The following is a 54,530-nucleotide window of genomic DNA, read 5'->3' as shown; positions in this document are numbered from 1 at the left end:
GCAATCGTCAGACGGAGTGACTCAGCCGACTAAAGCCAAAACCAAGGCCAAGAAAAAAACGGCTGTGGTGCGCGGCAACAAGGTCAAATATGTACGTGGGTCCGAGGAAACGACCGGCGAACGCAACACACGCCTGAAACGCGAATGCAAGGGCCGCGTTAACGCGGGCGCTTGCGAAGGCTATTCCCGCTAGTCAGGCAGCGCGGGCTTGCAAAACGCCCGCACCGCGCCGGGCGCTTGGCATCAGACCGCTGGCGTGCCCAGCACTTGCTGCAGCTCGCCGCTCTCGTACATTTCCATCATGATGTCGGAGCCACCGACGAATTCGCCCTTGACGTAGAGCTGCGGAATGGTCGGCCAGTTGCTGTATTCCTTGATGCCGTTGCGGATGTTTTCGTCTTCCAGCACGTTGAAGGTTGCGGGCTGGCTCACGCCGCAGGCCTTAAGCACCTGGATGGCTTTGCCGGAAAAGCCGCACATCGGAAACTGGGCCGTGCCTTTCATGAACAGGACAACGTCGCTGGACTTGACGATCTCTTCTATGCGTTGCTGGGTGGGGTCGGTATGGCTCATGAAAAATCCTTTGGAGTGCGGCGCCGTGCAGACCGAGACTGGCGTCTCAGGCGGGCCGCGTTGCATGCATGAAATCTAAACATTGAAATTCAAGCTCACGATTATCCCGCTGTTTGACGCCTGGCACTGATTTTGTGGGGATTTTCAGTCAATCAATCGGCCACTGGCCGCCCGAGCAGCGTTCAATACCCGCCAGATCGCGGCGGCTCTGCAGCTGCAAGAAACCGCGGCGCGCCAGCAGTGCGCGCACGCTGGCGGCCTGGTCGTAGCCGTGCTCCAGCAACAGCCATCCGCCTGGCCGCAGATGCGCTGGCGCCTGTTCAATGATCTGCCGAAGGTCGTCCAATCCATCGGCGCCCGCCGTCAGTGCCTGCAGCGGCTCGTGCCGCAGCGCAGCGAGGTGCGGGTCGGCGCTGGCAATATAGGGCGGGTTGCTGGCAATCAGGTGAAAGTTGCCGTTGACTTCCTGCAGCCAGTGGCTCTGCATGAACTGCACTTGCAGTCCCAGTCGCCCGGCATTTGCGCGGGCCACGTCGAGTGCGTCGGCGCTGGCATCGACGGCGACCACTTGGACCTGGCGGCCGGCTGCCTGCAGCTGGTGCGCAAGCGCCAGCGCAATGGCGCCACTGCCGGTGCCCAGGTCAAGAATATGCGGCACCTGCGCCGTGCAGGGCAGTTGCAGCAGATCGAGCGACCACTGCACCAAAGTTTCAGTGTCGGGCCGCGGTACCAGCACGCGCGCGTCCACCTGCAGCGCCAGGCCAAAAAACTCCTTGCTGCCGACGATGTAAGCCAGCGGCTCGCCAGCGGCGCGGCGCAGGCTCAGCGCCCTAAACTGCCGGGTGATGGCGTCGCTCAGTTCATCGCTATCGTGCGCCAGCAGCCAAGCCCGACCAGCGCTGGCGTCGCCGGTTTTGCCCAGCGCGTGCAGCAGCAACAACTGGGCGTCCAGCCGCTCCAGTCCGAGGCTTCTCGCGTCAGCCAGCGCCTGCAGGCAGGTCGACTGTGTCGCCATCACGATTTGCAGTTGCTATTAAAATAATAGCTGCTTGCGCCCGTGGATATTGGGCTAGAGGCCGATTTAATAAGTAAAACGTCGATTTTCACGGTCAGCCGCCATTGTTGGCCGTTTCCAGTTCTGCCAGCTGTTCGGCGCCGCGCGCCACCTGCAGCGCCGTGACCACGTCGCCCAAGTCGCCCTCCATGATGAGGGCAAGCTTGTACAGCGTCAGATTGATGCGGTGGTCGGTCAGCCGGCCTTGCGGGAAGTTGTAGGTGCGGATGCGGTCGCTGCGATCGCCGCTGCCTATCAGGCCCTTGCGCGTCGCCGCGTCCTTGGCGGCGCGCTCGGCGCGGTCTTTTTCCACAATACGCGCCGACAGCACCTGCAACGCCTTGGCCTTGTTGCGGTGCTGGCTGCGGTCGTCCTGGCATTCGGCGACGATGCCGGTCGGAATGTGCGTGATGCGCACGGCAGAGTCGGTCTTGTTGATGTGCTGGCCGCCGGCGCCGCTGGCGCGGTAGGTGTCAATGCGCAGGTCGGCCGGGTTGATCTGGATAGCGACGGCTTCGTCGGGTTCGGGCAGTACCGCCACGGTGCAGGCGCTGGTGTGAATGCGCCCCTGGGTTTCGGTCGCCGGCACGCGCTGCACGCGGTGTCCGCCCGACTCAAAACGCAGCTTGCCGTAAACGCCCACGCCCATGGCGTCAAGTGGCCCGTCTATGCGCAGAACCACTTCTTTGTAGCCGCCCAGTTCACCGGCCGATTCGCTGATGATCTCGGTCTGCCAGCGGCTGCGCTCGGCAAACCGCGTGTACATGCGAAACAGGTCGCCGGCAAACAGCGCCGATTCATCGCCGCCCGTGCCGGCGCGGATTTCGATGAAGGCCGCGCGCCTGTCGTCGGGATCTTTGGGAATCAACATCAGCTGCAGTGCTTCGTCGAGTCGTGCAATGTCGGCCTTGGCGGCAGTGATTTCTTCCTCAGCCATGGCTGCCATCTCGGGGTCGGCTTTGGCCTCCAGCAGCATGCCATCGGCGCTGGCCAAATCAGCCTCGCGGCCGGTCAGCCGGTTGTATTGATCGGCCAGTACGCTGGCCTCGGAATGTTCGCGCGTCAGGGCGCGAAAGCGGTCCAGGTCGCTCACGACGTCGCTGGCGGACAGCAAGGCGTCGAGCTCGTGCAGGCGCAGCAGCTGGCGCTCCAGGGTTTGGCGAAGAAAGGGTTTCATGGAATAGCGGTAAAAGCGTGAATAGCGGAGATAGCGGACGCAAAAGAGAGGGAGTTCACACCGGCGCAGGCGCTGGCAGCGGGGCGGCCACAGTCAAGCACTGCGGCAAGGCGGCAGTTTGTCGCCGCTAATGCTCTTTGTGTTCTTTGGGCAGCTGACCGCGCAAGAACAGCTTGGACACGGTGTGCGCGGTGGCCTCGCGCGTTTGCGCGTTGCCTGCATGCAGTTCCACCAGCGCGCCGTGCAGCATTTTTTGCGTCAGGCCGCGGCCCAGCGCCTCCAGCACCACATCAATCGACTCGCCTTTGGCCAGCATTTTCTTGGCCCGCACGATCTCCAGCGCGCGCCAGCTGTCGGCCTGTGCCGTGAGTTGCTGGATCAGCGGCACGGTGTGCCGCTGGCCGAGCCAGTGCATGAAGTTTTGCACGCCGGCGTCGATGATGACCTCGGCCTGCGCCACCGCCGCCTGCCGGCTGTCCTTGCCGGTTTGCACCACCTGTGCCAGGTCGTCCACGGTGTAGAGGTAAACATCGGACAGCGCCTTGACTTCGGGCTCGATGTCGCGCGGCACCGCCAGGTCGACCATGAAGATAGGGCGGCGTTTGCGCAGCTTTAACGCGCGCTCCACCGCGCCCAAGCCGATGATGGGCAGCGTGCTGGCCGTGCAGCTGATCACGGCATCAAATTCGTGCAGGCGACCGGGCAAATCGCCCAGCCGCATGACTTCAGCGCCAAAGCGGCTAGCCAGCTTTTCGCCGCGTTCCAGCGTGCGGTTGGCAATCGCCATCGACTTGGGATTTTTGGCGGCAAAGTGGGTCGCCGCCAGGTCAATCATTTCGCCGGCGCCTACAAACAGCACCTTGATGTCGCCAAGGTTTTCAAACAGCTGGCCGGCCAGCCGTACCGAGGCCGCCGCCATGCTGATGCTGTGCGCACCAATTTCGGTGCTGGTGCGTACTTCTTTGGCCACTGCGAAAGAGCGCTGGAACAGCTGGTGCAGCGTGGTGCCCATGGCGCCCGCCTCTTCGGCGGCGCGCACCGCATCTTTCATCTGCCCCAGGATCTGCGGCTCGCCCAGCACCATGGAGTCAAGCCCGCTGGCCACGCGAAAAGCGTGACGCGCGGCCTGGTCGCCCTGTAGCGTGTAGGCATGCGAACGCAGCAGAGCCGGGGACACGCCGCCGTTGTGCGCCAGCCAATCCAGCGTGTGGTTCAGGGCGTCATCGTCGCCGGTGCAGTAAATCTCGGTGCGGTTGCAGGTGGACAGCAGCGTCGCCTCGGACTGGCGCTCCAGCGAGGCGCACAAGCCGCGCAAGGTTGGTGCAATCTGGTCCAGCGCAAAGGCAAAGCGGCCGCGCAAATCGAGCGGTGCGGTGTGATGATTTAGCCCTAAGGCCCAGACTGACATGTGCTGATTATAAAATTGAAGTACGCAGGGAGTGCCATCTGGCTTCCATCAATCGCCTTGAAAATCCTGTTTCTGGCTTATTTCAGGGGTATTCGCGTTGACTTTAAATGGCTGCCATGACCGCATATCTGCTGACAAATCATCTGCTCAACTTCATGGCGCCTGCGGCGCTGGTGGCTTTGTTACTGATTGTGTGTTTGCGTCTTTTTTTTGGATTTTTCCAGTCAAAAAGACCTTTTGTCGAGAGCTGGTGGGTGCAGGCAGCTATTATTTTTGTAGTAAATTTGGCTACGTTGACGGCCGGTCTGCTGCTGTTTGGGCGTGACGGAAAGATGGCGACCTATGCCGCGCTGGTGCTGGGCGCAGCGCTGTGCCAGTGGCTGCTGCTGCGCGGCTGGAAAGCCTGACAGCGCTATTTCGCTATGGCCTAGTCGGGTTTGAAACTGTCAACCCGGTCCGTGATGATGCCGTCGGTGCCCAGTACGATCAGCCGGCTGGCACTGGCCTCGTCATTGACGGTGTAGCTCAGCAGCCTGAAGCCGGCCTGTTTGGCCTGCGCCACGGTTTCCGTGTTCCAGAGCTGGTGCTGGCAGATGATGGCCACGCATTGCAGCGCTTGAGCGCTTCCCAGCCAGCCACCGGGCAAGGCGTCGAGCAGCAAGCCGCGCGGCAGTTGCGGCTGGGCGTTGCGGGCCGCCTGCAGTGCGGCCGGCGCGAACGAGGTCAACAGCGGGGGCGCGGTTGGCCGGGTCGCCGTGTTCCAGAGTCTGGCAGCCTCGTTGGCGACGACGCGGCCGGTACGGCTTTCCTGTCCGGGCGTGGGCTTGATCTCGATGTTCAGGGCGTAGCCGTGGTACAGGCAAAAGCGCGCCATGCTGTCCAGCAGTGGCAAGCTTTCGCCTACGAAGGGTGGCGAATGCCAGCGGCCCGCGTCCAGCTTGGCCAGGGCTTGCCAAGGCTGCTCGCCCGCCACGCCGTGGCCATTGGTAGTGCGCGCCAGGGTGTCGTCATGCAGCAAAAATGGCATGCCGTCAGCGCTCAGCTTCACATCGCATTCAAACATGCGGTAGCCATGACTGGCGCCTAGCTGAAAGGCCGCCAGCGTGTTTTCAGGCGCCAGCTTGCCGGCGCCGCGGTGGGCAATCCAGCGCGGATAGGGCCAGGGGGAGGTGATCGCTTGGGACATGAGTAAGAGGGTCGGGGCTGGCCAGGCTAAAGTCGCATGCCAGTCCCGGCATCGAACCAGTGCATGCGATCGGCGCGCGGCGTGAGGTAAATCGTCGCGCCAATTTCAGGGGCGGACGACAAGCTTTCGTCGGTGCGCACGATCACGAATTCTGCGCCCAGTCGGCAATACAGCAAGCGCTCTGCGCCCAGCATCTCAATACTGTCAACCTGCACCGGCCAGCCCCGGCTGCCGTTGTCGCTACTGCTGGAGCTGACGTGCAGGTGTTCGGGGCGGATGCCCATGATGGCGCCGGGCTGGCCGCCGAAATCGGCGTTGGGCGCCAGTCTTAAAAGGTTCATCGGCGGCGAGCCCATGAAGCTGGCGACAAAGGTGGTGGCCGGCCGGTTGTAGACCTCTTCGGGCGTGCCGAATTGCTCCATGCGTCCGGCGTTCATCACCATCATGCGCTGCGCCAGCGTCATGGCTTCAACCTGGTCGTGCGTGACGAAAAGCGAAGTAATGCCGAGCTCTCGGTGCAGTTTCTGGATTTCCAGCCGCGTCTGCACGCGCAGCTTGGCGTCAAGGTTGGACAGCGGCTCATCAAACAAAAACACCTGCGGCTGGCGCACTATGGCCCGGCCCATCGCCACGCGCTGGCGCTGCCCGCCCGACAGCGCGCGCGGCTTGCGCTCCAGCAAGGCGCTCAGCTCCAGAATGTTGGCGGCCTTGTCGACGCGCGTCCTGATTTCTTCCTTGGGCACCTTGGCTATCTTCAAGCCGTAAGCCATGTTGTCAAACACGCTCATGTGCGGGTACAGCGCGTAGTTCTGAAACACCATGGCGATGTCGCGCTCGGAAGGCTCCAGTTCGTTGACGACCTTGCCGCCAATGGCTATCTGCCCTTCGGTGACTTCTTCCAGCCCGGCGACCATGCGCAGCAATGTCGATTTGCCGCAGCCGGACGGCCCGACGATGACGATGAACTCGTGATCGTCAATGTCGGCGCTGACGCCGTGCAGCACCTGTACGGCGCTTTTGCCCGCGCCGTAGCGCTTGATGACGTTGTGAAGTGAGACCGATGCCATGCTTGAATTGCCCTTATTTTTCTACTTATTTTTCGCTTTATTTTTCAGTATCCACCAGGCCCTTGACGAACCATTTTTGCATCAGCACCACCACGATGGCCGGCGGCAGCATGGCCAAAATGGCGGTGGCCATCACTACGTTCCATTCATTTTGGCTGTCGCCGCCGGCGATCATGCGCTTGATGCCGACCACCACCGGGTACATGTCTTCACTGGTGGTGGCCAGCAGCGGCCACAGGTACTGGTTCCAGCCGTAAATAAACTGGATCACGAACAGCGCCGCGATCGATGTTTTGGACAGCGGCAGCAAGATGTCCCAGAAAAAGCGCATCGGGCCGGCGCCGTCCATGCGCGCCGCCTCCACCAGCTCATCGGGCACCGTCAGGAAAAACTGGCGGAACAGAAAAGTCGCCGTTGCCGATGCAATCAGCGGAATCGTCAGGCCGGCGTAGCTGTTGAGCATGCCCAGGTCCGACACCACCTGGTAGGTGGGCAGGATGCGCACCTCGACCGGCAGCATCAGTGTGACAAAAATGGCCCAGAAGCAGATTTTCTTGAAGGGGAAACGGAAGTAGACGATGGCAAACGCCGACAGCAGAGAAATCGCGATCTTGCCGATGGAAATTACCAGCGCCGTCACCAGGCTGACCCACATCATGTGGGCCACCGGCGCATTCGAGCCGGCGCTGGACGCGCGCCCGAACAGCGCGGCCTTGTAGCTGTCCCACAGGTTGCTGCCGGGCAGCAGCGGCATCGGCGCCTGCACGATCTCTTGCGCAGTGTGGGTGGAGGCGACAAACGCAAGATAAAGCGGAAAAGCCACGATGAAGACGCCCAACAGCATCACGCCGTGCGCCAGGATGCCGTGGGCGCCGCGTTTTTCAACCATGACATGGCCCCCACGGTTGCTCACTGCGTGTAGCGCCCTGCCCCCCGAGGGGGCCGTTGCGCCTGCGGCCTGGCAAAGCCAGTTCCGCGGCCCCTGCTGCTTGAAGATGCGCCCCTTTTTTGGAGATCATTAGTATTGAACTTTCTTTTCGACGTACCGAAACTGGACCACGGTAAGCGCCACCACGATGACCATCAACACGACCGACTGCGCCGCCGAGCCGCCCAGGTCCATCGCCTTGAAGCCGTCGTAATACACCTTGTAAACCAGGATCGCCGTGTCCTTGCCCGGGCCACCCTGGGTGGCCGCGTCGACGATGGCGAAGGTGTCGAAGAAGGCGTAGACCACGTTGATCACCAGCAGGAAAAAAGTGGTGGGCGACAGCAGCGGAAACTGGATGGTCCAGAATCGCCGCCACGGGCGCGCGCCGTCCATCGCGGCAGCTTCTATCAGCGACTTGGGAATCGACTGCAGGCCCGCCAGGAAGAACAGGAAGTTGTACGAAATCTGCTTCCAGATCGAGGCCATGACGATCAGCGTCATGGCGTGTCCCGAGTCGAGCAGGTGGTTCCAGTCGATGCCAACCTTGCCGAGCGCGTAAGCCACCACGCCCAGCGAGGGAGAGAACATGAAGACCCACAGCACGGCGGCCACCGCGGGCGCCACGGCGTAGGGCAGGATCAGCAAGGTCTTGTAAAGCATGGCGCCGCGCACTATGCGGTCGGCGAACACGGCCAGCAGCAGCGCCAGGCTGATGCCAATCCCGGCGACCAATACCGAAAACAGCGCGGTGGTCTTGAAAGATTCGACGTAGCTCGGATCCTGAAAAAGCTGGCGAAAGTTATCCAGGCCGACGAACTCGATGGAGGTGCCAAAGGCGTCTTGCTGCTGCAGCGACTGCACGATGGCCTGGGCTGCCGGCCAGAAGAAAAACACCAGGATGACGGCCATTTGCGGCGCCAGCAGCAGCCAGGGCAGCCAGCCTGAGCGAAAGACAACGCGTTTTTCCATACAACCTCAAAAGAAAAGCCCGCCGGACCACGGGTTTGGCGGGCAGGAAGGGCCAGCGCCATCACGGCGTCGGCAAAAATGGGGTTTTAACCCTTGTTGGCTTTCTGGAAGCGCTCGAGCTGTTCGTTGCCGCGCGTCACAATCGCGTCCAGCGCCTCTTTAGCCGTCTTCTTGCCGCTCCAGACCTGTTCGAGTTCCTCGTCTTCGATCGCGCGCACCTGCACGTAGTTGCCCAGCCGGATGCCGCGGCTCTTGTCGGTCACCTTGCGAATCATCTGCGTCACCGCCACGTCGGTGCCGGGATTTTCCTTGTAGAAGCCCGATTTTTCCGTCAGCTGGTAAGCCGCCGTGGTGACCGGCAGGTAGCCAGTGCGCTTGTGGCTGGCCGACTGCACTTCAGGCGTGGAGATGAAGCTGAAGAACTTCGCGACGCCCTGGTACTCGGCCGGCTTCTTGCCCGACATCACCCACAGGCTGGCGCCGCCAATCACGGTGTTTTGCGGAGCGCCCGCTACATCTGGGTAGTGCGGCAGCGGCGCCAGGCCATAGGCGAACTTGGCATTCTTTGCCACGTTGCCGTAAAAGCCAGACGAGGTGTTGATCATGGCGCACTCACCCGAAACAAAGCTTGCTTCTGGCACGTTGCCGCGGCCCTTATAGACAAACAGGCCTTGCTTGGCCATGTTGGCCAGGTTGTCGATATGCCGCACATGCAGTGGCGAGTTGATCTTCATGCGTGCGTCCAGGCCAGCCAGGCCGTTGCTTTTGGTCGCGAATTCGACGTTGTGCCAGGCTGAAAAGCTTTCCAGCTGGGTCCAGCCCTGCCAGGCGGTGGTGAACGGGCACTTGTGGCCGGCAGCCTTGAGCTTGGCGGCGGCTGCCACAACTTCCGGCCAGGTCGCTGGTGCCTTGTCGGTGGGCAGGCCGGCAGCCTTGAAGGCGTCTTTGTTGATATAGAAAATGGTGGTCGAGCTGTTCAGCGGAAAGCTCAGCATCTGGCCGTTGGGCGCGGTGTAGTAGCCCGCCACGGCCGAGATGTAATCGCTGGGGTCAAACTTCTCGCCGGCGTCTTTCATGACCTTGGCGACCGGGACGATCGCGCCCTTGCTCGCCATCATGGTCGCCGTGCCAACTTCGAACACCTGCAGGATGTTGGGCGCATTGCCAGCGCGAAAGGCGGCAATGGCTGCTGTCATCGATTCGTCGTAACTGCCCTTATAACTCGGCACCACCTTGTAGTCCTTCTGGCTGTCGTTGAACTGCCTGGCCAAGTCGTTGACCCACTCGTTGTTGACGGCGGTCATCGAATGCCACCACTGGATCTCGGTTTGCGCTTGGCTGGCCAGTGGCGCGCACAGGGCGCAAGCCGCGAAAGCAAGGGTGGATAAACGGATTTTCATGAGGACTCCTGAAGGGAACGTGTCGATTTAAATGTAACAGTCTAAAAACTGTTTGTGACAGCGCCATTTAAGCGAGCGAGTGTCTTTCAGGCAAGCGGGCTTTCCTTGACGCCATACCCGCGCGTCGTGCGCGGCAACGGTGCTGCGGTACCATAGCGTGACAGCGCGGGATGTTGATCCGGGAGTCCGGATTGTGGGTCCGAAAGCAGCTGAATTTCTACGATGAACGCACCTACCACCCTTCAAGAAATGACCGCTTTTGCCGATGAGGCAAAAGCCAGTGAATCGCGCATCCGCGAGATTCCTTACAACTACACCTCCTTTTCCGACCGCGAAGTCGTCATTCGCCTGCTGGGGGCGCGGGCCTGGGATCTGCTGGTCCTGCTGCGCGAAGAGCGGCGCACTGGCCGCTCGGCCCGCATGCTGTATGAAGTGCTGGGCGACGTCTGGGTGGTTCAGCGCAACCCCTACCTGCAAGACGACCTGCTGGACAACCCCAAACGCCGCAAGATGCTGGTCGAGGCCTTGCAGCATCGCCTCAGCGAAGTTGAAAAGCGCCGCACGCCCGAGGCCGACAGCCAGCGCGATGCCATGGTGGGCGAGTTGCTGCAGTCCGCGCGCAGTGCGGTCAGCCGTTTTTCCGCCTCGTTTGAGGAAATAGCCAGCCTGCGTCGCCAGACCGAGCGCAAACTGCGCAAGCTGACGCTCAAGGACAACATCAAGTTTGACGGGCTGTCACGCGTCTCGCATGTCACCGACGCCACCGACTGGCGTGTCGAATATCCGTTTGTGGTGCTCACGCCCGATACCGAGTTAGAAATGGCTGGCCTGGTCAAGGCTTGTATCGAGCTCGGCCTGACGATTGTTCCGCGCGGCGGCGGTACCGGCTACACCGGCGGGGCGATTCCGCTGACCTGGAAGTCGGCTGTCATCAATACCGAAAAGCTCGAAGCCATGACAGAGGTTGAGATGGTGTCGCTGCCCGGCGTTGCGCAAAGCGTTGCCACGGTGTGGACCGAAGCCGGCGTGGTCACCCAGCGTGTGGCCGATGCGGCCGAGCGCGGCGGTTTCGTCTTTGCGGTCGATCCGACTTCGGCCGAAGCGTCCTGCATTGGCGGCAACATTGCCATGAACGCCGGCGGCAAGAAGGCTGTGCTGTGGGGTACGGCGCTGGACAACCTGGCGTCTTGGCGCATGGTCACGCCCGACGCCCAGTGGCTGGAAGTGACACGCGTGGGCCACAACCTGGGCAAGATCCACGACGCTGAAATGGCGAGCTTTGACCTTCAGTATTTTGAAGCCGACGGCACGACGCTGATCCGCACCGAGCGGCTGGATATTGCGGGCAAGACCTTCCGCAAGGAAGGTCTTGGCAAGGACGTGACCGACAAGTTTTTAAGCGGCTTGCCGGGCATCCAGAAAGAAGGCTGCGACGGCCTGATTACCAGCGCGCGCTGGATTGTGCACCGCATGCCGGCCCACACCCGAACCGTCTGCATGGAGTTTTTCGGCAATGCCAAGGATGCCGTTCCGAGTATTGTGGAAATCAAGGATTTCATGTTCGCCGAGCAAAAGCGCGGCGGCGCGATTCTGGCCGGCCTGGAGCATCTGGACGACCGCTACCTGCGCGCTGTCGGCTATGCCACCAAATCCAAACGCGGCGGCCTGCCCAAGATGCTGCTGATTGGCGACATTGCCGGTGACGACGCCGATGCGGTGGCCCGCGCCACCAGCGAAATCGTTCGCATCGCCAACTCGCGCAGTGGCGAAGGCTTCGTCGCCATCAGCCCGGAAGCGCGCAAGAAATTCTGGTTGGACCGCAAGAAAACGGCGGCGATTTCGCGCCACACCAACGCCTTCAAGATCAATGAAGACGTGGTGATCCCGCTGCCGCGCATGGCCGAGTACACCGACGGCATAGAGAGAATCAACATTGAATTGAGCCTGCGCAACAAGATCGCGCTGTGTGACGAGTTACAGGCATTTTTCCTCAAGGGCAAGCTGCCTCTGGGTAAATCGGACGATGCCAGCGAGATGCCGTCGGCGGAGTTGCTAGAAGACCGAGTCGACCAGGCGCTGGCGCTGATTGCCGAGGTGCGCGCCCTCTGGGCCGGCTGGCTGCAGGGCGTGGACAAATTTTTCCCGCAACTGCAGGACCACTCGCTGCGTGCCAGCTGGAAAACCCAGCTGCGCGCGCCGCTCAAGGCCATTTTCAGCGGTGGCGCCTTTCTGCCGATTCTCGAGGAATGCAATGCCATCCACAAGCGCGTGCTCAAGGGCCGCGTCTGGGCGGCCTTGCACATGCATGCGGGTGACGGCAATGTGCACACTAATTTGCCGGTCAACAGCGATGACTACGAGATGCTGCAAACCGCGCGCGAAGCCGTGGCGCGCATCATGGCGCTGGCGCGCTCGCTCGATGGCGTGATTTCCGGCGAACACGGCATAGGCATCACCAAGCTTGAGTTTCTGACCGACGAGGAGTTGCGGCCGTTCACCGAATACAAGGCCAGGGTCGATCCGCAAGGGCGCTTCAACAAAGGCAAGTTGCTACGAAATAAGGAGCAGCTTGCACCCGAATCTATTGGGCTGCAGGCCGATTTGACCAGCGCCTACACGCCCAGCTTCGGCTTGATGGGGCATGAGTCGCTGATCATGCAGCAAAGCGACATCGGCGCGATTGCCGACAGCGTGAAGGACTGTCTGCGCTGCGGCAAATGCAAGCCGGTGTGCGCCACCCATGTGCCGCGTGCCAACCTGCTGTACAGCCCGCGCAACAAGATTCTGGCGACCTCGCTGCTGGTCGAGGCCTTTTTGTACGAAGAGCAGACCCGGCGCGGCGTCAGCATCAAGCACTGGGAAGAGTTTGAAGACGTGGCTGACCATTGCACGGTTTGCCACAAGTGCCTGAGCCCGTGCCCGGTGGACATTGATTTTGGCGAAGTGTCGATGAACATGCGCAATTTGCTGCGCAAGATGGGCCAGAAGTCCTTCCGGCCGGGCAATGCAGCGGCGATGTTCTTCCTGAATGCGACCAATCCGCAAACCATCAAGTTCATGCGCAGCGCCATGGTGGACGTCGGCTTCAAGGCGCAGCGCCTGGCCAACGACTTGCTGCGCCGCGTGGCGCGCAAACAGACCGCCCAACCACCGGCGACCGTCGGCAAATCACCCGTCAAAGAGCAGGTGATTCACTTCATCAACAAGAAAATGCCCGGTGGCCTGCCCAAGAAAACCGCGCGGGCGCTGCTGGACATCGAGGACAAGGACTACGTGCCCATCATCCGGGATCCAAAAAACACCACGGCTGAAACCGAGGCGGTTTTTTATTTCCCGGGTTGCGGTTCCGAGCGCTTGTTCAGCCAGGTCGGTCTGGCGACGCAGGCCATGCTGTGGCACGCCGGTGTGCAGACCGTGCTGCCACCGGGTTACCTGTGTTGCGGTTATCCGCAGCGCGGTAGCGGCCAGTTCGACAAGGCCGAGAAAATCATCACCGACAACCGCGTACTGTTTCATCGCGTGGCCAATACGCTCAATTACCTGGACATCAAGACCGTGGTGGTTAGCTGCGGCACCTGTTATGACCAGTTGCAGGGCTACGAGTTTGACAAGATATTCCCGGGCAGCCGCATCATTGACATTCATGAATACCTGCTGGAAAAAGGCATCACTCTGCCGGCGGGTCAGGGCGGCTTTTTGTACCACGAGCCTTGCCACAACCCGATGAAGCTGGGCGACCCGATGAAAACGGTGAAGGCGCTGATTGGCGAGAACGTGCTTAAAAGCGAGCGCTGCTGCGGCGAGTCGGGCACACTGGGCGTGACGCGGCCGGACATTTCGACGCAGGTGCGTTTTCGCAAAGAAGAGGAAATCCGCAAGGGCGAGGCTGAACTTCGCGCCTCGGGCGCTGTCAGCGAAACCGCCAACGTGAAGATTCTGACCAGTTGCCCGAGTTGCTTGCAGGGCCTGACGCGCTACGGCAATGATCTGCAAAACGGTCTGCTGGAGGCTGACTACATCGTGGTCGAGATGGCCAATCAAATTCTCGGCAAGCAGTGGTTGCCCGACTATGTGGCTGCGGCCAACCGCGGCGGCATCGAGCGGGTGCTGGTCTAGCCCCATGAATGACAGTGCTTGTCCCCTGTGCGAGAGTGACGGCGGATTGCTGGTGTATCGCAACCAGCAGTGGCGCATCATCCAAGCCAGCGAAGCGGGCTTTCCGGCGTTTTACCGCGTGGTCTGGAATCGCCATGTGGCCGAGTTTTCCGACCTTTCAGCGGACGAACGTGCGGTCTGCATAAATGCCGTCGTGACGGTCGAGCAGATTCTGCGCAGCGCACTGCAGCCGACCAAAATCAACCTGGCCGCCCTGGGCAATGCGGTGCCGCACCTGCACTGGCATGTAGTGGCTCGCTTTGACTGGGACAGCCATTTCCCGGCGCCGGTGTGGAGTGCGCCGCAGCGTGCGCCGGATGAGGCAAAGGTGGCGGCGCTCGCGACCCGTTGCCTGGATGTGAACCGGCTGATTGCCGAAAAAATGGCGCACTGATGCGTCTGCAGCTTAATTTTCAGAAAGAAGGACATCACCATGGCAGGTCTTCAAGCAGGGTCACCGACGCCTACAGCGTTAACGGTTCACGGCCAGTCGCACATTCTCGAAGTGGCGTTCTCGGATGGTGCCGAATTCAAGATTCCGTTTGAGTTGATGCGTGTGTACTCGCCGTCCGCAGAAGTTCAGGGCCACGGGCCGGGGCAGGAGGTCTTACAAACCGGCAAGCGCGAAGTGGATGTGGTTGAGCTGGAGCCGATTGGCAACTATGCCGTCAAACCGGTCTTCTCCGATGGACACGAAAGCGGCATTTTCTCGTGGGACTATCTGTACTACCTGGGCTCCGAGCAAAGCCGCCTCTGGGACGACTACCTCAGTCGACTACAGGCTGCAGGGGCCGAGCGTGACGCGCCCATGCTTGAAGCGGGTGGGCATGCCTGCGGCAGTCATTAACGGCGGCCTCTGGCTGATTTCTTGTTGCTTTTCCAGTCTGAAACCCGACAATGCCCTGAATTTTCAGAGGTTGTAACCTTCAATTCGGGCTTTGCCCGCTAGCATTCAATTTATGAGCAATACCCATTTCGGTTTTGAATCTGTCGACGAGCGGGAAAAGGCGCGGCGCGTGCGCGGCGTGTTCGATTCTGTCGCGCCCAAATACGACGTGATGAACGACCTGATGTCGATGGGACTGCACCGCGCCTGGAAGGCCTACACGGTGCTGGTCGCCAACGTCAAAGAGGGCCAGCAGGTGCTGGATATTGCCGGCGGGACGGGTGACCTGGCCATGGCTTTCGCGCCCAAGGTGGGCGCCAGCGGGCGCGTGGTGCACACCGACATCAACGAAGCCATGCTGCGCGAAGGCCGCAACCGGTTGATTGACGCGGGCGTGAACCTGCCCACGCTGGTCTGTGATGCCGAGCATTTGCCGTTTGCCGATGCTCGGTTTGATCTGGTCACGGTGGCTTTTGGTCTGCGCAACATGACGCACAAGGACGTTGCGCTCAGTGAAATGAACCGGGTGCTCAAACCCGGCGGCAAGCTTCTGGTGCTGGAATTCTCCAGTGTGGCCAAGCCCCTGGAAAAGATTTACGACTGGTATTCCTTCAAGGTCTTGCCCAGGATTGGCAAACTGGTGGCCAATGACGATGCGAGCTACCAGTACTTGGCCGAGTCGATTCGCATGCATCCCGGACAGGAAGAACTCAAAACCATGATGCGCAAAGGTGGTTTTGGTCATGTGGACTATCACAACATGGCGGGCGGCGTAGTGGCCTTGCATGTTGGAATCAAGTGTTGAAAAGTTGAAAAGTAATCAGGTTTGAAACCCTGCTCAAGGAGACGATATGAAAATCTGGTCGGCAATTCTTTCCACGGTGCTCGCCGTAACTCTGACATTGGCAGGAACCGCGGCTGATGCCAAGCGCATGGGGGGCGGCTCGTCGTTTGGTAAGCAGTCTCCTAACGTGACGCAGCGCCAGGCGCCCAGCGGTGCCAATAACGCGAATTCCGCGGCAAAACCCGTAACCCCGGCAGCCGCACCGGCTCCGGTCGCGCCCAAAAAGCCATGGGGCGCCATGCTCGGCGGCCTGGCTGCGGGTCTAGGCTTGGCTTGGCTGGCTTCGTCGCTGGGCCTGGGTGGGGCGTTCAGCCAGATCATCATGTTTGCCTTGCTGGCGCTGGTAGTCATGGTAGTGATTGGCTTTGTCATGCGCAAGCTTAAGGGTGGGGCGGCCAACGCACCCGGCGCCACGCGTTCCCAGACGCCCTTTGCTTTTCAGGGTGCTGGCGGTGCAGCAAACGCCACCACACCGAAAAACTACAGCCCCGAAAATGTAGGTAACGATTCATCGGCCCGGCCCTGGGAGCGAAGCCCCATGGCTTTTGACGCCAACAAGCCCGATGTCGGCGCAGTTGCTGGCGGGTCGCAAATTGGTTCGGCGCTAGGCGGATCCCAGTCCTGGGGTGTTCCCGCAGGTTTTGATGCCGACGGCTTTCTCAAGGCCTGCAAGGCCAATTTCATCACGCTGCAAGATGCGTGGGACCATTCTGATATCCAGAATCTGCGTGCCATGATGACCGATGACATGCTTGAGCAGATTAAGGCGCAGCTGGCGGACCGGGAATCGCACACCGGCGGCGTGGCCAACAAAACCGATGTTGTGGTGCTGGATGCGCAGCTGCTCGGCATTGAGGAAATGGAAGATGTTTACATGGCCAGCGTGGAGTTCTCCGGCATGATCCGCGAAGATGCTTCAGCAGGCGCCAGTCCTTTCCGCGAGGTCTGGAACATGACCAAGCCGCGCAGCGGTGGCAGTGGCTGGTTGGTCGCTGGCGTACAGGCGCTGCAGTGATGTGAAACGGGCGGCTTCCGGGCGGCAATCCGCCGCGGAGCTGTTTTTTTTTGAGAGTGGCAAAGCACCGCAACTAGGCGCGTCAAAGAAGTTTTGCCGAATTCAAATCTTTTTATCCTGCAAAATGGGGGCGTATGAATAACACGCCCCCATTTTCGTTTCTTGAGTCCATTGCCAGCCGTTTTCAGCCACCTGTCTGGGTGGTCGATGAAGGGCAGCAGCGCCTAGTGCTGTTTCTAAACCATGTGCTGATGCAGGAGAAAGCGGCGCAAGACCGTCTGGTGCGACAAAAAGGCCGGGTGGTCCACGTCAAATGGGGTTTATTTGCTATTGATTTAATAGTGACTGCGGCCGGCCTTGTTGATCGTGCGCCGCCCGCCGCGAAGCCTGATCTGTTGCTGTCGTTGGCCCCCGAGTCGCCCCGGGCTGTCGTGCAGTCGGTATTGGCCGGCAAGCCACCACCTTTGAAAATTGAGGGGGATGTGCAGCTGGCAGCCGACTTGGGATGGTTGGCCGAAAACCTGCGATGGGATGCCGAGGAGGATTTGTCTCGCCTAATAGGCGATGCGCCGGCCCATGCCCTTGCTGATGTTGGGCGGCGCTTGATGACCGGCCTGAAACAGTTTCTGGCCAAGGCACCGCTGTCGACTGGTTCGGTTGCGTCAGCAGCGGCCAGCCCTGCGTCAGAACGCAGCGCCGAGCCGTACCAATCGAGTTCAGTCCCGTTTCCTGGTGAAACGAGCAGCGACACGCCGGAGGTACCCGCAGCGACAAGCGAGGGGGCCAGCGAACGCAGCGCCGGGCCGCCCCAAGCAAGTTCAGCCCCCTCGGGGGGCAGCGTGGTACGCGAAGCGACAAGCGAGGGGGCCAGCGAACGCAACGCCGGGCCGCCCCAAGCAAGTTCAGCCCCCTCGGGGGGCAGCGTAGTACGCGAAGCGACAAGCGTGGGGGCTACATCCCCCAAGGTCTCTGAATGAGCCGGATTTTCAGGAGTTTCTTCATTGTCTGGACCGTGCTGCGTTTTGGTTTGGATGAACTGGTTCTTTCCAGCTTTCAGAAGCCCTGGATCCGGCTGCTGACGCGCATCGTCTCACTGGGGCGCAATCTGAAGGCCCCGCGCGGTGAGCGTTTGCGCGAGGCACTGGAGAGCCTGGGGCCGATATTTGTCAAGTTCGGGCAGGTGATGTCCACGCGGCGCGACTTGTTGCCACCCGACGTTGCCGATGAACTGGCGCGTCTGCAGGACCGCGTGCCGCCCTTTGATTCCGCCGTGGCCGTCGCCATGATCGAAAAGGCTTTTGGCAGGCCGCTGGACCGCATTTTTGCGACGTTTGAGCACACGCCCGTCGCCAGCGCGTCGATTGCCCAGGTTCACTTTGCCACCCTGCCCGGCGGCCGCGAGGTGGCCGTGAAGGTGCTGCGACCCAACATGCTGCCGGCGATTGAAAAAGATCTGGCGTTGATGCGCATGATGGCGGGCTGGATCGAGCGAGCATCGGCCGACGGCAAGCGCCTCAAACCGCGCGAGGTGGTTGCAGAGTTTGACAATTATCTGCACGATGAACTCGATCTGCTGCGCGAGGCAGCCAATGCCGCGCAACTGCGACGCAATATGCAGGGTCTGCATCTGGTCATGATTCCGGAAATGATCTGGGACTACTGCATGCCTGACGTCATGGTGATGGAACGCATGACAGGCGTGCCCATAGGCCAGACCCAGCGTCTGCGCGATGCCGGCGTGGACATGAAAAAACTGTCGCGCGATGGCGTCACCATTTTTTTTACGCAGGTATTCCGTGACGGGTTTTTCCACGCCGACATGCACCCCGGCAATATTCAGGTCAGTCTCGCGCCCCAAACCTTCGGACGCTATATCTCGCTGGATTTCGGCATCGTGGGCACGCTCACCGAGGTCGACAAGGAGTATCTAGCGCAGAATTTCAGTGCTTTTTTTCAGCGTGACTACAAGCGGGTGGCTGAACTGCATATTGAATCGGGCTGGGTACCGGCCTCAACCCGCGCCGATCAGCTCGAAGCCGCCATTCGGGCCTGCTGCGAGCCCTACTTTGACCGGCCGCTCAAAGAAATTTCACTTGGCATGGTGCTGATGCGGCTGTTTCAGACGTCGCGTCGTTTCCAGGTAGAAATCCAGCCCCAATTGGTTTTGCTGCAAAAAACCCTGCTCAATATTGAAGGCCTGGGGCGGGAACTCGATCCTGACCTGGACCTGTGGAGTACCGCCAAACCCTTTCTGGAAAAGTGGATGCTGGAACAGGTAGGCCCCGAGAAACTGCTGGCCCAGCTCAAGGCCGAAGCGCCTACCTACGCCAAATTGCTGCCCGGCCTGCCGCGTCTGTTGTCACAGTACTTGAAAGCGCCGCCCGGCACCAACCGCCGCGAGCTTGAGGCATTGTTGGCAGAGCAAAAGCGCACCAATAAACTGCTGCAGGCCATTATTTATGGCGGGTTCGGCTTCCTCCTGGGCTTGCTGGCAATGCAGATGGTTATGCGCGTCCAGGTCTTTTGAAGCCCCGGTTGGTAAGCCCATCGAAAGCGCCTGCGCACCCCTAAAGGAATCGGTCTGCGGGGTAAGGGGCAACGCCTATAATCGAGAGCTTTGCATTACAAGCCTTTTTCAGGCTATTTTCCCAGACAGAAGCGCTAGCACCATGCCAATTTACGCCTATAAATGTGAGTCCTGCGGTTATGCCAAGGACATCTTGCGAAAAATGTCGGATGAGCCTTTGACGGTTTGCCCGCAGTGCGGAGAGTCGAGCTTTAAAAAGCAGCTCACGGCAGCCGGTTTCCAACTCAAGGGCTCGGGCTGGTACGTGACTGATTTTCGCGGCGGCAACAGCGCTGCTGCGGGCGCCAAATCTGGCGACACGGAAGCGGCTGGATCGGCCGGCAACGGCACCAAGGCTGCAGATAGCGGCGCAGCAGCAGCCACCCCCGCCAGCGCACCGGCGTCGGCAACGCCGGCGCCGACCGCAGCTCCGGCAGTGTCCGCCAGCAAAAGCGGCGGCGGCGACTCTTCCAAAACCTCGTGATGAGCTCGATTCGCAGGTGGTTGCTGGCCGGGCTGCTGGTGCTGGTGCCCTTGGCTATCACGCTGGCGGTGCTCAACTGGATTGTGGGAACGCTGGACCAGACACTGCTGATTTTGCCGCTGGCCTGGCACCCCGACAAACTGCTTGGTTTTCACATTCCCGGCTTTGGAGTGCTGCTGACGCTGGTGATCATCTTGCTGATGGGTGCCATCGCCAGCAACTTTTTTGGCAAAAAGCTGGGCGGCTGGGGCAATTCCCTGCTGCGTCGCATTCCCATTGTTCGCTCCATTTATTCCAGCGTGAAGCAGGTTTCCGATACGTTGTTCTCAGAAAACGGCAACGCCTTTCGCAAGGCTTTGCTGGTGCAGTGGCCGCGGGAGGGTGTCTGGACCATTGGCTTTCTGACCGGTGTCCCTGGCGGCGACGTGGTCAACCATCTGCCGGGCGACTATCTGAGTGTCTACGTGCCGACGACGCCCAACCCGACCGGAGGCTATTTCGTGATGCTAAAGAAATCGGACTGCATCGAATTGAAAATGAGTGTTGACCAGGCGCTGACCTATGTGATTTCCATGGGTGTTGTGGTTCCCGCAAGGCCTGCCGGCTCACCGCTGAACCCCCCCCTATAAATACGAAAATGCGCAATGGGCGCTGAAAGTTTGAGTTTTATGACTACCCCCGTGACACAAGTTTCTCAAATGCGTACGCATTACTCCGGTCTGGTGACCGAGGCCCAGTTGGACCAAAGCGTCAGCCTGTGCGGCTGGGTGAATCGCCGGCGCGACCACGGCGGCGTGATCTTCATCGACCTGCGTGACCGCGAGGGTTATGTGCAGGTGGTGTGCGACCCGGACCGCGCAGCCATGTTCAGCACCGCCGAAGGCGTGCGCAATGAATTCTGCGTGCAGGTCAAAGGCCTGGTCCGCGCGCGCCCCGAAGGCACGACCAACGACAGCCTGAAAAGCGGCAAGGTCGAGGTGCTGTGCCACGAGCTGATCGTGCTGAACGCCAGCGTGACGCCGCCGTTCCAGCTCGATGACGACAACCTGTCGGAAACCACGCGCCTGACGCACCGGGTGCTGGACCTGCGCCGTCCTTACATGCAAAACAACCTGATGCTGCGCTACCGCGTAGCCATGGAAACGCGCAAGTTTCTCGACGCCAATGGGTTCATCGACATTGAAACCCCGATGCTGACCAAAAGCACGCCCGAGGGCGCGCGCGATTACTTGGTGCCCAGCCGCGTCAACGAAGGCCACTTTTTTGCGCTGCCGCAAAGCCCGCAGTTGTTCAAGCAGTTGCTGATGGTGGCCGGCTTTGACCGCTATTACCAGATCACCAAGTGCTTTCGCGACGAAGATCTGCGCGCCGACCGCCAGCCGGAATTCACGCAGATCGATATCGAAACGTCCTTCATGGGCGAGCAGGAAATTCGCGATCTGTTCCAGGACATGATCAGCAAGATATTCAAGACCGTGCTGAACACTGACCTGGGCGAGTTCCCGGTCATGGCCTATGCCGAAGCCATGCAGCGCTACGGCTCCGACAAGCCTGACCTGCGCGTCAACCTGGAGTTCACCGAGCTCACCGAGGTGATGGCGACGGTGGACTTCAAGGTCTTCAGTACCCCGGCGACGACCCCGGGCGGCCGTGTGGTGGCGCTGCGTGTGCCTGGCGGCGCGGTAATGAGCCGGGGCGAAATTGACGGCTACACCGAGTTTGTCAAGATTTACGGTGCCAAGGGCCTGGCCTGGATCAAGGTCAACGATGTGAGCAAGGGGCCCGGCGACAAGGCCCTTCGGTGGCCGGGCCTGCAAAGCCCCATCGTCAAGAATATTCACGATGCGGCGATGGCCGAAATCCTCCAGCTCACCGGTGCCCAGTCTGGCGACATCCTGTTCTTTGGCGCCGACAAGGCCAAGGTGGTCAACGACAGCATAGGTGCACTGCGGCTGAAGGTTGGACACAGCGAATTCGGCAAAAAATCCGGCCTGCTCACCAAGGGCTGGAGGCCGCTGTGGGTGGTTGACTTTCCGATGTTTGAGTTCGACGAGGAAGGCCAGCGCTGGAGCGCGGTGCATCATCCCTTCACGGCGCCCAAAGACGGGCATGAAGACTGGATGGACACCGATCCGGGGCGCTGCATTTCCAAGGCCTATGACATGGTGCTCAACGGCTGGGAACTCGGTGGCGGGTCAGTGCGTATCCACCAGGCTGACGTGCAGAGCAAGGTGTTCAACGCCCTGAAGATCGGCCCTGAAGAAGCCCAGGAAAAGTTCGGCTTTCTGCTCGACGCCCTGCAGTATGGTGCGCCGCCGCACGGCGGACTGGCCTTTGGCCTGGACCGCATCGTGACCATGATGACCGGCGCCGAGTCAATTCGGGACGTGATTGCTTTCCCAAAAACCCAGCGCGCGCAGTGTCTGCTGACCCATGCGCCCAGCGTCGTCGACGAAAAGCAGCTGCGCGAACTGCATATCCGGCTGCGCAATCCCCAGCCCGTCTAGTCTCTCGACACTGCCGGAATAACGGAAAGGGACGCTTTGCAGCCCTTCAAAATTCCCGAGTCGGTTTTGGTGGTCATTTACACGCCGCAGCTCGAGGTGTTGTTGATAGAGCGCGCGGACCATCCGGGCTTCTGGCAAAGCGTCACCGGCTCCAGGGATGCGCTGGACGAGCCTTTGCTGCTGACGGCGCGGCGCGAAGTGATGGAAGAAACCGGCATTGCAGCCAAGCCTGCGCAATGGCGCGATTGGGGCCTGTCGAATGTGTACGAAATTTACCCGGCCTGGCGCCATCGTTATGCACCGGGCGTTCGCTTCAACACCGAGCATGTGTTTGGACTGTGCCTGCCCAGCGCCTGTGCCGTGACGCTAGCACCGCGTGAGCACACGGCCTGGCAGTGGTTGCCTTACAAGGCCGCCGCTGACCGCTGCTTTTCCCCCTCCAATGCTGAAGCAGTGCTGCTGCTGCCGAGATTCCTGGCTTGAGTGCAGGGGCGGCTGGCCGTTTCGCGGCGCTGTTGTTTGCAGCAGACTGTTGCAAGGCCGGGCCGGTCTTTGGGCCGCGCCACATTGGCAAAGGCGAGGCAGTCGGGTCCAATGGCCTGACACCCGCCAGCGCCCTTACACCTCTATCTCCAACAACGCGCCCCCGCTGATGCCCCTATCCCAACTCCGCAAATCCGGGGCGCTGCAACTGCTTCAGGGCGGAGAGGCGCTTTTCCCGGCGCTGATCAAGGCCTTTGATGGCGCGACCAGGTGGATACAGCTGGAAACCTATATTTTTGACTTTCACGGGACCGGCGCGCAGGTGGCCGACGCGCTGGTGCGGGCTGCCGCGCGCGGCGTGACGGTACAGGTGCTGGTCGACGGCATTGGCACCGCTGCCTTGCCTGCAGAGTGGCAGGAAAAATTCGCCGCAGCGGGCGTGCAGTGGTTCATGTACTCGCCGCTGGGCGTCGGCTGGTTGGGCCGGCGCGGGCTGGGCCTGCTGGTGCCGAACCGCTGGCGCCGGCTGCACCGCAAGCTTTGCGTGGTGGACCAGGCGCTGGTATTTTGTGGTGGCATCAACGTGCTGGACGATTTCTACGATCCCAACCACGGCGAACTGCCAGCGGCGCGCTTTGATTTTTCAGTAGCCGTCAGCGGGCCGCTGGCGCTGGAGGCCGCCGATGCCATGGCGCTGCTGTGGTGGCGCGTGCAGGCGGGCTACAGCGCGCGGCAGCGGCATTTGAGTGTCGCGTGGGAAAAGTTCAAGGCTGCGGGCTATGGTGGGCGCACCACTACCCGGCAGCTCGCCGCCCCGCCAGCCGACCCGGCTCGCAATCAAGCGGGCAAGCCAGGCGCTAAAGCGGCGCTGATATTGCGCGACAACCTGCGCAACCGCAGCAGCATCGAGCGCGCCTACCGCCGTGCCATTGGCAAGGCGCGTCAGGAAATCATCATTGCCAATGCCTACTTTCTGCCTGGTGGCAAACTGCGCCATGCCCTGATCCGGGCGGCCCAACGCGGGGTGCGCGTGACATTGCTGCTGCAGGGAAGGTACGAATACTTCATGCAATACCACGCGGCGCGGCCGGTTTATGGCGCGCTGCTGGCGGCCGGCGTAGAGATTCATGAATACGCGGCGAGTTTTCTGCACGCCAAGGTGGCCGTCGTGGATGGCCATTGGGCGACTGTCGGCTCGTCCAACCTCGATCCGCTGAGCCTGCTGCTCGCCCGTGAAGCCAATGTGGTGGTTGAAGACCGGGCGTTCGCCGAAGAGCTGGGCCGCCGCCTGCATGAGGCCATGGCCCATCACGGGCGGCGCATAGACCCGGCAGCCTACAACCGTCGGCCCTTGCTTCAGCGTTTTAAGGGCTGGATGGCATACGCCGTGATGCGCCTCGCGCTGCTGGTGACGGGGCAACGTTACTGAGCCGAAGGGGGGCTGAATAGTCCACCCCGCAACAAGACTTCAGTTGCTATTAAATTAATAGCTGCTTACGCCCGCCCATAAAGGGCTAGAGCTCTAAAACACTGAAAAAAATGATTCAATACCCTTTTCGGAGCGGGCTGGTAATATTCGACATGCTTATGAACATCACAACGCTCCCCCACGCTACAACGGACGAAGGCATACCGGTCTCCGTCAAAATTCGCGAACGATTGGCGCTGGCACGCAAGCGTTTCAATGCCAACGACAACATCGCCCAGTTCATTGAACCGGGCGAGCTGGAGTTGCTGCTCGACGAGGTCGAAATCAAGATGCAGGGCGTGCTCGACAGCCTGATCATCGACACCGCCGGCGACCACAATACCCACAACACCGCGCGCCGCGTCGCCAAGATGTACGTCAACGAGGTCTTCAGAGGCCGCTTTGTGGCTGCGCCGGCGATCACCGAGTTTCCCAATGCCGAACACCTCAACGAGCTGATGATCGTCGGGCCAATTACCGTGCGCAGTGCCTGTTCACACCATTTCTGTCCGGTGATAGGCAAGATCTGGATTGGTGTGCTGCCCAACGAGCACACCAACGTGATCGGCCTGTCCAAGTACGCGCGGCTGGCCGAATGGGTCATGGGCCGGCCGCAGATTCAGGAAGAGGCCGTGGTGCAGCTGGCTGATCTCATCATGGAGAAAACCCAGCCCGATGGCTTGGCCATCGTGATGGAAGCCAGCCACTATTGCATGGCCTGGCGCGGCGTCAAAGACATGGACAGCAAGATGATCAACTCGGTGATGCGCGGCGTGTTTCTGAAGGATCCGACGCTGCGCCGCGAATTTCTTGCTCTGCTTCCCCAGAAAGGTTAAACGATGTTGGTACGTTTGCTTTACGCCAGCCGCGCCCTGGACACCACTCCGGATGCCATCAATGCCATTCTTACGCAATCACGCGAGTACAACCCGACTTGCGGCATTACCGGCATTCTTTGCTACGGCGGCGGTATTTTTCTGCAGGCCATTGAAGGCGGCCGCATGCCGGTCAGCGAGCTTTACGGCCACATTCAGCGCGACCCGCGTCACAAAGATGTGGCGCTGCTGCACTATGAAGAAATTTCCGAGCGCCGCTTTGGTGGCTGGACCATGGGGCAGGTCAATCTGCTCAAGCTTAACCACGCGGTCCTGCTGAAGTATTCAGAAAAGCCCGAGCTCGACCCCTATTCGGTGTCGGGCAAAGTGTCGCTGGCGCTGCTTGAAGAACTGATGGCCACCGCTGCCATCATCGGCCGCGCCTGACGCGGCGTGGCCGGACAGCACGCCCGCCCGATCCCGGTCGGCTTCACGGCTGCGCGGTGTGAGCAGTGACAGCATGACGCCGGCCGTGCTGATCGGTTGCGACTTTTCCAGCAGTCCGAGTCACCGCAAACCGATCGTGATGGCCACCGGCTCAGCCGCCAAAGGGCGGGTACTGCTGGCCGGTCTGGAATGCATTGAGTCGCTCGACGGCTTTGCGCATTGGCTAAGTCAGCCGCGCGCGTGGACAGCGGCATTCGACTTTCCCTTTGGCCTGCCGCGTGAACTGGTTGCGCATCTGGGCTGGCCGCAGCGCTGGCCTGAATTGATTCGTCATTACGCCGCCTTGACTCGGCCGGAGATTCGCGCGCTCTTTGCGGCCTTTTGCGATGCGCGTCCGCCCGGGCAAAAGTTCGCCCATCGCGCGGCGGACCGGCCGGCCGGTTCCAGTCCGTCGATGAAATGGGTCAATCCGCCGGTCGCTTACATGCTGCACGCCGGCGTGCCGCGCCTGCTCGCCGCCGGCGTGCACCTGCCCGGATTGCACGACGGCGATGTCAGCCGGGTTGCGCTGGAGGGTTACCCGGGCCTGCTGGCGCGCGAACTGCTGGGGAGCCGTTCCTACAAGAGCGATGACAAGGCCAAACAAACTCCGGAGCGACTGATTGCGCGCAAGGACCTGATCACCGCGCTGGAGCATGGGCAGAGCCGGCTCGGCCTGCGCCTGAAAGTCAGCCATGCGCAGCGCGACGCACTGATTGACGACGCCAGCGGTGACCGTCTGGACGCCGTGCTGTGCCTGATGCAGGCGGCCTGGGCGGCCGGGCAGGGCGCCCCGCTGTATGGCCTGCCGCCGCAGATGGACCGGCTGGAAGGCTGGATTGTCACGGCTTAGCGCCAGTCGGCGGCTGGTAGTCGCTCTGTTGCCAGATTGGGTATAGTTTTAGGCTTCTAGCCCAATGAATACGGGCGCAATGTGCTATCAATTCAATAGTAATTAAAATCAGATGCTTCTTTCGAGGGCGAAAATATTGCTTCTTCTGGCCTGTTCCGTGTTGCTGCTCTGGAGCGTTCAGGCTCGCGCATCGACGCATAGCGCGCGCGTCTGGTGGGGTGTCGTGAGCTATGTCGTTGATGGCGATACTGTCTGGGTGCGGCCGGAGGAGGGCGGCAAACCGCTCAGCATTCGCGTTGACGGCATTGACGCGCCCGAGATTTGCCAGCCCGGTGGCGTGGCGTCGCGCGATGCCTTGATGCGCCGTGCGTTGGGCCAGCGAGTCACCGTTCACGGCCGGCTGCATGACGCATACGGGCGGCAGCTGGCTCGGCTGGTTCTGGGCGGTGATGACCTCGGGGAATGGATGGTTACGCAGGGGCTGGCATGGTCCTACCGCTATCGAAACGATTCGGGCCCCTATGCGCGTCAGCAAGGTCAGGCAGAAGCGGCTCGGCTGGGACTGTTCTCGCCAGCGCAGGGGCCGCGTCCGGTCTATCCACGAGAGTTCCGAAAGCAGCATGGGCGCTGTTTTTAATCCGGCTGCCTGGGTTGGTTGATTTGTCCTACCCGCATTTCGGTAAATGCTGATCCGCCATACGCCGCGCGCCTGCTAAAGTTAGGAATGGCGGTCCCATGGGTAAGGTCGCGCGTGCTCGACTTTTCTTGTAACCCTATCATTATTCCAGGAGTCACTATGAAAAACCAACTTGAAAACCGTTTTGCAGCTTGCCTGCGTTTGCGCAGCTCGCTGCTGCTAGCCAACGCGCTGACGCTGACACTGGCATTGAGCGCATGCGGCAAACAGGAAGATGGTAAAACGGCCGGGCAACAACTCGATTCAGCCCTTGCCAAAACTGAACAGGCCGGCGAGCAAGCCAAGGCTAAAACAGAAAGCGCATTGGCTAAGGCAGGGGCGGCGCTGAAAGATGCCACCCAAAAAGCCGAATCCTCAGGGATAGAGGCTGCCAGCAAAGCGGGCGACAAGCTCGACGACATGACAATCACCGCCGCTGTGTCTTCAAGCTTGGGTAAAGACCCGGATCTGAGCGCGCTTAAAATCAACGTCGACACCAAAAATGGCGCCGTGACGTTGAACGGCATAGCCCCCAGTCAAGCGGCTGTCGACAAGGCAAGCGCTATCACCAAGGCTACAAAAGGCGTGCGTGCGGTTGACAACAAGTTGCAAGTCAAAGCGGGGTAGAGGTGCTGCAGCTGGCCGGCGTAGTCGGTCGCCACCGCTTGAGTACAAGCGCTCAATAAAAAGCAGGCGATGAAATAGTTTCATCGCCTGCTTTTTTTTAGGCCACCGCTAGGGGCCGAATGCTAGTAGTCGTGTTTAAGGACGGACAACGATGTCGTTGCGCACACCCTTGACGTTCTTGACGCCACGGGCAATATTTTCTGCCTGTATTTTCTCGTTGTTGGATTTGGCAAAACCGGACAACTGAACCACACCATTGAGCGTTTCAACGCTGATGGAGGTAGCGGCAACCGTCATGTCCGAGACGTACTTGGCCTTGACGGTAGTGGTGATCGCTGCGTCATCCACGTAAGCGCCAGTGGTCTCTTGACCACGCCCAACGGCGCAGCCGCTGCCAATAATGGTGATGCCAGCCAGGGCGGCGAATGCAATTGCGCGAGCGTATTTCATATTATTTCCTCTTGAATCGGTATTTATTAACTGATAACAGATGTGGTGCAAGTTTAAAAAGCCAATCAATCGGCGGCACCACGCCAATCGACCTGCGGTAATCTTTATTACTCCAACCAGTCCTTGAGCTCGTCGGCGTGTTCTTCCTCATCGGCCAGAATGTCCTCCAGCAGGCGGCGGGTGGTGGGATCCCTGTCGCCAAGCAGCGCAATCATCTGGCGGTAGCTTTCGACGGCGATCCGTTCGGCCACCAGGTTGACTCGCACCATGGTCTGCAGGTCGTTCGATTCGTCATAGTCGGCGTGGCTGCGTTGCAGCAAGGTATCGGGTGAAAAATCAGGTTCTCCGCCCAGTTGCACAATCCGCTTTGCAATGCGGTCGGCGTGCGCAGACTCTTCATTGGCATGGACCATGAACTCCTCGGCAATTTTGGCAGACGACACCCCGCTGGCCATGAAGTGGTGGCGTTTGTATCGCAGCACGCAAACGAGCTCGGTCGCCAGCGAATCGTTAAGCAGCTTCACGATGGCATCACGGTGCGGTCCATAGGCGGGGGTCATTGCGCCCTCGTCTAGGCTTTGCCTAGCGGCATTCAAGCCGGTTTCGTCGAGGGCCAATTCATTGGAAGTGGCAGTTTTGGTGTTCATGAGTTTTCTCCAGGGTATGTGGAATCTTGGCGGGAACTGGAAATCAGGGAGTGCAGGGCACCCGAGAGCTCGGACGATTTGAGCGCCGCTAGCAGCACCCCGCCCAGGGAAACCAGACGCCACGGCCGAAACAATACGGCTGCAGCGCCTACGCCAGCGGCGATGCCCAGCAATTTGAACGGTTTGTCTTCTGCATAGTGGCCGATGGCCGGACGGGCCAGATCAAAGGCTACGCTCACTGGGTGGTGATGCCACCAGGCCTGGATCGCGTGCTTGACAACGCCCCATGTTCCCGAGGAAGCGGACCGCAGCTGTTCGGTTTCATCCAGGTCGGGGTCGCCGGTGTCGTCCCGCGGCTTGCTGTCGCGACTCATGTGCCGGACTATCGCTTTGCGGCTGTTGGTTAGACGCTCTTGGGGTGAGGCTTCATGGAGCGATGACATGGCGCCAGCCTTTCAGGCAACGCCGCGCAAAGCACGGGTATCGCTGTCAATTTGCGCTTTCAGTTCGGGAAAGCGTTCGCTCTGAAACGGCTTTTTGGCTTGAAAGACGGCGATGATGGTGAGCAGCAGCGCTACCCCCGGCACCGCTATCAGTACCCAGTGAAACTGATTTTTCAGCATGCCCAGCATCAGTGCCGTGCCCGCCAGCCCCAAAAAGACCACGCCCAGCAACACTACCACCAGCCAAGCCACGACGCGAGTCAACAACTCCGCGCCGGCGCTTGCCGCTTCCTGATGCAGCAGCGCGGCATAGGCCGATAGATGCTCTATCACCAGATCTGGTCTTTTCACTATGGTAGAAAAAAACGGGTGGAGCATTAGAGTGGGAGATGAAAGGTCAAGGGCAGAGGTGGGTGCTGGCAAACTGGCAGGCGTCTAAGGTTTAAGGTCTAAGGGCTAAGGTCTCAATAGCGGTCGCGGTGGCGAGATGCGTTGATCAGCAAGGCGACGGCTGCACCCACTGCCGCAGCAATGAGCACAGAGCGAAGCGGCTGCTCAGCCACGTACTTGGTCGTCACGCCTGCGGCCCGTCTAAACGATTGTTCGGCGCGGTCCTTGGCTTCAGAAGCCAAGTCCAGACTCTGGCGGGCCAGTTTTTGCGCTTTGGACGCCAGCATGTCGACCATCGGGTCAACGCTGCCGCGCAATTCGCGAACCTTGTTTTCGGCTTTGTCCAAGGCGTCGTTGGCATACTGCCGGGTTGAACTGACGGCCTTGTCGGCACTTTGAAGCAGTTCGTCGGAGCCTTCGCGGATACCTGGCATCGCCTCGCGGGCTGATTTGGGAAAGGGTGTATTGGTGTTCATGTCAGATCCTTGGTGAATTAACTAAAAAATTTACGAAGAGAAAGCTTTGGGCGGAAGCGTTCAGGCTGCATTCAAGCGGCGCGTAGTCGTCAGTTCTTGCGCAACAAGCTGACGACAAAACTCACGATCGCCATGATGGCGAAAATGAAGAATAGAATTTTGGCGATCTCAACCGCTCCGGCCGCGATTCCGCCAAAGCCAAAGACGGCGGCGATTAGAGCGATCACCAGAAAAACGACGGAATAGTGCAGCATCTCAATCTCCTTGCTTTGATTGGGTTAGGCAGGGCTTCTTTCGAAACGCCTATGGTTAGATTAGTGAAAATGAGCGTTTTCCCCCATCAGCTATGAACGGGTGCCCCTGTCAGCCCTGGGGAGGACAGGCTGTAGGAGTGGGCTGACAGTTTGTTACGCGCGCGTCCAGCACGTCTAAATAGGTGTACTAGAGTGCCAGCGAGGGCGGCGCTCCTCCGTTTGATTCAACTTGACTTGGGAAGTACCGCTGAAATTCTCGTGCCGTGCCCTTCGGCGCTGACTACCGTCAGGCGGCCGCCGGCAGCTTCCACACGATGGCGCATGCCTGCCAGGCCGTGGCTTGCCGGCCCTAAAGAGTCGAGCTTGAAGCCCTTGCCGTCGTCCTTGACCTCCGCCGTGACGTAGCCGTCGAAGTTATGCAAGCTCACGTCTGCCTGCTTGGCGTCCGCATACTTAGCCATGTTTGTCAGTGATTCTTGCACCATCCGGTAAACGGTCAGCTGCGACGAGCCATCGAGTTCGACGTGTTCCAGATCGGTGGTGACAAAGAGTCCGGACCGGTCCTCAAATTCCCGCGCCAGGATCTCCAGCGATGCCACCAAGCCAAGGTGGGAAAGCGAAGACGGCCGCAAATCCTCCACAATGCGTCGCTTAAGTGCAATACCGCTGTTCAGTGTGTTAGTCAAATGTTGCAAACGCTCTGCCGCTTCGGGCAAGTTACCGGCCAGACGCGATTTGAGCCTGGCTACATCGAGTTTGGCGGCGGTTAAAAGCGCACCCAGTTCGTCGTGCAGTTCGCGCGCCAGGTGGCCTCGCTCATCTTCCCGTACGTTTTGCAGATGGGTCGCCAGTTCGGCCAGGCTGGCGGTACGCTCGCGCACCTGCGTTTCCAGCAGATCACGCTCGCGCTGCAGCATGGCTTGCTCGCGCATGCCCGAGTCAAGCACCGCTTTGGTCTGCAGCAGGTACATATAAAACGCCAGCAGCCCGGCCATTGCCATGATCGCAATGCCGATGCGCGACAGCAGCAATGTTCGCTGGATTTGCGCCTGTCCCTGCTCCATTTTTCGGATACTGCTGGCTGCCAGGGTGGCGGAGCGCTCCCGGATGGCGTCCATCTGCTCTTTGCCAACGTCGGTGGTCAAGACAAATTTCCAGGCATCGTCATTGTCTTCGCGGCGCATGCGAACGCTAAGGTCCATCTCTGCCAGTTTGCGCGAAACATGCCGGGACAACAGGCCGAATTCGGTAAGCTGGTCTTTGTAGGGCGCGAACAGCAGGCGCAAAACGTCAAGATTTTGGTTGATATCGGCGGTGGCTGTGTTGTAGGGCTCCAGATAGCGCGGGTCGCCGGTCAGCAAATAGCCCCTCTGTCCAGTTTCCGCATCCAGTACCTGTTGCAGCAGTTTATTGATTGAGCCGCGAGTTTTTTGCGCCTCTTCAATGCTGGCTACCGCATCAGTGGACTGGTAAAAACTTAGCTCATTGATAAAAATAAGGATGGCTGCGGCCAGCACTGCCAGCGGCAGGCTGACGGCCATTTGAGGGATCGAAAACTTTTTCACTGCAAGCTCCATTCGGTACATCGCTAAAGAATTCGTCAATAATGGGCATGAAAATCAAAAGATGACCACTTCGGCCATTTCTTTTTCAGTGCATCGCCTGCTTTATGCTGGCTTATAGGAGGACTGCGACATGATAAAAATCGGAATTGTGGACGACCATGCGATTGTGCGTTCGGGGCTGAGGCAGTTTTTCTCGGACCATGTGGATTTGCGCGTCGTTGGCGAGGCCGCCAGCGGCCGCGAGGCGATTGACCTGGTGCGCAATGTTGAACTAGACATTCTGGTGATGGACCTGTCGATGCCCGGGCAAAGCGGAATCGACGCGCTGGCCATGATCCGGGCCAAGGCACCTGACGTGGGCATACTGATTTTGAGTGGCTACCCTGAAGAGCATTACGCCGTCAACCTGATCCGTCAGGGCGCCAGCGGATACCTCAACAAGGAATGCGACCCGTCTGAAATTGTCGATGCAATCCGCGTGATTTCTCTGGGCAAACGCTACATCACCCCGGCGGTGGCAGAGTTGCTGGCGCAGCAGTTGAACCGGCCCAATGACGTGGCCTCGCACGAGCAGCTGTCCGAACGTGAATTTCAGGTTTTTCTGAAATTGGCAAAAGGGGAAACCGCGGGCGATATTGCAAAAGCGCTGTCGCTGAGCGTGAAAACCGTTAGCACCTACAGAACCCGGGTGATGGAAAAAATGAGCCTCGCTTCCAATAGCGATCTCACCTACTACGCGCTCAAAAACCGCCTGATTGACTGATTTCAACCGCAGGTGACGCGCTGCTGGAGGCAATACTCTACCAAGGCGTCAATTTCATTGGATTTGTCGAAAACCGCGTCGACTCCGAGTTGCGCGCACCGCTGGCGGATGTCCGCCGTGGCGTAGTTGCTGAGGACAACCACCTTCTGGCTGGAGGAGCGGTCGCGGCAAGATGCCAGAATACCCAACCCACTCCCTTGCTTCAAGAACAAGTCCACGATAGCCAAGTCCCAGTTGTTAGGGTTTGCGGCCAACCAGGCCTTTCCTTCATTTTCGGTCTCAGCAGTGCCCACGGAGTTGATGCTCGCCAGTTCTTCAAGCGTGCCAATCAGATTCTCCCGGATTGTGGGATTATCTTCGACGATGTAAGTTTTCAATCTCACTGCTGAGGTCCATGTACGGGTAATGTGTCTTTCGGAAGCTTACGAAAGACTTAAAAAGCAAATTTACCCTGTTTTTTAATGTATCTTGTTGCTGGCAGTATTCTGCCAGCGAGGACGGCCAGTGTTTGTAGGAAACTACCTACGAAGACGGCCGCGTAACTGTAGGTACCTGCCCACAGGCGTACATCGTGCTTGCTGACCCGTTTGCAGGAAAAATCGCCCGATAGTAGCAACTAAGTAATCCAAAGCGTGTGTGAACTCTTCTGAGCACGCCAACTGCCATTGCAGGGTCCTCACCAGCGCATGAACAACTCCCTGATCAAATCCTCCCACTTTCGAAAAGTGCTCGCGGTTCTCGCCCTGTTGCTGGTGGTTCTGACCTTGGTGGTTTTTTTCTTTCCGTGGGATGCACTGCGCGGACCGATCAATCGCTATGTCTCGGGGCAGCTAGGACGCCGTTTTGAAATTACCAAGCATCTGGCCGTGTATCTGGGGCGAACCACGACGGTGCGGGTGGAGGGCGTGGAAATTGCCAACCCTGAATGGGCCAGCGAGCCCTATCTTCTGCAAGCAAATGCGGCAGAATTTGACATCGAATTGTTGCCGCTGTTGGTGGGCAAAGTAATTTTGCCGCGCATTGTGCTGTCGCAGCCCAAAGTTGGCTTGCAGATTGAGCCGGACGGGCGCAGGACCTGGGCGCTGGCACGTGACACCTCCGACAAGGGTGCAGCGCCAGACATTGGAACCCTGCAGGTCGATCAAGGAACCTTGAAATACCTGGCGACGGCGCAAGGAGCCAATGTGGTGGCGCAGTTTTCCGTGGCGAAAGAGGCGGCCGAGCAGCTCCCCCTGAGCTACGAAGCCAAGGGGAAATGGAAAAATGAGTCCTTTACGGCCAACGGACGCACGGGCGGCGTACTCAAGCTGAGCCAGAACACTGGAGCGCCTTTTCCGCTCGAGGTGAATGCGGTGGCGGGAAGAACCAGCTTGAAGGCTCAGGGTGTGATCGCCAATTTGGCGGAACTTGCCGGTGTCGATGCTACGTTTGATTTGCAGGGCCGCAATCTCGAAGAGTTGTACAAGCTGCTGGGCGTCGTGCTGCCCTCAACGCCCGCCTACAAGCTTCGCGGCAAGCTCAGCAAACACGGGCAAGTGTGGGCCGCCAGCCAGATTCAGGGTGTGCTGGGCAAGTCCGACCTCAGCGGCGCGCTGAGTTTCGATCAATCGTCGGTAGTGCCCCTCTTGACCGGCAAGGTTCAGTCAAAACTGCTTGATTTTGAGGATTTGGGGCCGGTGATCGGTTTAACTCCTGTGGCCCGCCGACCGGTTGCGGCGAATTCGGCGTCGTCTGCCAGCAACGGCGCCGCAATCGACGTGCAGAAAAAAGATATGCGAAGCGAAGACGCCTCGCGAAAAGTCCTGCCTGTCACGCCGCTGGATGTTGCCAAGCTCAAGGCCATGAACGCCGACGTGAGCTATTCCGCGGCCGATATCCGGCATGCGCGAAACCTCCCGCTGGACAAGGGCAGTGTCCAAGTCAAACTTAACGCGGGGGTCTTGCAGCTAGAGCCGGTCTCGCTGGGGGTTGCTGGTGGAACAGTTGCAGGGCGTATCCGCATTGATGCCAACGTTACACCGGCCGCCTTCGATACCAAGCTGGATGTGCGTGGCTTAAGGTTGAATCAGCTGTTCCCTGCGGTCGAGACGACCAAAAGCAGTTTAGGAAGGATCAGCGGGCAGTTTGATCTAAAGGGTCAAGGCAATTCGGTGGCGCAAATGCTGGGTTCGGCCTCGGGGGATGTGGCGGTGTTGATGGGCAAAGGCGAGATCAGCAACATCCTGCTCGAATTCATAGGACTCGACGGCGGGGAAGCCATCAAGTTCTTTTTGCGTGGTGACCGAAATGTGGAGCTGCGTTGTGCCGCCGCCGCCTTCGGTGTCAAACAGGGTTTGATGACAAGTCGCGCCATCGTGCTGGATACGACGGATACGGTGATCAACGGTCGGGGACAAGTAAGCCTCGCCCATGAAACGCTGGATCTGGTCCTCGATCCGTTGCCGAAGGACCGCAGCATTCTGAGCTTCAGATCGCCGTTGCGCATCGGAGGCACTTTTTCAGCTCCTTCTGCCGGACCCGACAAGGCGGCCCTCGCGGGACGGGCCGGTATTGCCCTGGCGTTGGCGGCCATTAATCCGCTGCTGGCATTGGCGGCCACATTGGAGACAGGACCCGGACACGATGCTGATTGCGCCGGCGTGCTGGCTCAGGCCGCCAAGCCAGGTGCCGCCGCGCCGCCGCCCAGAGCCGGCGCCCCAGCGCCCGCTGCGACCAAAAAGTAATTCAGGATGGCGGCGGGCCGACACGGCAATCCCGCAGCGGCGAGGCAATGACGAAAGAAGCGGTTTGAAGGCCGCGTCAAGTCAGCATTAACTGCTACAAACTGGGCACGCCGGGTTACGTATGAGCTTCATCTCATTCCACGCCAGGCTTCGACCATCCAGCATGAGCAGTCGTCCGGTCAATGCCTGCCCGATATCGCACAGCAGCTTGAGCGCCTCGGCGGCCTGCACCGTGCCCACAATGCCCACCAACGGCGCGAAAACGCCCATGGTGGCGCAGCGGGTTTCTTCCGGCAGGTCTAACTCAGGAAAAACACAGGAATAGCAGGGTGACTGCGCACTGCGCGGGTCATACACGGTGATCTGGCCGTCAAAACGGATGGCAGCACCCGAAACCAGCGGCTTGCAGTGTTTGACACAGGCGCGGTTGATGGCGTGACGGGTGACAAAGTTGTCGGTGCAGTCCAGCACCAGATCAGTCCCGGGCACGAGCTGGTCAAGCAGGTCGGCGTCAGCGCGCTGAGTGACCGGAATCACATGCACGTCCGGGTTAATGGCGGCAATCGACTGCCGCACCGACTCTGCCTTGAACTGCCCGATGCGGGCCAGGTTGTGGGCGATTTGCCGCTGCAAGTTGGTGGCATCGACCCGGTCATGGTCGACGATGGTGATGCGGCCGACACCGGCGCTGCCCAGGTACAAGGCCACTGGCGAGCCAAGACCACCGGCGCCAACAATCAGTAAGTGCGAAGACAGAAGTTTTTCCTGGCCTTCGATTCCTATTTCATCGAGCAGGATGTGGCGGGAATACCTAAGCAGCTGTTCGTCGGTCATGAATGGAAAAAAAAGCGACTCGAATCCTGGCAGCGTGTCTAACTGGAGCCAGCGCAAGGGCCGAACGGAGGCGAGCAGCTATTACGCCGCCTTGGCCTCGGTCCTGCCCGGTGGTTCTAGTTTTCCTTCTTCTCGTTTTTCGGCTCGACCACTGCGGTCTTGCTGACCAATACGGGTCGGCCCTTGAGTTGGTTGATGGCTTGGGCCAATTGGAAGTCCTTGTCGCTGCCGAGTTCGGGCGGGCGGCGCTGCTCTGGCGTCTTTTTTGCTTCGTCTTCGAGCCGTTTCAGCGCTTCTTCACGAGCTTTTTCCCGACCTGCTTCCTTGACTTCCGCGCCCTGACCGCTGCCCAAATGTTTCTCAAGATCCGCTTCGCGGGTTCGCAGCGCGGCAAACGGGCTGCCTTCGGCGGTTTCGTCGATCATCACGTCGGGAACGATGCCGCGTGCCTGAATTGACTTGCCGCTTGGGGTGTAATAGCGTGCCGTGGTCAGCTTGATTCCAGTGTCCGGGCCGAGCGGGCGTACCGTCTGCACCGAGCCCTTGCCGAAGGTCTGCGTGCCCATGATGGTGGCGCGTTTGTAGTCTTGCAGGGCTCCCGCCACAATTTCGCTGGCAGAGGCAGAGCCTTCATTGACCAGCACGATCAGCGGCACGGTCTTGAGCGCTGCCGGCAGTCGCTTGAGCGGATCAGCTCCGTTGCGGCGCTGGTAAAACTCGGGTGAGGCCTTGTAGGTAAATTTGCTTTCGGCCAGTTGCCCGTTAGTGGACACCACGGTCACGTTCTCTGGCAAAAAGGCTGCTGACACCGCCACGGCGGCATCAAGCAAACCACCTGGGTCGTTGCGCAGATCGAGCACCATGCCTTTGAGGTTGGGCTCCTGCTTGTAAATCTGCTCCACCTTGGTGACGAAATCGTCCACTGTGCGTTCCTGGAACTGGCTCAGGCGAATCCAGGCGTAGCCGGGCTCTACTACCTTGCTGCGCACCGACTGGGTGCGAATTTCTTCGCGAATGATGCTCACCGGAAAAGTGCGATTTTCGTCCTTGCGAAAAATCGTCAGCAGCACCTTGGTCTTGGGCTCGCCACGCATTTTTTTGACCGCTTCGTTCAGGCTCAAGCCCTTGACGGCGGTGTCATCAATTCGGGTGATCAGGTCGTTGGGCTTCAGGCCTGCCTTGTCGGCAGGCGATCCTTCAATCGGGGACACCACCTTGACCAGGCCGTCTTCCTGACTGATTTCAATCCCGACGCCGACGAAGCGGCCGGACGTGCCTTCGCGAAATTCCTTGAAGGATTTTTTATCGAAGTACACCGAGTGCGGATCAAGGCTGGCCACCATGCCGGAAATGGCGTCGGTGATAAGTTTCTTTTCGTCCACCGGTTCAACATAGTCGCTCTTGACCATCCCGAACACGGCCGCCAATTGTTGCAACTCTTCGAGTGGCAAAGGCGTAAGACCGCCGCGGGCGACGGCTTGCAGTTGTACGGTGGTGAGGGCCCCCGCCACGGCGCCGATTGAAATCCAGCCTGCTATTTTGAGTTTTTGACCCATAAAAAATACCTTAGTAAGCCTGTTGAGGAACCTCTGCTCCCTTGAACCAGAAGCAATATACACCTTGGAGAGAGGCCCTGCGCCACAGTTCCATCGGTAGCACCATCTGCCGCCGCAAAAGCGCCTAAACCGTCGCGTTTTACAGGACTTTTACAATCTATCGCGCGACTTGACTAGTCAATTGATGTGTGCCGTTTCAAGCCTTGCCTTGCGCGGCCACGGCGGCAGCGGCTTTGGCAACCGCTTCGCGGTCGCCCAGGTAGTAATGGCGCAGCGGTTTGAGGCTGGCGTCGAGTTCGTACACCAGTGGAATGCCGTTGGGGATGTTGAGCCCCACGATGTCGTTGTCCGACACCCCGTCCAGGTATTTCACTAGAGCGCGTATCGAGTTGCCATGGGCCGCCACCACAATGCGTTTACCGACCTTGATGGCCGGTGCCATAGATTCATTCCAGAAAGGCAAAACACGTGCCACCGTGTCTTTCAGGCACTCGGTCAGCGGCACCTGGTCGGGCAGCAGTCTGGCGTAGCGCGGGTCACCGCGTTCGCTGCGCGGGTCTTGGGGGTCCAGAGGCGGCGGCGGGGTGTCGTAGCTGCGGCGCCACACCAGCACCTGCTCGTCGCCGTATTTTTTAGCGGTTTCCGCCTTGTTCAGCCCCTGCAAGGCGCCGTAATGCCGTTCGTTTAGGCGCCAGCTGTTAACCACTGGCAGCCAGGTGCGGTCCATTTCATCGAGCACATGCCAGAGCGTGCGGGTAGCGCGCTTGAGCACGCTGGTGTAGGCCACATCGAACTCATAGCCCTCGGTTTTAAGCAGCTTGCCGGCGTTTTTAGCCTGTTCGATGCCGGTTTCCGTGAGGTCGACGTCAGTCCAGCCGGTGAAGCGGTTTTCAAGATTCCAGGTCGATTCGCCATGGCGAATGAGCACGAGTTTATGCATGGTGTGTGAGGTTGGAGGGAAGTAAAAAAAGAGAATAAAAGAGGATTGGCGGGGAATAAAAGACAGCCGGGATGCAATGTGTCCTTTCGCTATTCTAAAATCTCTACTTGGCTGAAAAATATACACAAGGTACAAAGTGAAATTCCTGATTGATAACTGGATGCTGATTTCGATAGCGCTTGCCTCCGGTGGCATGCTGGTGTGGCCCATGATTTCAGGCGCCCTGAATGCCGATGCACTGAGCGCCAGTGGCGCGGTGCAGCTAATCAACCGCGAAAAGGCCGTGGTAGTTGATGTCTGTGAGGCTGCAGAGTTTGCAGCGGGCCATGTCACCGGCGCCAAAAATGTGCCGCTCAGCGAGTTCGAAACCAGACTGCCCGCAGTCGTCAAGAACAAGGCCTTGCCGCTGATTCTGGTGTGCGCTAGTGGTGCGCGGGCCAGCCGCGCCGTCGCCATTGCCAAAAAGCTTGGTTACCAGCAAGCCCAATCACTCGGTGGCGGGCTCAAATCCTGGAAAGAGGCTAACCTGCCCTTAGAAAAGGCTTGAAAGTCTGATCCCAACAGCGTCAGGCCGGTCTGCGGACCGAATCCAGCCCCGCTTGTCCCGTTTCCTGTGCTTCGCAGCCGCCCGTACGACCCTGGAGAAAACATGCCAACCGTCAAGATCTACGCCACGGGCTCTTGCCCTTACTGCATCCGGGCCAAGCAGTTGCTCAAAGAGCGCGGCGTGACCGAACTGGAGGAAATACGTGTCGATATGCTGCCAGGTGAGCGCCAGGCCATGATGGAACTGACCGGCCGGCGCACCGTGCCGCAAATTTTCATCGGCGACACGCATGTAGGCGGCTGTGACGACCTGGTGGCACTGGATGGCCGTGGCGGCTTGCTGCCACTGCTGGGCCGTGCCGCCTGATAAGCCGTCATAGAGTCTTGCGGCCAGCGTCTTTTGCCCTCGTCTCTTGTGCCGGCCAGTCTTCGCTTCGGCCCTGTGATAATGCGCGCTGGCCTGTTGTTGCAAGGCGCAGGCATTTCCACCCCTTCCCTGTTTTTTTCAGTACCCCCGAAAGAGCACCATGGCTGAAGCCAATCTTGACCCCGTATTCCAGATCCAGCGCGTCTATCTCAAGGACGTGTCGCTAGAGCAACCCAATTCGCCTGACATTCTCTTGAATCAAGAGCAGCCAGGGGTTGACATTCAGCTCGGTGTCGGTGCCACGCCGGTGGCCGAAGGCATGTTTGAAGTTACCGTCACGGCCACCGTGCACACCAAAATTGCCGACAAAACGGTGTTTCTGGTGGAAGCCAAGCAGGCGGGAATCTTTGAGATCCGCAACGTGCAGACCGATCAGCTAGGCGCCATTTTGGGCATCGCCTGCCCGCAAATCGTCTACCCCTACCTGCGCAGCAACGTGGCCGACGTTATCCAGCGCGGCGGCTTCCCGCCAGTGCACATGGCTGAAATCAACTTCCAGGCCATGTACGAGCAGCAGCAGACCGAAGCAGCCGCTGCAGCGCAGACCCCACCGCAAATCATTGTTTGATGGCCCGTGTTGAGTGACCTGTCAAGGCGTCACCCGCGTTGGCAGGCCTGCGTGCCATGAAAATAGTTGTGATCGGTGCGGGCGCCTGGGGTACGGCACTGGCTGTCAATGCCGCACGCGCTGCGGATGGCGGCCTGCCCCGGCACCAAGTCGCCTTGTGGGCGCGCGATGCGGCGCTGGTTACAACCCTGCAGCGCGAGCGCGCCAATAGCCGCTATCTGCCCGGCATTGCCTTGCCCGACGGCTTGGTGGTGCAAGGCGGCGGCGCGGCTTCGCTGGCTCCGGCGCTCAGCGGACAAGACCTGATCGTCATGGCGACGCCGGTTTCAGCGGCGCGCAGTTTGCTGCACAGCCTGCAACACGCCACGGTACCCGTCGTCTGGCTTAGCAAAGGGTTTGAAGCGCCGTTCGCGTCAGAACCGCACCTTGCCTCATCTTCACCCTCATTTGGTCTGCTGGTTCATGAAATACGGGCGCAGGTAGCTATTAATTTAAGAGCAGGCGTGCTCAGCGGCCCGAGTTTTGCGCTGGAAGTGGCGCGCGGCCAGCCAACGGCGCTGGTCGCCGCGAGCGAGCACGCCGAAGTCCGGGAGGCGCTGGTGGCCGCCTTTCACAGCGCCACGCTGCGCGTCTACGCCAGCGACGACGTGGTTGGCGTCGAAGTCGGCGGCGCCGTTAAGAACGTGCTGGCCATTGCGGCGGGTTTGTGTGACGGCCTGCAGCTAGGTCTGAATGCCCGCGCCGCGCTCATTACGCGCGGGCTGTCAGAAATAATGCGGCTGGGCGTGGCGCTCGGCGCCAAGGCCGAAACCTTCATGGGCCTGAGTGGTCTGGGCGACCTGGTGTTGACGGCGACCGGTGACCTGAGCCGTAACCGCAAGGTCGGCCTGCTGCTGGCCCAGGGCCAAACCCTGCAGCAAGCCGTCGCGTCGCTGGGCCATGTCGCCGAGGGGGTGTACTGTGCCCGCACCGTGGTGCAACGCGCCCAGTCGCTGGGCATAGACATGCCGATTGCGCAAAGCGTGGTGGCGCTTCTCGATGGCCAGGTTTTGCCCGAGCAGGCGGTTGCCCTGCTGATGGGTCGCGACCCGACGGCCGAGCTGCATTAGCTGCGCGGCGACGCCGTCAACATCCGCGACAAGGGCCATGCCTGCTATTAAAACAATAGCTTGTGGCGCCTGTCGTGATTGAGTTGCGGCCTCAAATTAGCAGTTATTTGCGTAAAACCAGCGTCACCAGTAGCGTCGAGTCGCGCACGGCCGTCAAACCATGCGCCACGCCACCGGCCAGCCACACCAGCTGTCCGGCTTTCATGCGTTGGGCCTTTCCGTCAGCCGTGAAATCCACTTCGCCTTCCAGGCATTGAACCGTGACCTCGCCTTTGACCTGGTGCGAGGGCACAGCTTTATGCGCAGGCACCATCAACCGCATGACTTCGAGCTGGTCGGTTTTGAACACGGCGAAGGTGCGCGTTTCAGAGAACTGCTCGGTGAGGGAATGAATGTCAAGAAGCTGCCCCGAAGCGGCGTGAGAAATGGCCATGATGAAACTCCATGAAAGCGGTGAGGTTGGTCTTGCAAAGTTTACCCCCCAAGGCACGGCCCAGGGCGTAAATAGGCGCGGCGCCACATGGCTGGCGTCAAAGCGGCTGTCAGATGCCGGACTTATTGGTTAAATAGGCCTGAAGCCAATACAGGACGGGCGCGTTAAGCTATGAAAATAATAGCAAATTCAACCGGTGACTGGCCCATCGCGCTGGCCTGCAAGCGGTGCTGGCGACAAGCCGGCCGAGGTATCGAACACGGCGAGCGGCCGCTCGCCCGCCAGCGCCTGCAGCAAATTGGTGGTGGCCAGTTCCGCCATGGCATGGCGCGTTTCAAAGGTGGCCGAGCCGATGTGCGGTAGAGCGGTTACGCGGGGGTGCCGGCGCAAGGGGGAACCCATGGGCAGCGGCTCTGTCGCAAACACATCCAGCCCGGCAGCGCGCAGTCCGCCCTGGTTAAGTGCCTGCAGCAGGGCTGCCTCTTGCACGATGGCGCCGCGTGCGCCGTTGATGAAAATGGCGCCGGCTTTCATCAGACCAAATTCGCGCGGACCCATCAGGCCACGGGTTTCGTTCGACAAGGGCAGCACGGCGGCGACGATGTCGGCGCGTTGCAGTAAGTCATCGAATGGGGTGTGCACCGCCTTGCCGAGCAGATCGGGCGCCGCCGTGGCCAGGTTTACCGGGTGGCGGCTGTGGTACAGCACCGGCATGCCAAAGCCCAGCGCCGCGCGCCGCGCCACGGCCTGGCCGATGCGTCCAAAACCGAGCAGGCCCAGTGTTTTGCCATGCACGTCCCAGCCAAACAGTTCTTCGCCAATGTTGCGCGACCAGTGACCTTCGCGCACATGGTTGGCGAGTTCGACCAGGCGGCGGCTGGTCGCCATGACGAGCGCAAAAATCGTGTCCGCGGTGGTTTCGGTCAGCACGCCGGGCGTGTAGCACAGCACGATGCCGCGCGCCGCCAGCGCGCTCAGGGTGTAGTTGTCAACGCCGACCGACACGCTGGAAATTACCTGGAGCCGTGGCGCGCAGGCCAGCACGGCTTCGTTGATGGGGTAGCTGGCGCCTATCATGCCCTGGGCGCTGCCCAGTGCCGCGTTGAACGCGGCCAGTTGTTCAGGCTCGCGCGGATTGGCCACGCTCACGTCGTGCTGTGCCTGCAGTCGCGCCAACTGGTCGGGCGGCAGTTCGCGGAAGACCAGAACCTTTTTGCGGGGGCTGTCGTTGACCATGGATTAAAGTTTAGCGTGGTCGAGTTCGGACCGCGTCGGCAAGCCTTCGCTGTCGCCGAGCACCTGTACGGCGCGCGCGCCAATCCAGGTGCCGCGCTTCACGGCGTCGGGCACGCTCAGGCCATCGAGCAGCGCGCTGATCACGCCGACGGCAAAGCCGTCGCCGGCACCCACGGTGTCAACCACCTCGGCGACCGCAAAGCCCGGCACATGGCCGCTACCGGCCGTGTCGCTGTCAAACCAGGCGCCTTCCGAGCCCAGCTTGACCACCACCAGCGTGGCGCCGCCTTGGCGGTAATAGCGCGCAATGCCCTCGGGCGTGGCTTCGCCCGTCAAAAAGTGGCCCTCTTCCAGCCCCGGCAGCACCCAGTCGGCGCGCGCCGCCAGGTCATTAATGGCTTCGCGCATCCGAGCCGGCGTGGCCCACAACGTCGGGCGAAGGTTAGGGTCGAACGACACGCTGCGGCCGGCCGCGCGCATGAGGTTCATGGTTTTGCGGGCGGCCGGCAGAGTGGTGGCTGAGACTGCGGCAAACACGCCGGTGGCATGCAGATGCCGCGCCGACAGCAGCCAGGCTACGTCAATATCGCGCAGGTCCATATGGCTGGCCGCCGAGCCCTGGCGGTGGTATTCCACCGGCGGGTCGCTGCCGTCGCTGACCTGGCCCTTGAACTGGAAACCGGTTTTCTGCGAGGGGTCGCAGACGACGTGCGAGCAGTCGATGCCTTCCCTAACCATGGCGTCCAGCAAATAGCGGCCCATCGAATCAGTGCCCAGGCGGCTGGCCCAGCCGACCTTGAGTCCCAGACGCGCCAGGCCGATGGCGACGTTGGTTTCCGCACCGGCCGTGCGCTTGTGAAAAAATTCGGCATGCTCCAGGGGGCCGGGCCGGTCAGCGACCAGCAGCATCATGGCTTCGCCAAAAGTAATGACGTCCAAAGCGTGGCTCATGGGCTTGCCCGTTGCTGAAGGCTGACGGCAACGCTGCGCAACTGCTCGATTTCCCGGCGCGTCACGTCCAGCAGATCGTCTCCTGCCAGCGGGTATTCAATCGCCCAGGGCACATCGGCCGGCAAGGCGCGCAGCACGGCGCGCCAAGGCGCGCTCGATTCGGCCAGCGGCACGGCGACCCAGCGCTGCGGCTGACGCTGCACCCCCTTGCAATGCACATAGCGCACCTGCGCTGCCAGCGCGCTGGCAGCTTGCAGCGGACATTCGCCGGTCCAGTGCCAGTTGCCCATGTCAAAGGTCATACCCCAAAAAAATCCCTGCGTCTTGGCAGCGCCAAAAAAGTCTTGCAGAGCAGCCAGCGTGCCAGCTGCCGGGGTCTGGTCGTTTTCTATCACCAGCTCGGTGTTGGCGGCTAGAAGGCGGTCTTGCAGCGCTGCAAAGGAGCCGTGGGACGCGGGGCCGAAACCGCCCATAGCCATTTTCAGACGCGGCGCGCCCAAAGCTTGGGCGGCGGCCAATGCTCGATCCAGCGCGGGCGCATCCAGCGTGCCGTCTGCGGCCCACAGGTAGTCGGCACTGGAATAGACCACCTGCATGGCGGCGCTTTGAACGGCGCGGGCGATGGCAGGCAGTTCGTTCGCAGCATCGACCAGCAGTTCGCTGCGCACTTCAATGCCATCGGCACCGGCCGCATGGCTGAGCTGGGCAAACCAGCGCTGGCCGTGGCGCCGCACTTCGGCTGCGCCAAAGGCCGACAGCGAAATCAGGATAGGTGGTTCGGCCAAGGGGCGGGTGGATCGGGTAGTGGTCGGGACTTCAGTGCGCATGTTGCGAACTCAGGATCTGCCCGAGGAAATTGCGGGTTTTTTCGTTTTGCGGGTTGCTGAAAAACTGCTGCGGCGGCGCCTCTTCGATGATCCTGCCGTCGGCCATGAAGATGACCCGGTCGGCCACGCTGCGGGCAAAGCCCATTTCATGCGTGACGCACAGCATCGTCATGCCGTCGTCGGCCAGGCTGATCATGGTGTCCAGCACTTCCTTGACCATTTCCGGATCGAGTGCTGAAGTGGGTTCGTCAAACAACATGATCTTGGGCGTCATGCACAGGGCTCTGGCAATCGCCACGCGCTGCTGCTGGCCGCCCGAGAGCTGGCTCGGGTATTTTTGCGCCTGCTCGGGAATGCGCACCCGCGTCAGGTATTTCATCGCGATGGCTTCGGCTTCTTCCCGGCTCAACTTGCGCGAGCGCATCGGCGCCAACATGCAGTTCTGCAAAATCGTCTGGTGGGGGAACAGGTTGAACTGCTGGAACACCATGCCGACTTCCTGGCGCACCGAATCGACGTTCTTGCCACCGGCAGTCAGGTCGATGCCATCGACCACGATGCGGCCTTTTTGCACGGTTTCCAGCCGGTTGATGCAGCGGATCAGCGTGGACTTGCCCGAGCCCGAAGGCCCGCAGATCACAATGCGTTCCCCGGCTGCAACATTCAGGTTGATGTCGGTCAGTACCTGGAACTGGCCGAACCATTTGTCCACCGCTTCAATGCGGATGATGACATCAGCGCCAGCGGGCGAGGATGATTGCAGCGTGTCTGTCATGAAAACAAGTTCCAGGATTTATTGCATTTTTGGCAGGTCGGTTTCCAGCCATTTGCGGTAAAGCTTGTTGAGTTCGCCATTGGCCGTGTTGCGGGCGACAAAGTCGTCCACCGTTTTCAGCAACTCGTCCTGGCCCGGGCGCATCGCCACGCCCATCACCTGCTGGCGCAACACAAACTTGTTTTCAAAGGCGTTGGCCGGGGCACGCTTGGCAATTTGCGCCGCCACCGTGGTCGAGCAGCCGATTGCATCGACCTGGCCCGACAGCAGCGCCTGCATCGCCGATGCGTCGTCGTCAAAGCGGCGGATTTCGGTGCCTTCAGGGGCTGCGGCGGTCAGCGCCACGTCTTGCGTGCTGGCACGGGCCACGCCGACGCGCTTGCCTTTGAGGTCAGCCGGGGTTTTGAGGCTGACTTTTTGGGAGCCGTAAAGCACGATGCTGGCGGCAGCGTAAGGTTTGGAAAACTGCACCTGCTTGGCGCGCTCGGGCGTCACAGCCAGCGAGGCGACCAGCAGATCGACCTTGTTGGTCAGTAAAAACGGAATGCGGTTGGGGCCGGTGACGGGAACCAGATTGAGCTTGACGCCCAGGTCTTTGGCCATCAGGCGTGCCACGTCAGCGTCGTAGCCATCAGGCTGGTTGGCGCTGTTCATGGTGCCGTAAGGCGGAAAGTCCACCAGCATGCCGACGGTCAACTCGCCTTTTTTCTTGATATCGGCGACGGTTTGCGCGCTGGCGGCGGGGATCCAAGCCGACAGGTTGGCGGCCAGGCCCAAGGCCAAAGCGGTTCCAGTGAATGCGCGGCGTTGCAAATGTTTGATCATGGTGAAGACTCCGGTTTGTAGTGGAAAAAAAGGACGGAAAGTTTGCGGCGCCGTTCAGCGTGCCAGCGCGGCCGCTTGCCGGCGCTCCATGTGGGATGCCAGCAAGGACAGGGGCCAACAGAGGACAAAATAAATCGCCGCCACCACGCTGAACACAATCAGTGGCTGAAAGGTTGCGTTGTTGATGATCTGGCCGGTCCGCGTGACTTCGACAAAACCGATGATGGCCGCCAGCGAGGTGCCCTTGATGATCTGCACCAGGTAGCCGACGGTGGGCGCCAGAGCAATCCTGGCGGCCTGCGGCAAGACGATGTCACGCATGCGGGAAAAGTAAGACAGGCTGAGCGCGTGCGCCGCCTCGGTCTGACCGGCTGGCACCGCCTGAATGCAGCCGCGCCAGATTTCACCGAGGAAAGCGCTGCTGTTCAAGATCAGCGCCACGCCGGCCGCCAGCCAGGGGTTGATGTCAAAGCCCAGCACCGGTGCGCCAAAAAACACCAGAAACAATTGCAGCAGCAGCGGCGTGCCCTGAAAGATCTGGATGAAGATGCCCGAGATCCAGCGCGCTGCGCGGTTGTCGGCCGTGCGGCTCAGCGCAACGATCAGCCCGCCTATCGAGCCGCCTATGAAAGCGATCAGCGACAGCGCCACGGTCCACTTCGCCGCCTCAAGGATGAACAAAAATTCAGGAAATCCGAAAGTGCGCATCAGCGACGGTCCGGGTAGTTGAGGGTGGTCTTGTAAATCACGCGAAACAGCGCTGAAAACGCCAGCGCCAGCACCAGGTAGATCGCAGCAACGACGATGTAAATCTCAAAGCTGCGAAAGGTTTGCGACTGCAAATTAGCCGCTACCGATGTCAGGTCGTCGGCGGAAATGGCTGATACCACCGCAGAGCTCAGCATCAGCAGGATGAACTGGCTGGTCAGCGCCGGGTAAATCGCCTTCAGCGCCGGCTTCAAAATGACAAAACGGAAAATCTCGTGGTGCTTCAGGTTGAGCGCCAGGCCGGCTTCGATCTGGCCCTTGGGAATGGACTCGATGCCAGCGCGAATGATCTCGGTGGCGTAAGCACCCAGATTGATCACCATCGCCGTCAGCGCAGCGGTGTAGGCCGACCAGCGCAGGCCGAGCGCGGGCAGGGCGAAAAAGAAAAAGAACAGCTGCACCAAAAACGGAGTGTTGCGGATCAGCTCGATGTAAGCGTTGATCACAAAGCGCAGCGGTTTCGGTCCGGCGGTCTTGCCCCAGGCGCAAACAATGGCCACCAGCAGCCCGAACAGCATGGCCAGCAGCGACAGCTCAATCGTGTTCCAGGTGCCTTTGAGCAGCAGCGGCCAAGCCGCAAAGACGGCGCCGAATTGGAATGTGTAGTTCATCAACGAGACGATGGCCTTGGAAACGACGCGAGCGCTTGAGTCACTTTGGTTGGTACAAGATTTCCTCAAAGCCTGGCTGGAGAGCTACTGTCAACAAGCTCTGAAACCGGTTTCAACGCATTATAAAAGCAAACATGCCTGTGTTGTAACTCCGTCAATACCCTTGGGTGCCGCTCTTGGCCACGACCCCGCAAAATAGGGTGCGATAACAGGCTCAAGGCCAGATTTCCGGCTTTCATATTTTTACAAATTAGAGTCGACACTATGGTAAATACTAATGTCGACACTTGTGTCGACATATAAAGTGACAAGCATCGGAAAAATATTTTTACCGGTCGACTTCTACGGTGCTTGCGCAGTCGAAGTCCGGGCCTACCGGCCCTCGGTGGGCGACGCATTTTTTGTCGCAAGCGTAAACGGAACAACTGGAGCACTGAAACCATGGAAACTTTAGTGATGGCGAAAACCGCCGTGGCCGACAACGCCGTGGCCGACGCCGCGCCGACCAAGGTGCGATGGAAGATTTTTCTGATGATGCTGTTTCTTATTTCGATTAACTACATCGACCGGGCCTCGCTCTCGGTGGCGATGCCGCTGATCGCCAAGGAGTTTGATATCGGGCCGGCGACGCAGGGACTGCTGCTGAGCTCGTTTTTCTGGACTTACGCGCTGATGCAGATTCCCGGCGGCATGTTGGCCGACAGGTACGGCCCGCGCGTCGTGATTGCCTCGGCCACGCTGGGCTGGGGCTTTTTCCAGGCCATCGCGGCGCTTTGCACCGGCTGGGTCCCCCTGTTCCTGACGCGGCTCGGGCTGGGAGCGGCCGAGGCGCCGATCTATCCGGCCGGCGGCAAGCTCAACGGCATCTGGATGACTCAGAACGAACGCGGTCGCGGCGCGACCCTGCTCGACGGCGGCGCGCCGCTGGGCGCAGCACTCGGAGCCATCCTGATCTCCGGCTTGATCGCACTGCTGGGTTCCTGGCGCCTGGCTTTTGTCATTGCCGGCGTCGGGACGGTGATCGCAGGATATTTTGCCTGGAGCTATATCCGCAATCATCCGCGCGAGCATCCCGGCGTGAACGAGGCCGAAGCGCGCTACATCGAAGCCTCCCACGCGCAAGACAGCGCCAGGGAACCGGCTGTCCTCAGCGGCCGCGCGTTGGACTTTTTCAAGTACCGCTCGGTCTGGGGAATGTTTTTTGGCTGGATGTGCTTTAACGCGCTGTTTTACGGCCTCTTGACCTGGATGCCCAACTACCTGTCCAAGGTCCACGGTTTTGACATCAAGCAGATGGGCGGCGCGGTGTTCATCATGTTTTTCTCGGGCTTCGTCGGGGAAATGGTCGGCGGCTGGATCGCCGACAAATGGAAGGCTGCGGGCGCTTCGCAAAGCAAGGTGCTGCGCACGCTGTTCGGCATCTCCTCGATCATTGCCACGCTCTCGATCTACAGCGTTTCCAGAATCACCGACCCCGTCACCGTGGTGGTGATGCTCTCGGTCACGCTGTTTTTCCTGCGCTGGTGCGGACTGTTCTGGTGCGTTCCATCGATCCTCGGGACGCGCGACCGGGTCGGCTTTCTGGGCGGCACCATGAACCTGGGCGGCAACGTGGCGGGCATAGGCGTGCCTATCGTGGTCGGCCTGATCGTGCAGGCGACGGGCTCGTATTTTCTCGCCCTCATGCTGTTTGCCGGCGCGGGCGCAGGGTTGTTCATCTGCTCGACGCTGCTGATCGACTACAGCAAGAAACTGCCGGTCTGATTGACCGCAGCAGCATGACAAAACGCAAACGCATCGGCGTGCTGACGCCGTCATCCAACACCGCGCTGGAGCCGCTGACCAGCGCCATGGTCAGCACGCTGCCGGGCGTGTCGGCTCATTTCTCGCGCTTTGCCGTCACCGAGATTTCGCTGCGCGAGCAGTCGCTGCAACAGTTCGATGACGGCAAGATCCTGGAGGCGGCACGCCTGCTGGCCGACGCTCGGGTCGATGTGATCTGCTGGAGCGGCACGTCGGCGAGCTGGCTCGGCTTCGAAAAGGACCGCCAGCTGTGCGCGCGCATCCTTGACGCCACCGGCATCCCGGCCACGACCTCGGTGCTTGCGCTCAACGAAATCCTTGCGCTGCAGGGCGCGCGCACGCTGGGGCTGGTCTCGCCCTATGTCGAAGACGTGCAGCGCCGCATCATCGCCAACTACGCCGGCATCGGCATCGAGTGCATCGCCGAACAGCACCTCGGCATTTCGGTGAACTTCGCCTTCAGCGAAGTCGAGCCCGACACGCTGCGCGCCCTGCTGCGCGAATCAGCCAGGCAGCGCCCGCAAGCGCTGACCACGCTGTGCACCAACCTGCGTGCCGCGCAGCTGGTCGACGAGCTGGAGCGCGAGCTGGACATTCCCATTTATGACTCGGTCGCCACGGTGGTCTGGAAGGCCCTGAAGACCATCGATGTCGACCCGCGCGAGCTCAAAGGCTGGGGCCGCCTGTTCCGGGAAATGACCTGATGGCTTGGCGCCAAAGCAAGGACAAACAACAATGAGCATTCCCACTTTTGATCTCGTCATCCGCAACGCACTGGTAGCCACGGCGAGCGATACCTTCGCGGCCGACATCGGCGTGAACGGCGGGCGCATCGTGCAGCTGGGCAGCAGCCTGGCCAATGGCAAGCGCGAGATCGATGCGCTGGGCCGGGTGGTCACGCCCGGCGGCGTCGATGCGCACTGCCATCTGGACCAGCCGATGCAGGCGCCAGTGCGCATGGCCGACGGGTTTGACAGCGGGACACGCTCGGCCGCATGCGGCGGCACCACCACCGTCATCCCCTTCGCCGCCCAGGCCAAGGGCCAGTCGCTGCGCGCGGCGGTCGATGACTACCACCGCCGCGCCGAGGGCCGCGCGCATGTCGACTATGCGTTTCACCTGATCGTGAGCGACCCCACGCCCCAGGTCCTGCGCGAAGAGCTGCCCGCGCTGATTGCCGAAGGCTACACCTCTTTCAAGGTTTACATGACCTACGACGATCTCAAGCTCGATGACGGCCAGATCCTGGACGTGCTCGACGTCGCGCGCCAGCACGGCGCGATGGCCATGATCCATGCCGAAAACGCCGACTGTATCGAGTGGCTCACCAAGAAGCTCGAAGCGGCTGGCCGCACTGCCCCGCGCTTTCACGCGCACAGCCGACCGATGCTGGTCGAGCGCGAAGCGACGCACCGCGCCATCGCGCTGGCCGAGCTGGTCGATGTGCCCATCCTCATCGTGCATGTGTCCGGGCGCGATGCGGTTGAGCAGATTCGCTGGGCGCGCGGCCAGGGCCTCAAGGTCTTTGCCGAAACCTGCCCGCAGTACCTGTTTTTGACCGCCGAGGACCTGGGCATCGACAACAGTTATGCCGGCGCGCGCTGCGTCTGCAGTCCGCCGCCGCGCGACAAAGGCAATCAGGAAGTGATCTGGAACGGCCTGGCCGACGGCCTGTTCACGCTGTTTTCGTCCGACCACGCGCCCTTTGACTACGATGCGCCGGAAGGCAAGAAACCCGGCGGCGAGGAGGCGCCCTTCAGCCATATTCCCAACGGCATTCCGGGCCTGGAAACGCGCATGCCGCTGCTGTATTCCAAAGGCGTGCTGGCAGGGCGCATCACGCTCAACCGCTTTGTCGAACTCACAGCGACGAATCCGGCCAAAGCTTACGGCCTGCATCCGCGCAAGGGGAGCATTGCCGTGGGCGGCGATGCCGACCTGGTGATCTGGGACGAACGCCCGGTCACTATTCGAAACGACCGGCTCCACCATGACGTGGACTACACGCCTTACGAAGGCATGCAACTGCAGGCTTGGCCGGCTTTCACGCTGGCGCGCGGCGAAGTGGTCTGGGATGGCCAGGCGTTTCATCCGCGCCCGGGCCGCGGCCAGTTCCTGCGTTGCGGCGAGCCTACGATACTGCCCCTGCCGCGAAAATCTTCCATCTAGCGCACCCCACAGGAGGCCATGCCATGAAGCTGCTGCTCATCAACCCCAATACATCGCAAAGCGTTTCCGATCTGATCGAAGCCGAGGCGAAGCGCGCCGCCGCGCCCGGCACCCACATCAGCGTCATGACCGCGCCCTTTGGCGTTGCCTACATCGAGACGCGCTTTGAGTCGCTGATCGGCGCCTATGCGGCCGCCACGCTGGCCGCCGAGCATTGCGGGAAGCACGATGCCATCGTCATTGCCGCCTTTGGCGACCCGGGCATCGACGGCCTACGCGAAATGCTCGATATTCCGGTCGTCGGCCTGACCGAAGCCGCCTTGATGAGCGCGTGCCTGTTGGGCAAGCGCTTTTCGATCATCGCCATTTCGCGCCGCATCTCCGCTTGGTACCGCGAGTGCGTGCAGGCCAACGGCCTGCTCGACCGCCTGGCCAGCATCCGCTGCCTGGACCAGCCGCTGCACGACATCGGCCGGGTGCAGGAAGACCATGCCGAACGGCTCCAGGCGCTGTGCCTGTCGGCCGTGGACGACGACGGCGCCGACGTGATCATCATCGCCGGCGCGCCGCTGGCCGGCCTGGCGCGGTCGATCAAGGAGCGGATTCCGGTGCCGGTGGTCGACGGTGTGTCCAGCGCCGTGTGCCACGCCCAGACGCTGGTTTCGCTCGCACCGAGCCCGGCACGCCGGGGCAGCTTCGCGCCGCCGCCGCTCAAGCCGAATCTGGGCTTGCCCGAGGGCATCGCCCGCCTGCTGGCGCGAACTGCGAGCCGCACATGAGCAGGTGGCACGCTGCCTGCGACGCACGTATCCTTCGATAAAATCGAGCTTGCCATGGCAAAAAAATCCTTACTGAACGCCGCTGCTGCCGACAGCGTGCGCGAGCACAGCGTCGACGACATCGCCGAAAAAATTTCGGCGGCCATCCTCGAGCATCGCCTGGCGCCCGGCACCAAGCTGGGCGAAGACCGGCTGGCGACCATTTTCAATGCCAGCCGCGCCAAGATCCGCGAAGTGCTGGCGCGGCTGGCCCATGAGCAAATTGTCGAACTCATCCCGCAGCGCGGCGCCTTTGTCGCCAAGCCGACCATAGAACAGGCGCAGGACGTCTTTGAAGCGCGTCGCCTGATCGAGCCCGGCGTGCTGCGCCGCCTGATTGCCACGATCGATGACGTCAAGCAGCAGCGCCTGCGCCGTCACCTGGACCAGGAAGAGGATGCGCGGCGGCGCAAGGACACGCGGGCCATCGTGCGTTTGTCGGGTGAGTTTCATGTGCTGCTGGCCGAGCTGGCGGGCAATTCGGCGCTGGCGCGCGCGATGCGCGAACTCTCGACACTGACCTGCCTGATCATCTCGCTGTATGACGCGCCGACGGCGACCAGTTGCCGGGCCGACGAGCACGAGCAGATCGTTGACGCCGTCAAGCGCGGCGACATTAAAAAGGCCGAAGCGCTGATGCTCGATCACCTCGATCACATTCAGAAAAGCCTCAAGCTGGACGCCGAATCGAACGATGCCGACCTGGAAAGCATCTTCGGCTAGCTTAATTAGCTTCTGGCGCTACCGGAACCGATGAGCCACGCGCCAGCAGGCGGCCGGACAGCAAAATCTGGCGCGGCGGCAAGTCCAGGCCCTTGAGCCGCTCGATCAGGCAGCCGGCGGCGAGCCGGCCCAGCTCGTCGGTGGGCTGGGCGATAGTGGTCAAGCCCGGCCCGATGTAAGGCGACCATTCGGTATCGTCAAACCCCACCAAGCCCAGCTCGGCGCCAAAGCGCCAGCCCAGCCGCGCCATGGCGGCCACCACCCGCAGCGTGACCACGGCGTTGCTTGAAATCACGCCCGGTAATCTTCCTTGGGCACGCTGGCGCAGGCTGCGCAACGCCTGATCCAGCCCGTCGCTGTCGCCCTCGGTGCTTTCAAAGGTGTTGCCGTGCAGATCCGGCGCCTCGGCTGCGGAGTCGCCGATAACGCTGCGAAACGCTGCTTCGCGCTCCATGCGTGAACTCACGCCGCTGATCGGTTCCGAGACAAACAGCAATTCGCGGTAGCCGGCCTTGAGCAGGTGGGCAACGCCCAGCCGCACCGCGCCGGCATTGTCGAGCGAGACAAAGTCGGCCTGCATGTCGTGGTGTCGCCGGTCTACCAGGACCACCGGCTTGCCATGGCGCGCGGCGTCGGCAGCCGCACCGGCGTCGCGGCCCAGCGTGTTCAGGATGAATCCTTCGACCTGGTAGGCGGTGAGTGCCTTGATGGCTTCGCTTTCGCGCCGGCTGTCGTTGCCGAGGTTGAACAGCATCAGCAGATAGCCGGCCTGCTGGCAGGCCTTTTCGGCGCCACGCAGCACGGCCACGGAAAAAGGATTGGTCACGTCGGCCACCACCAGGCCGATCAGCCTGGAGCGGCCGCGCTTGAGCGCCTGCGCCATCGGACTGGGGCTATACGCCAGTGCTGCGATGGCAATTTCAACGCGCGTTGCAATCTCCGGAGTCAGCAGCCGCTCACGGTGGTTCAGAAACCTCGACACGGTCGCCTTGGAAACGCCTGCTTCAAGCGCCACTTCGGCAATGGTGGCGCGCTTGGCAGGTAAGGCAGGTAAACGCTTGATGGGGCTTGCGGACATGAGAATGCGGAAAAACCGGACTGGCGCCGGTTAGCTCGTTATTGAAACCAGTTTCAGAGAATCGTAGCACTGGTTTGCGGCAAAAGCACTGCACCATTTGCTATTGTTTTCATAGCTGCTTGCGCCCGTTCTTAAAGGGCTATAGGCCTATTTAATTGATTTTATGGGCAGAAGCCCGGGCCGCGCGTCGAA

The 54,530-nt window shown here is 60.6% G+C and carries 59 protein-coding genes (1 of these 59 cut by a window edge); 30 read left to right on the top strand and 29 right to left on the bottom strand.

Translation table 11 applies throughout. The features are described 5' to 3' along the window. A protein-coding gene (locus tag HHJ18_RS08230) for a hypothetical protein (protein ID WP_296913785.1) crosses the window boundary here: on the top strand, nt 1-193 show its 3' portion. It extends 83 nt beyond the left edge of the window; 193 of the gene's 276 nt are visible here — the last part of the coding sequence; the start codon falls outside the window, past its left edge; the stop codon is at nt 191-193. Nucleotides 194-243: 50 nt separating this feature from the next. Here the strand turns inward: HHJ18_RS08230 and grxD are convergent, their stop codons facing one another. The 4 genes from grxD to hemA form a co-directional block, all read right to left on the bottom strand. Then, on the bottom strand, nt 244-573 hold the full coding sequence (grxD, locus tag HHJ18_RS08225; protein ID WP_296913783.1) for a Grx4 family monothiol glutaredoxin: 330 nt from the start codon (nt 571-573) through the stop codon (nt 244-246). 148 nt (nt 574-721) lie between these two features. Then, nucleotides 722-1,588 carry a peptide chain release factor N(5)-glutamine methyltransferase gene (gene prmC / locus HHJ18_RS08220; protein ID WP_296913780.1) on the bottom strand — a complete coding sequence of 289 codons (867 nt, stop codon included), beginning with the start codon at nt 1,586-1,588 and terminating at the stop codon, nt 722-724. A gap of 94 nt (nt 1,589-1,682) precedes the next feature. Beyond that, nucleotides 1,683-2,804: a peptide chain release factor 1 gene (gene prfA / locus HHJ18_RS08215; RefSeq protein ID WP_296913777.1), complete on the bottom strand. Its 1,122-nt coding sequence runs from the start codon at nt 2,802-2,804 to the stop codon at nt 1,683-1,685. Between the two features lie 127 nt (nt 2,805-2,931). Beyond that, nucleotides 2,932-4,212, bottom strand: coding sequence for a glutamyl-tRNA reductase (hemA, locus tag HHJ18_RS08210; protein WP_296913775.1), 1,281 nt, complete (start codon nt 4,210-4,212; stop codon nt 2,932-2,934). Between the two features lie 116 nt (nt 4,213-4,328). On the opposite strand from hemA, the gene HHJ18_RS08205 reads away from it, so the two are divergent. After that, nucleotides 4,329-4,619 carry a hypothetical protein gene (locus HHJ18_RS08205; RefSeq protein ID WP_296913772.1) on the top strand — a complete coding sequence of 97 codons (291 nt, stop codon included), beginning with the start codon at nt 4,329-4,331 and terminating at the stop codon, nt 4,617-4,619. 20 nt (nt 4,620-4,639) lie between these two features. On the opposite strand, the gene ugpQ is transcribed toward HHJ18_RS08205, so the two are convergent. The 5 genes from ugpQ to ugpB all read right to left on the bottom strand — a co-directional run bounded on the left by ugpQ (nt 4,640) and on the right by ugpB (nt 9,765). Further along, entirely contained in the window at nt 4,640-5,398 is a 759-nt protein-coding gene (ugpQ, locus tag HHJ18_RS08200) for a glycerophosphodiester phosphodiesterase (RefSeq protein ID WP_296913769.1), read from the bottom strand. 26 nt (nt 5,399-5,424) lie between these two features. Next, nucleotides 5,425-6,465, bottom strand: coding sequence for a sn-glycerol-3-phosphate ABC transporter ATP-binding protein UgpC (ugpC, locus tag HHJ18_RS08195; RefSeq protein WP_296913768.1), 1,041 nt, complete (start codon nt 6,463-6,465; stop codon nt 5,425-5,427). Nucleotides 6,466-6,502: 37 nt separating this feature from the next. Beyond that, nucleotides 6,503-7,354 carry a sn-glycerol-3-phosphate ABC transporter permease UgpE gene (gene ugpE, locus HHJ18_RS08190; RefSeq protein WP_296913766.1) on the bottom strand — a complete coding sequence of 284 codons (852 nt, stop codon included), beginning with the start codon at nt 7,352-7,354 and terminating at the stop codon, nt 6,503-6,505. A gap of 129 nt (nt 7,355-7,483) precedes the next feature. Further along, the gene (gene ugpA, locus HHJ18_RS08185) at nt 7,484-8,365 is read right to left on the bottom strand and encodes a sn-glycerol-3-phosphate ABC transporter permease UgpA (RefSeq protein ID WP_296913764.1); all 882 of its coding nucleotides are present in this window, start codon (nt 8,363-8,365) and stop codon (nt 7,484-7,486) included. A gap of 86 nt (nt 8,366-8,451) precedes the next feature. Beyond that, entirely contained in the window at nt 8,452-9,765 is a 1,314-nt protein-coding gene (ugpB, locus tag HHJ18_RS08180; protein ID WP_296913762.1) for a sn-glycerol-3-phosphate ABC transporter substrate-binding protein UgpB, read from the bottom strand. Between the two features lie 222 nt (nt 9,766-9,987). Between ugpB and HHJ18_RS08175 the strand changes: the two genes are divergently transcribed. The 17 genes from HHJ18_RS08175 to HHJ18_RS08095 all read left to right on the top strand — a co-directional run bounded on the left by HHJ18_RS08175 (nt 9,988) and on the right by HHJ18_RS08095 (nt 27,630). After that, entirely contained in the window at nt 9,988-13,881 is a 3,894-nt protein-coding gene (locus tag HHJ18_RS08175) for an FAD/FMN-binding oxidoreductase (RefSeq protein WP_296913760.1), read from the top strand. A gap of 4 nt (nt 13,882-13,885) precedes the next feature. After that, entirely contained in the window at nt 13,886-14,314 is a 429-nt protein-coding gene (locus HHJ18_RS08170; RefSeq protein ID WP_296913758.1) for an HIT family protein, read from the top strand. 39 nt (nt 14,315-14,353) lie between these two features. Further along, entirely contained in the window at nt 14,354-14,767 is a 414-nt protein-coding gene (locus HHJ18_RS08165) for a DUF971 domain-containing protein (RefSeq protein ID WP_296913756.1), read from the top strand. A gap of 112 nt (nt 14,768-14,879) precedes the next feature. After that, nucleotides 14,880-15,611: a bifunctional demethylmenaquinone methyltransferase/2-methoxy-6-polyprenyl-1,4-benzoquinol methylase UbiE gene (ubiE, locus tag HHJ18_RS08160; RefSeq protein ID WP_296913755.1), complete on the top strand. Its 732-nt coding sequence runs from the start codon at nt 14,880-14,882 to the stop codon at nt 15,609-15,611. Nucleotides 15,612-15,657: 46 nt separating this feature from the next. Further along, complete coding sequence (locus HHJ18_RS08155; protein WP_296913753.1) at nt 15,658-16,665, top strand: Tim44 domain-containing protein; 1,008 nt, start codon at nt 15,658-15,660, stop codon at nt 16,663-16,665. 134 nt (nt 16,666-16,799) lie between these two features. Next, nucleotides 16,800-17,642, top strand: coding sequence for a hypothetical protein (locus tag HHJ18_RS08150; RefSeq protein ID WP_296913751.1), 843 nt, complete (start codon nt 16,800-16,802; stop codon nt 17,640-17,642). After that, a complete protein-coding gene (gene ubiB, locus HHJ18_RS08145) occupies nt 17,639-19,192 on the top strand; it encodes a ubiquinone biosynthesis regulatory protein kinase UbiB (protein WP_296913750.1) in 1,554 nt (517 codons plus the stop codon). The genes HHJ18_RS08150 and ubiB overlap by 4 nt, the downstream gene beginning before the upstream one ends. Before the next feature lie 142 nt (nt 19,193-19,334). After that, a complete protein-coding gene (locus HHJ18_RS08140) occupies nt 19,335-19,715 on the top strand; it encodes an FmdB family zinc ribbon protein (RefSeq protein WP_296913748.1) in 381 nt (126 codons plus the stop codon). Continuing rightward, the gene (locus tag HHJ18_RS08135; protein WP_296913747.1) at nt 19,715-20,344 is read left to right on the top strand and encodes a DUF502 domain-containing protein; all 630 of its coding nucleotides are present in this window, start codon (nt 19,715-19,717) and stop codon (nt 20,342-20,344) included. Before HHJ18_RS08140 ends, HHJ18_RS08135 begins: the two co-directional genes overlap by 1 nt. A gap of 69 nt (nt 20,345-20,413) precedes the next feature. Continuing rightward, nucleotides 20,414-22,222, top strand: coding sequence for an aspartate--tRNA ligase (gene aspS, locus HHJ18_RS08130; protein WP_296913831.1), 1,809 nt, complete (start codon nt 20,414-20,416; stop codon nt 22,220-22,222). A gap of 36 nt (nt 22,223-22,258) precedes the next feature. Beyond that, complete coding sequence (gene nudB, locus HHJ18_RS08125) at nt 22,259-22,705, top strand: dihydroneopterin triphosphate diphosphatase (RefSeq protein WP_296913745.1); 447 nt, start codon at nt 22,259-22,261, stop codon at nt 22,703-22,705. Between the two features lie 169 nt (nt 22,706-22,874). Continuing rightward, complete coding sequence (gene clsB, locus HHJ18_RS08120; RefSeq protein ID WP_296913743.1) at nt 22,875-24,134, top strand: cardiolipin synthase ClsB; 1,260 nt, start codon at nt 22,875-22,877, stop codon at nt 24,132-24,134. A gap of 152 nt (nt 24,135-24,286) precedes the next feature. Beyond that, entirely contained in the window at nt 24,287-25,009 is a 723-nt protein-coding gene (gene folE, locus HHJ18_RS08115; protein ID WP_296913741.1) for a GTP cyclohydrolase I, read from the top strand. Between the two features lie 3 nt (nt 25,010-25,012). Continuing rightward, complete coding sequence (locus HHJ18_RS08110; RefSeq protein ID WP_296913739.1) at nt 25,013-25,435, top strand: BLUF domain-containing protein; 423 nt, start codon at nt 25,013-25,015, stop codon at nt 25,433-25,435. Nucleotides 25,436-25,508: 73 nt separating this feature from the next. Then, nucleotides 25,509-26,327, top strand: coding sequence for a DUF429 domain-containing protein (locus HHJ18_RS08105; protein ID WP_296913738.1), 819 nt, complete (start codon nt 25,509-25,511; stop codon nt 26,325-26,327). Between the two features lie 157 nt (nt 26,328-26,484). After that, the gene (locus HHJ18_RS08100) at nt 26,485-26,964 is read left to right on the top strand and encodes a thermonuclease family protein (protein ID WP_296913736.1); all 480 of its coding nucleotides are present in this window, start codon (nt 26,485-26,487) and stop codon (nt 26,962-26,964) included. An 87-nt stretch (nt 26,965-27,051) separates the two neighbouring features. After that, nucleotides 27,052-27,630 (top strand): BON domain-containing protein, encoded by a 579-nt coding sequence (locus HHJ18_RS08095; RefSeq protein ID WP_296913734.1) that lies wholly within the window; start codon nt 27,052-27,054, stop codon nt 27,628-27,630. Nucleotides 27,631-27,765: 135 nt separating this feature from the next. On the opposite strand, the gene HHJ18_RS08090 is transcribed toward HHJ18_RS08095, so the two are convergent. The 7 genes from HHJ18_RS08090 to HHJ18_RS08060 form a co-directional block, all read right to left on the bottom strand. Further along, nucleotides 27,766-28,080, bottom strand: a complete 315-nt coding sequence (locus HHJ18_RS08090; protein WP_296913732.1) for a BON domain-containing protein — start codon at nt 28,078-28,080, stop codon at nt 27,766-27,768. A gap of 107 nt (nt 28,081-28,187) precedes the next feature. Then, a complete protein-coding gene (locus HHJ18_RS08085) occupies nt 28,188-28,727 on the bottom strand; it encodes a ferritin-like domain-containing protein (protein WP_296913729.1) in 540 nt (179 codons plus the stop codon). Continuing rightward, nucleotides 28,724-29,170 carry a hypothetical protein gene (locus tag HHJ18_RS08080; RefSeq protein WP_296913726.1) on the bottom strand — a complete coding sequence of 149 codons (447 nt, stop codon included), beginning with the start codon at nt 29,168-29,170 and terminating at the stop codon, nt 28,724-28,726. Before HHJ18_RS08080 ends, HHJ18_RS08085 begins: the two co-directional genes overlap by 4 nt. A 12-nt stretch (nt 29,171-29,182) precedes the next feature. Then, the gene (locus HHJ18_RS08075; RefSeq protein ID WP_296913724.1) at nt 29,183-29,521 is read right to left on the bottom strand and encodes a hypothetical protein; all 339 of its coding nucleotides are present in this window, start codon (nt 29,519-29,521) and stop codon (nt 29,183-29,185) included. Between the two features lie 113 nt (nt 29,522-29,634). Continuing rightward, on the bottom strand, nt 29,635-30,036 hold the full coding sequence (locus tag HHJ18_RS08070; RefSeq protein ID WP_296913721.1) for a hypothetical protein: 402 nt from the start codon (nt 30,034-30,036) through the stop codon (nt 29,635-29,637). A gap of 89 nt (nt 30,037-30,125) precedes the next feature. After that, nucleotides 30,126-30,290: a DUF1328 domain-containing protein gene (locus HHJ18_RS08065; RefSeq protein WP_296913719.1), complete on the bottom strand. Its 165-nt coding sequence runs from the start codon at nt 30,288-30,290 to the stop codon at nt 30,126-30,128. A gap of 224 nt (nt 30,291-30,514) precedes the next feature. Beyond that, nucleotides 30,515-31,855 carry a CHASE3 domain-containing protein gene (locus tag HHJ18_RS08060; protein ID WP_296913717.1) on the bottom strand — a complete coding sequence of 447 codons (1,341 nt, stop codon included), beginning with the start codon at nt 31,853-31,855 and terminating at the stop codon, nt 30,515-30,517. A 130-nt stretch (nt 31,856-31,985) separates the two neighbouring features. On the opposite strand from HHJ18_RS08060, the gene HHJ18_RS08055 reads away from it, so the two are divergent. Further along, the gene (locus HHJ18_RS08055; protein ID WP_296913714.1) at nt 31,986-32,618 is read left to right on the top strand and encodes a response regulator transcription factor; all 633 of its coding nucleotides are present in this window, start codon (nt 31,986-31,988) and stop codon (nt 32,616-32,618) included. Nucleotides 32,619-32,620: 2 nt separating this feature from the next. Here HHJ18_RS08055 and HHJ18_RS08050 read toward each other — a convergent pair whose 3' ends face one another. After that, on the bottom strand, nt 32,621-33,001 hold the full coding sequence (locus tag HHJ18_RS08050) for a response regulator (protein WP_296913712.1): 381 nt from the start codon (nt 32,999-33,001) through the stop codon (nt 32,621-32,623). A 303-nt stretch (nt 33,002-33,304) separates the two neighbouring features. Between HHJ18_RS08050 and HHJ18_RS08045 the strand changes: the two genes are divergently transcribed. Continuing rightward, nucleotides 33,305-35,341, top strand: a complete 2,037-nt coding sequence (locus tag HHJ18_RS08045; protein ID WP_296913709.1) for an AsmA family protein — start codon at nt 33,305-33,307, stop codon at nt 35,339-35,341. An 87-nt stretch (nt 35,342-35,428) separates the two neighbouring features. Here the strand turns inward: HHJ18_RS08045 and moeB are convergent, their stop codons facing one another. The 3 genes from moeB to gpmA all read right to left on the bottom strand — a co-directional run bounded on the left by moeB (nt 35,429) and on the right by gpmA (nt 38,671). Next, nucleotides 35,429-36,175, bottom strand: coding sequence for a molybdopterin-synthase adenylyltransferase MoeB (moeB, locus tag HHJ18_RS08040; RefSeq protein ID WP_296913707.1), 747 nt, complete (start codon nt 36,173-36,175; stop codon nt 35,429-35,431). Between the two features lie 116 nt (nt 36,176-36,291). After that, nucleotides 36,292-37,731, bottom strand: a complete 1,440-nt coding sequence (locus tag HHJ18_RS08035) for a S41 family peptidase (RefSeq protein ID WP_296913704.1) — start codon at nt 37,729-37,731, stop codon at nt 36,292-36,294. 196 nt (nt 37,732-37,927) lie between these two features. Further along, complete coding sequence (gene gpmA / locus HHJ18_RS08030) at nt 37,928-38,671, bottom strand: 2,3-diphosphoglycerate-dependent phosphoglycerate mutase (protein WP_296913701.1); 744 nt, start codon at nt 38,669-38,671, stop codon at nt 37,928-37,930. 136 nt (nt 38,672-38,807) lie between these two features. On the opposite strand from gpmA, the gene HHJ18_RS08025 reads away from it, so the two are divergent. From HHJ18_RS08025 to HHJ18_RS08010, 4 genes are all read left to right on the top strand, one after another. Beyond that, nucleotides 38,808-39,218 (top strand): rhodanese-like domain-containing protein, encoded by a 411-nt coding sequence (locus HHJ18_RS08025; RefSeq protein WP_296913699.1) that lies wholly within the window; start codon nt 38,808-38,810, stop codon nt 39,216-39,218. Between the two features lie 102 nt (nt 39,219-39,320). Beyond that, nucleotides 39,321-39,584 carry a glutaredoxin 3 gene (gene grxC, locus HHJ18_RS08020; protein ID WP_296913696.1) on the top strand — a complete coding sequence of 88 codons (264 nt, stop codon included), beginning with the start codon at nt 39,321-39,323 and terminating at the stop codon, nt 39,582-39,584. A 160-nt stretch (nt 39,585-39,744) separates the two neighbouring features. Then, nucleotides 39,745-40,212, top strand: a complete 468-nt coding sequence (gene secB, locus HHJ18_RS08015; protein WP_296913693.1) for a protein-export chaperone SecB — start codon at nt 39,745-39,747, stop codon at nt 40,210-40,212. 56 nt (nt 40,213-40,268) lie between these two features. Beyond that, nucleotides 40,269-41,321, top strand: a complete 1,053-nt coding sequence (locus HHJ18_RS08010) for an NAD(P)H-dependent glycerol-3-phosphate dehydrogenase (protein WP_296913691.1) — start codon at nt 40,269-40,271, stop codon at nt 41,319-41,321. A gap of 103 nt (nt 41,322-41,424) precedes the next feature. On the opposite strand, the gene HHJ18_RS08005 is transcribed toward HHJ18_RS08010, so the two are convergent. The 8 genes from HHJ18_RS08005 to HHJ18_RS07970 all read right to left on the bottom strand — a co-directional run bounded on the left by HHJ18_RS08005 (nt 41,425) and on the right by HHJ18_RS07970 (nt 47,747). Continuing rightward, nucleotides 41,425-41,754 (bottom strand): cupin domain-containing protein, encoded by a 330-nt coding sequence (locus tag HHJ18_RS08005; protein WP_296913689.1) that lies wholly within the window; start codon nt 41,752-41,754, stop codon nt 41,425-41,427. 189 nt (nt 41,755-41,943) lie between these two features. Beyond that, nucleotides 41,944-42,990 (bottom strand): D-glycerate dehydrogenase, encoded by a 1,047-nt coding sequence (locus tag HHJ18_RS08000; RefSeq protein WP_296913686.1) that lies wholly within the window; start codon nt 42,988-42,990, stop codon nt 41,944-41,946. A 3-nt stretch (nt 42,991-42,993) separates the two neighbouring features. Then, the gene (locus HHJ18_RS07995; protein ID WP_296913683.1) at nt 42,994-43,941 is read right to left on the bottom strand and encodes a sugar kinase; all 948 of its coding nucleotides are present in this window, start codon (nt 43,939-43,941) and stop codon (nt 42,994-42,996) included. Continuing rightward, nucleotides 43,938-44,768, bottom strand: coding sequence for a TIM barrel protein (locus tag HHJ18_RS07990; protein ID WP_296913681.1), 831 nt, complete (start codon nt 44,766-44,768; stop codon nt 43,938-43,940). The genes HHJ18_RS07995 and HHJ18_RS07990 overlap by 4 nt, the downstream gene beginning before the upstream one ends. Further along, nucleotides 44,758-45,543, bottom strand: coding sequence for an amino acid ABC transporter ATP-binding protein (locus tag HHJ18_RS07985; protein WP_296913678.1), 786 nt, complete (start codon nt 45,541-45,543; stop codon nt 44,758-44,760). The genes HHJ18_RS07990 and HHJ18_RS07985 overlap by 11 nt, the downstream gene beginning before the upstream one ends. A gap of 18 nt (nt 45,544-45,561) precedes the next feature. Beyond that, entirely contained in the window at nt 45,562-46,368 is an 807-nt protein-coding gene (locus HHJ18_RS07980) for a transporter substrate-binding domain-containing protein (RefSeq protein WP_296913676.1), read from the bottom strand. Between the two features lie 54 nt (nt 46,369-46,422). After that, on the bottom strand, nt 46,423-47,076 hold the full coding sequence (locus HHJ18_RS07975) for an amino acid ABC transporter permease (RefSeq protein WP_296913673.1): 654 nt from the start codon (nt 47,074-47,076) through the stop codon (nt 46,423-46,425). Beyond that, the gene (locus HHJ18_RS07970; RefSeq protein WP_296913670.1) at nt 47,076-47,747 is read right to left on the bottom strand and encodes an amino acid ABC transporter permease; all 672 of its coding nucleotides are present in this window, start codon (nt 47,745-47,747) and stop codon (nt 47,076-47,078) included. Before HHJ18_RS07970 ends, HHJ18_RS07975 begins: the two co-directional genes overlap by 1 nt. Before the next feature lie 456 nt (nt 47,748-48,203). Between HHJ18_RS07970 and HHJ18_RS07965 the strand changes: the two genes are divergently transcribed. From HHJ18_RS07965 to HHJ18_RS07945, 5 genes are read left to right on the top strand one after another with little or no spacing between them, the layout of a single operon-like run. Next, nucleotides 48,204-49,511, top strand: a complete 1,308-nt coding sequence (locus HHJ18_RS07965; protein WP_296913828.1) for an MFS transporter — start codon at nt 48,204-48,206, stop codon at nt 49,509-49,511. A gap of 14 nt (nt 49,512-49,525) precedes the next feature. After that, complete coding sequence (locus tag HHJ18_RS07960; protein WP_296913668.1) at nt 49,526-50,254, top strand: aspartate/glutamate racemase family protein; 729 nt, start codon at nt 49,526-49,528, stop codon at nt 50,252-50,254. Between the two features lie 31 nt (nt 50,255-50,285). After that, the gene (gene hydA / locus HHJ18_RS07955) at nt 50,286-51,719 is read left to right on the top strand and encodes a dihydropyrimidinase (protein ID WP_296913666.1); all 1,434 of its coding nucleotides are present in this window, start codon (nt 50,286-50,288) and stop codon (nt 51,717-51,719) included. A 23-nt stretch (nt 51,720-51,742) separates the two neighbouring features. Then, complete coding sequence (locus HHJ18_RS07950) at nt 51,743-52,498, top strand: aspartate/glutamate racemase family protein (protein WP_296913664.1); 756 nt, start codon at nt 51,743-51,745, stop codon at nt 52,496-52,498. Between the two features lie 54 nt (nt 52,499-52,552). Continuing rightward, nucleotides 52,553-53,260, top strand: coding sequence for a GntR family transcriptional regulator (locus HHJ18_RS07945; protein WP_296913662.1), 708 nt, complete (start codon nt 52,553-52,555; stop codon nt 53,258-53,260). A 1-nt stretch (nt 53,261) separates the two neighbouring features. Here HHJ18_RS07945 and HHJ18_RS07940 read toward each other — a convergent pair whose 3' ends face one another. Then, nucleotides 53,262-54,338 carry a LacI family DNA-binding transcriptional regulator gene (locus HHJ18_RS07940; RefSeq protein WP_296913659.1) on the bottom strand — a complete coding sequence of 359 codons (1,077 nt, stop codon included), beginning with the start codon at nt 54,336-54,338 and terminating at the stop codon, nt 53,262-53,264. Between the last annotated feature and the right edge of the window lie 192 nt (nt 54,339-54,530).

Origin of the sequence: Polaromonas sp., assembly GCF_012927455.1 — a bacterium.
In the GTDB taxonomy this organism is placed as follows: Bacteria; Pseudomonadota; Gammaproteobacteria; order Burkholderiales; family Burkholderiaceae_C; genus Polaromonas.
This window is presented reverse-complemented; position numbering and strand designations above follow the sequence as displayed.

Excerpts from the sequence above, each read along its gene's own strand:
- grxD (WP_296913783.1), bottom strand. The coding sequence starts at position 573 with ATGAGCCATACCGACCCCACCCAGCAACGCATAGAAGAGATCGTCAAG.
- prmC (WP_296913780.1), bottom strand. The coding sequence starts at position 1,588 with ATGGCGACACAGTCGACCTGCCTGCAGGCGCTGGCTGACGCGAGAAGC.
- prfA (WP_296913777.1), bottom strand. The coding sequence starts at position 2,804 with ATGAAACCCTTTCTTCGCCAAACCCTGGAGCGCCAGCTGCTGCGCCTG.
- hemA (WP_296913775.1), bottom strand. The coding sequence starts at position 4,212 with ATGTCAGTCTGGGCCTTAGGGCTAAATCATCACACCGCACCGCTCGAT.
- HHJ18_RS08205 (WP_296913772.1), top strand. The coding sequence starts at position 4,329 with ATGACCGCATATCTGCTGACAAATCATCTGCTCAACTTCATGGCGCCT.
- ugpQ (WP_296913769.1), bottom strand. The coding sequence starts at position 5,398 with ATGTCCCAAGCGATCACCTCCCCCTGGCCCTATCCGCGCTGGATTGCC.
- ugpC (WP_296913768.1), bottom strand. The coding sequence starts at position 6,465 with ATGGCATCGGTCTCACTTCACAACGTCATCAAGCGCTACGGCGCGGGC.
- ugpE (WP_296913766.1), bottom strand. The coding sequence starts at position 7,354 with ATGGTTGAAAAACGCGGCGCCCACGGCATCCTGGCGCACGGCGTGATG.
- ugpA (WP_296913764.1), bottom strand. The coding sequence starts at position 8,365 with ATGGAAAAACGCGTTGTCTTTCGCTCAGGCTGGCTGCCCTGGCTGCTG.
- ugpB (WP_296913762.1), bottom strand. The coding sequence starts at position 9,765 with ATGAAAATCCGTTTATCCACCCTTGCTTTCGCGGCTTGCGCCCTGTGC.
- HHJ18_RS08175 (WP_296913760.1), top strand. The coding sequence starts at position 9,988 with ATGAACGCACCTACCACCCTTCAAGAAATGACCGCTTTTGCCGATGAG.
- HHJ18_RS08170 (WP_296913758.1), top strand. The coding sequence starts at position 13,886 with ATGAATGACAGTGCTTGTCCCCTGTGCGAGAGTGACGGCGGATTGCTG.
- HHJ18_RS08165 (WP_296913756.1), top strand. The coding sequence starts at position 14,354 with ATGGCAGGTCTTCAAGCAGGGTCACCGACGCCTACAGCGTTAACGGTT.
- ubiE (WP_296913755.1), top strand. The coding sequence starts at position 14,880 with ATGAGCAATACCCATTTCGGTTTTGAATCTGTCGACGAGCGGGAAAAG.
- HHJ18_RS08155 (WP_296913753.1), top strand. The coding sequence starts at position 15,658 with ATGAAAATCTGGTCGGCAATTCTTTCCACGGTGCTCGCCGTAACTCTG.
- HHJ18_RS08150 (WP_296913751.1), top strand. The coding sequence starts at position 16,800 with ATGAATAACACGCCCCCATTTTCGTTTCTTGAGTCCATTGCCAGCCGT.
- ubiB (WP_296913750.1), top strand. The coding sequence starts at position 17,639 with ATGAGCCGGATTTTCAGGAGTTTCTTCATTGTCTGGACCGTGCTGCGT.
- HHJ18_RS08140 (WP_296913748.1), top strand. The coding sequence starts at position 19,335 with ATGCCAATTTACGCCTATAAATGTGAGTCCTGCGGTTATGCCAAGGAC.
- HHJ18_RS08135 (WP_296913747.1), top strand. The coding sequence starts at position 19,715 with ATGAGCTCGATTCGCAGGTGGTTGCTGGCCGGGCTGCTGGTGCTGGTG.
- aspS (WP_296913831.1), top strand. The coding sequence starts at position 20,414 with ATGCGTACGCATTACTCCGGTCTGGTGACCGAGGCCCAGTTGGACCAA.
- clsB (WP_296913743.1), top strand. The coding sequence starts at position 22,875 with ATGCCCCTATCCCAACTCCGCAAATCCGGGGCGCTGCAACTGCTTCAG.
- folE (WP_296913741.1), top strand. The coding sequence starts at position 24,287 with ATGCTTATGAACATCACAACGCTCCCCCACGCTACAACGGACGAAGGC.
- HHJ18_RS08110 (WP_296913739.1), top strand. The coding sequence starts at position 25,013 with ATGTTGGTACGTTTGCTTTACGCCAGCCGCGCCCTGGACACCACTCCG.
- HHJ18_RS08105 (WP_296913738.1), top strand. The coding sequence starts at position 25,509 with ATGACGCCGGCCGTGCTGATCGGTTGCGACTTTTCCAGCAGTCCGAGT.
- HHJ18_RS08095 (WP_296913734.1), top strand. The coding sequence starts at position 27,052 with ATGGCGGTCCCATGGGTAAGGTCGCGCGTGCTCGACTTTTCTTGTAAC.
- HHJ18_RS08090 (WP_296913732.1), bottom strand. The coding sequence starts at position 28,080 with ATGAAATACGCTCGCGCAATTGCATTCGCCGCCCTGGCTGGCATCACC.
- HHJ18_RS08085 (WP_296913729.1), bottom strand. The coding sequence starts at position 28,727 with ATGAACACCAAAACTGCCACTTCCAATGAATTGGCCCTCGACGAAACC.
- HHJ18_RS08080 (WP_296913726.1), bottom strand. The coding sequence starts at position 29,170 with ATGTCATCGCTCCATGAAGCCTCACCCCAAGAGCGTCTAACCAACAGC.
- HHJ18_RS08070 (WP_296913721.1), bottom strand. The coding sequence starts at position 30,036 with ATGAACACCAATACACCCTTTCCCAAATCAGCCCGCGAGGCGATGCCA.
- HHJ18_RS08065 (WP_296913719.1), bottom strand. The coding sequence starts at position 30,290 with ATGCTGCACTATTCCGTCGTTTTTCTGGTGATCGCTCTAATCGCCGCC.
- HHJ18_RS08055 (WP_296913714.1), top strand. The coding sequence starts at position 31,986 with ATGATAAAAATCGGAATTGTGGACGACCATGCGATTGTGCGTTCGGGG.
- HHJ18_RS08045 (WP_296913709.1), top strand. The coding sequence starts at position 33,305 with ATGAACAACTCCCTGATCAAATCCTCCCACTTTCGAAAAGTGCTCGCG.
- moeB (WP_296913707.1), bottom strand. The coding sequence starts at position 36,175 with ATGACCGACGAACAGCTGCTTAGGTATTCCCGCCACATCCTGCTCGAT.
- HHJ18_RS08035 (WP_296913704.1), bottom strand. The coding sequence starts at position 37,731 with ATGGGTCAAAAACTCAAAATAGCAGGCTGGATTTCAATCGGCGCCGTG.
- gpmA (WP_296913701.1), bottom strand. The coding sequence starts at position 38,671 with ATGCATAAACTCGTGCTCATTCGCCATGGCGAATCGACCTGGAATCTT.
- grxC (WP_296913696.1), top strand. The coding sequence starts at position 39,321 with ATGCCAACCGTCAAGATCTACGCCACGGGCTCTTGCCCTTACTGCATC.
- secB (WP_296913693.1), top strand. The coding sequence starts at position 39,745 with ATGGCTGAAGCCAATCTTGACCCCGTATTCCAGATCCAGCGCGTCTAT.
- HHJ18_RS08010 (WP_296913691.1), top strand. The coding sequence starts at position 40,269 with ATGAAAATAGTTGTGATCGGTGCGGGCGCCTGGGGTACGGCACTGGCT.
- HHJ18_RS08005 (WP_296913689.1), bottom strand. The coding sequence starts at position 41,754 with ATGGCCATTTCTCACGCCGCTTCGGGGCAGCTTCTTGACATTCATTCC.
- HHJ18_RS08000 (WP_296913686.1), bottom strand. The coding sequence starts at position 42,990 with ATGGTCAACGACAGCCCCCGCAAAAAGGTTCTGGTCTTCCGCGAACTG.
- HHJ18_RS07995 (WP_296913683.1), bottom strand. The coding sequence starts at position 43,941 with ATGAGCCACGCTTTGGACGTCATTACTTTTGGCGAAGCCATGATGCTG.
- HHJ18_RS07990 (WP_296913681.1), bottom strand. The coding sequence starts at position 44,768 with ATGCGCACTGAAGTCCCGACCACTACCCGATCCACCCGCCCCTTGGCC.
- HHJ18_RS07985 (WP_296913678.1), bottom strand. The coding sequence starts at position 45,543 with ATGACAGACACGCTGCAATCATCCTCGCCCGCTGGCGCTGATGTCATC.
- HHJ18_RS07980 (WP_296913676.1), bottom strand. The coding sequence starts at position 46,368 with ATGATCAAACATTTGCAACGCCGCGCATTCACTGGAACCGCTTTGGCC.
- HHJ18_RS07975 (WP_296913673.1), bottom strand. The coding sequence starts at position 47,076 with ATGCGCACTTTCGGATTTCCTGAATTTTTGTTCATCCTTGAGGCGGCG.
- HHJ18_RS07970 (WP_296913670.1), bottom strand. The coding sequence starts at position 47,747 with ATGAACTACACATTCCAATTCGGCGCCGTCTTTGCGGCTTGGCCGCTG.
- HHJ18_RS07965 (WP_296913828.1), top strand. The coding sequence starts at position 48,204 with ATGGCGAAAACCGCCGTGGCCGACAACGCCGTGGCCGACGCCGCGCCG.
- HHJ18_RS07960 (WP_296913668.1), top strand. The coding sequence starts at position 49,526 with ATGACAAAACGCAAACGCATCGGCGTGCTGACGCCGTCATCCAACACC.
- hydA (WP_296913666.1), top strand. The coding sequence starts at position 50,286 with ATGAGCATTCCCACTTTTGATCTCGTCATCCGCAACGCACTGGTAGCC.
- HHJ18_RS07950 (WP_296913664.1), top strand. The coding sequence starts at position 51,743 with ATGAAGCTGCTGCTCATCAACCCCAATACATCGCAAAGCGTTTCCGAT.
- HHJ18_RS07945 (WP_296913662.1), top strand. The coding sequence starts at position 52,553 with ATGGCAAAAAAATCCTTACTGAACGCCGCTGCTGCCGACAGCGTGCGC.
- HHJ18_RS07940 (WP_296913659.1), bottom strand. The coding sequence starts at position 54,338 with ATGTCCGCAAGCCCCATCAAGCGTTTACCTGCCTTACCTGCCAAGCGC.